Origin of the sequence: Olleya sp. ITB9 (assembly GCF_001315805.1) — a bacterium.
Taxonomy (GTDB): Bacteria; Bacteroidota; Bacteroidia; order Flavobacteriales; family Flavobacteriaceae; genus Olleya; species Olleya sediminilitoris.
Genome location: NZ_BCBW01000025.1, coordinates 1 through 57,671, shown reverse-complemented (window position 1 = coordinate 57,671; position 57,671 = coordinate 1). Strand labels below are relative to the sequence as shown.

Annotated in this window: 60 protein-coding genes (1 of these 60 running past the window's edge); 41 read left to right on the top strand and 19 right to left on the bottom strand. The window is 32.5% G+C overall.

From position 1 onward, the window contains the following. The 26 genes from rpsC to ITB9_RS06885 all read left to right on the top strand — a co-directional run. A protein-coding gene (gene rpsC, locus ITB9_RS07005) for a 30S ribosomal protein S3 (RefSeq protein WP_028289249.1) crosses the window boundary here: on the top strand, positions 1-236 show its final stretch. The gene continues 481 nt to the left of window position 1, outside the view; only the last 236 of its 717 coding nucleotides appear in the window; its start codon lies beyond the left edge, outside the window; it ends in the stop codon at positions 234-236. Positions 237-256: 20 nt separating this feature from the next. Next, a complete protein-coding gene (rplP, locus tag ITB9_RS07000) occupies positions 257-676 on the top strand; it encodes a 50S ribosomal protein L16 (protein WP_028289250.1) in 420 nt (139 codons plus the stop codon). A 13-nt stretch (positions 677-689) separates the two neighbouring features. After that, positions 690-881: a 50S ribosomal protein L29 gene (rpmC, locus tag ITB9_RS06995; protein WP_028289251.1), complete on the top strand. Its 192-nt coding sequence runs from the start codon at positions 690-692 to the stop codon at positions 879-881. Positions 882-894: 13 nt separating this feature from the next. Beyond that, a complete protein-coding gene (gene rpsQ / locus ITB9_RS06990) occupies positions 895-1,152 on the top strand; it encodes a 30S ribosomal protein S17 (RefSeq protein WP_028283878.1) in 258 nt (85 codons plus the stop codon). A gap of 2 nt (positions 1,153-1,154) precedes the next feature. Continuing rightward, positions 1,155-1,523 carry a 50S ribosomal protein L14 gene (gene rplN / locus ITB9_RS06985; RefSeq protein WP_028283879.1) on the top strand — a complete coding sequence of 123 codons (369 nt, stop codon included), beginning with the start codon at positions 1,155-1,157 and terminating at the stop codon, positions 1,521-1,523. Between the two features lie 11 nt (positions 1,524-1,534). After that, positions 1,535-1,846 carry a 50S ribosomal protein L24 gene (gene rplX, locus ITB9_RS06980; protein ID WP_028289252.1) on the top strand — a complete coding sequence of 104 codons (312 nt, stop codon included), beginning with the start codon at positions 1,535-1,537 and terminating at the stop codon, positions 1,844-1,846. A 2-nt stretch (positions 1,847-1,848) separates the two neighbouring features. Further along, entirely contained in the window at positions 1,849-2,400 is a 552-nt protein-coding gene (gene rplE, locus ITB9_RS06975; RefSeq protein ID WP_054851675.1) for a 50S ribosomal protein L5, read from the top strand. 3 nt (positions 2,401-2,403) lie between these two features. Continuing rightward, a complete protein-coding gene (gene rpsN / locus ITB9_RS06970; protein WP_028289254.1) occupies positions 2,404-2,673 on the top strand; it encodes a 30S ribosomal protein S14 in 270 nt (89 codons plus the stop codon). 59 nt (positions 2,674-2,732) lie between these two features. Continuing rightward, positions 2,733-3,131 (top strand): 30S ribosomal protein S8, encoded by a 399-nt coding sequence (rpsH, locus tag ITB9_RS06965; RefSeq protein ID WP_028289255.1) that lies wholly within the window; start codon positions 2,733-2,735, stop codon positions 3,129-3,131. Between the two features lie 19 nt (positions 3,132-3,150). After that, positions 3,151-3,693: a 50S ribosomal protein L6 gene (rplF, locus tag ITB9_RS06960; protein WP_028289256.1), complete on the top strand. Its 543-nt coding sequence runs from the start codon at positions 3,151-3,153 to the stop codon at positions 3,691-3,693. Positions 3,694-3,702: 9 nt separating this feature from the next. After that, entirely contained in the window at positions 3,703-4,056 is a 354-nt protein-coding gene (rplR, locus tag ITB9_RS06955) for a 50S ribosomal protein L18 (protein WP_028289257.1), read from the top strand. A 6-nt stretch (positions 4,057-4,062) separates the two neighbouring features. Continuing rightward, positions 4,063-4,587 (top strand): 30S ribosomal protein S5, encoded by a 525-nt coding sequence (gene rpsE, locus ITB9_RS06950; RefSeq protein WP_028289258.1) that lies wholly within the window; start codon positions 4,063-4,065, stop codon positions 4,585-4,587. Between the two features lie 11 nt (positions 4,588-4,598). Continuing rightward, entirely contained in the window at positions 4,599-4,781 is a 183-nt protein-coding gene (gene rpmD, locus ITB9_RS06945) for a 50S ribosomal protein L30 (protein ID WP_028283887.1), read from the top strand. An 11-nt stretch (positions 4,782-4,792) separates the two neighbouring features. Continuing rightward, complete coding sequence (gene rplO / locus ITB9_RS06940) at positions 4,793-5,245, top strand: 50S ribosomal protein L15 (protein WP_028289259.1); 453 nt, start codon at positions 4,793-4,795, stop codon at positions 5,243-5,245. Positions 5,246-5,259: 14 nt separating this feature from the next. Continuing rightward, entirely contained in the window at positions 5,260-6,609 is a 1,350-nt protein-coding gene (gene secY / locus ITB9_RS06935) for a preprotein translocase subunit SecY (RefSeq protein WP_054851674.1), read from the top strand. Between the two features lie 10 nt (positions 6,610-6,619). After that, the gene (infA, locus tag ITB9_RS06930; RefSeq protein WP_028289261.1) at positions 6,620-6,835 is read left to right on the top strand and encodes a translation initiation factor IF-1; all 216 of its coding nucleotides are present in this window, start codon (positions 6,620-6,622) and stop codon (positions 6,833-6,835) included. Between the two features lie 4 nt (positions 6,836-6,839). Next, positions 6,840-6,956, top strand: a complete 117-nt coding sequence (ykgO, locus tag ITB9_RS15340; RefSeq protein WP_013305171.1) for a type B 50S ribosomal protein L36 — start codon at positions 6,840-6,842, stop codon at positions 6,954-6,956. Positions 6,957-6,958: 2 nt separating this feature from the next. Beyond that, complete coding sequence (gene rpsM, locus ITB9_RS06925) at positions 6,959-7,333, top strand: 30S ribosomal protein S13 (protein WP_028289262.1); 375 nt, start codon at positions 6,959-6,961, stop codon at positions 7,331-7,333. A gap of 101 nt (positions 7,334-7,434) precedes the next feature. Then, positions 7,435-7,827, top strand: coding sequence for a 30S ribosomal protein S11 (rpsK, locus tag ITB9_RS06920; protein WP_028283891.1), 393 nt, complete (start codon positions 7,435-7,437; stop codon positions 7,825-7,827). Between the two features lie 188 nt (positions 7,828-8,015). Then, the gene (gene rpsD / locus ITB9_RS06915; protein ID WP_028289263.1) at positions 8,016-8,621 is read left to right on the top strand and encodes a 30S ribosomal protein S4; all 606 of its coding nucleotides are present in this window, start codon (positions 8,016-8,018) and stop codon (positions 8,619-8,621) included. Positions 8,622-8,716: 95 nt separating this feature from the next. Then, positions 8,717-9,709 (top strand): DNA-directed RNA polymerase subunit alpha, encoded by a 993-nt coding sequence (locus tag ITB9_RS06910; RefSeq protein ID WP_028606956.1) that lies wholly within the window; start codon positions 8,717-8,719, stop codon positions 9,707-9,709. A 60-nt stretch (positions 9,710-9,769) separates the two neighbouring features. Then, positions 9,770-10,234 (top strand): 50S ribosomal protein L17, encoded by a 465-nt coding sequence (gene rplQ, locus ITB9_RS06905; RefSeq protein ID WP_028289265.1) that lies wholly within the window; start codon positions 9,770-9,772, stop codon positions 10,232-10,234. Positions 10,235-10,321: 87 nt separating this feature from the next. Next, positions 10,322-11,425, top strand: coding sequence for a glutamine-hydrolyzing carbamoyl-phosphate synthase small subunit (gene carA / locus ITB9_RS06900; RefSeq protein WP_028606958.1), 1,104 nt, complete (start codon positions 10,322-10,324; stop codon positions 11,423-11,425). A 150-nt stretch (positions 11,426-11,575) separates the two neighbouring features. Continuing rightward, on the top strand, positions 11,576-12,871 hold the full coding sequence (eno, locus tag ITB9_RS06895; RefSeq protein ID WP_028289267.1) for a phosphopyruvate hydratase: 1,296 nt from the start codon (positions 11,576-11,578) through the stop codon (positions 12,869-12,871). A gap of 183 nt (positions 12,872-13,054) precedes the next feature. After that, positions 13,055-14,341 (top strand): citrate synthase, encoded by a 1,287-nt coding sequence (locus tag ITB9_RS06890; RefSeq protein WP_028289268.1) that lies wholly within the window; start codon positions 13,055-13,057, stop codon positions 14,339-14,341. A 66-nt stretch (positions 14,342-14,407) separates the two neighbouring features. Beyond that, a complete protein-coding gene (locus ITB9_RS06885; protein WP_054851673.1) occupies positions 14,408-15,322 on the top strand; it encodes a dimethylarginine dimethylaminohydrolase family protein in 915 nt (304 codons plus the stop codon). Positions 15,323-15,393: 71 nt separating this feature from the next. Here the strand turns inward: ITB9_RS06885 and ITB9_RS06880 are convergent, their stop codons facing one another. The 6 genes from ITB9_RS06880 to ITB9_RS06855 all read right to left on the bottom strand — a co-directional run bounded on the left by ITB9_RS06880 (position 15,394) and on the right by ITB9_RS06855 (position 21,421). Beyond that, on the bottom strand, positions 15,394-16,128 hold the full coding sequence (locus tag ITB9_RS06880; protein ID WP_054851672.1) for an SDR family oxidoreductase: 735 nt from the start codon (positions 16,126-16,128) through the stop codon (positions 15,394-15,396). Positions 16,129-16,135: 7 nt separating this feature from the next. Continuing rightward, positions 16,136-16,939, bottom strand: coding sequence for a haloacid dehalogenase type II (locus tag ITB9_RS06875; RefSeq protein WP_054851671.1), 804 nt, complete (start codon positions 16,937-16,939; stop codon positions 16,136-16,138). 53 nt (positions 16,940-16,992) lie between these two features. Further along, positions 16,993-17,595 carry a TetR/AcrR family transcriptional regulator gene (locus ITB9_RS06870; protein ID WP_054851670.1) on the bottom strand — a complete coding sequence of 201 codons (603 nt, stop codon included), beginning with the start codon at positions 17,593-17,595 and terminating at the stop codon, positions 16,993-16,995. Positions 17,596-17,672: 77 nt separating this feature from the next. Next, a complete protein-coding gene (locus ITB9_RS06865; RefSeq protein ID WP_261975576.1) occupies positions 17,673-19,946 on the bottom strand; it encodes a TonB-dependent siderophore receptor in 2,274 nt (757 codons plus the stop codon). Further along, positions 19,939-20,838, bottom strand: coding sequence for a FecR family protein (locus ITB9_RS06860; protein ID WP_054851669.1), 900 nt, complete (start codon positions 20,836-20,838; stop codon positions 19,939-19,941). Before ITB9_RS06860 ends, ITB9_RS06865 begins: the two co-directional genes overlap by 8 nt. Before the next feature lie 67 nt (positions 20,839-20,905). Beyond that, entirely contained in the window at positions 20,906-21,421 is a 516-nt protein-coding gene (locus ITB9_RS06855; protein ID WP_054851668.1) for an RNA polymerase sigma factor, read from the bottom strand. Between the two features lie 142 nt (positions 21,422-21,563). Between ITB9_RS06855 and ITB9_RS06850 the strand changes: the two genes are divergently transcribed. From ITB9_RS06850 to ITB9_RS06835, 4 genes are all read left to right on the top strand, one after another. Further along, positions 21,564-23,255 carry a hypothetical protein gene (locus ITB9_RS06850; protein ID WP_148638400.1) on the top strand — a complete coding sequence of 564 codons (1,692 nt, stop codon included), beginning with the start codon at positions 21,564-21,566 and terminating at the stop codon, positions 23,253-23,255. Positions 23,256-23,387: 132 nt separating this feature from the next. Further along, positions 23,388-24,716, top strand: coding sequence for a signal recognition particle protein (gene ffh / locus ITB9_RS06845; protein WP_054851666.1), 1,329 nt, complete (start codon positions 23,388-23,390; stop codon positions 24,714-24,716). A 47-nt stretch (positions 24,717-24,763) separates the two neighbouring features. Beyond that, positions 24,764-25,645, top strand: coding sequence for a bifunctional 5,10-methylenetetrahydrofolate dehydrogenase/5,10-methenyltetrahydrofolate cyclohydrolase (locus tag ITB9_RS06840; RefSeq protein WP_028289276.1), 882 nt, complete (start codon positions 24,764-24,766; stop codon positions 25,643-25,645). A gap of 85 nt (positions 25,646-25,730) precedes the next feature. Then, positions 25,731-26,564 (top strand): hypothetical protein, encoded by an 834-nt coding sequence (locus ITB9_RS06835; RefSeq protein WP_054851665.1) that lies wholly within the window; start codon positions 25,731-25,733, stop codon positions 26,562-26,564. A gap of 19 nt (positions 26,565-26,583) precedes the next feature. Here the strand turns inward: ITB9_RS06835 and ITB9_RS06830 are convergent, their stop codons facing one another. From ITB9_RS06830 to ITB9_RS06800, 7 genes are all read right to left on the bottom strand, one after another. After that, entirely contained in the window at positions 26,584-27,006 is a 423-nt protein-coding gene (locus tag ITB9_RS06830) for a VOC family protein (protein WP_054851664.1), read from the bottom strand. A gap of 2 nt (positions 27,007-27,008) precedes the next feature. Further along, a complete protein-coding gene (gene rluF / locus ITB9_RS06825) occupies positions 27,009-27,899 on the bottom strand; it encodes a 23S rRNA pseudouridine(2604) synthase RluF (RefSeq protein ID WP_054851663.1) in 891 nt (296 codons plus the stop codon). 4 nt (positions 27,900-27,903) lie between these two features. Further along, positions 27,904-28,743, bottom strand: coding sequence for an alpha/beta fold hydrolase (locus ITB9_RS06820; RefSeq protein WP_261975575.1), 840 nt, complete (start codon positions 28,741-28,743; stop codon positions 27,904-27,906). Between the two features lie 8 nt (positions 28,744-28,751). After that, the gene (locus ITB9_RS06815) at positions 28,752-29,120 is read right to left on the bottom strand and encodes a cupin domain-containing protein (RefSeq protein ID WP_028289280.1); all 369 of its coding nucleotides are present in this window, start codon (positions 29,118-29,120) and stop codon (positions 28,752-28,754) included. Between the two features lie 72 nt (positions 29,121-29,192). Then, positions 29,193-29,456 (bottom strand): hypothetical protein, encoded by a 264-nt coding sequence (locus tag ITB9_RS06810; protein ID WP_054851662.1) that lies wholly within the window; start codon positions 29,454-29,456, stop codon positions 29,193-29,195. Positions 29,457-29,469: 13 nt separating this feature from the next. Further along, positions 29,470-30,021, bottom strand: a complete 552-nt coding sequence (locus ITB9_RS06805; RefSeq protein WP_054851661.1) for a hypothetical protein — start codon at positions 30,019-30,021, stop codon at positions 29,470-29,472. A gap of 41 nt (positions 30,022-30,062) precedes the next feature. Beyond that, on the bottom strand, positions 30,063-31,592 hold the full coding sequence (locus ITB9_RS06800; RefSeq protein ID WP_054851660.1) for a helicase HerA-like domain-containing protein: 1,530 nt from the start codon (positions 31,590-31,592) through the stop codon (positions 30,063-30,065). A 98-nt stretch (positions 31,593-31,690) separates the two neighbouring features. Between ITB9_RS06800 and ITB9_RS06795 the strand changes: the two genes are divergently transcribed. Then, positions 31,691-32,320, top strand: coding sequence for a 7-carboxy-7-deazaguanine synthase QueE (locus tag ITB9_RS06795; protein ID WP_054851659.1), 630 nt, complete (start codon positions 31,691-31,693; stop codon positions 32,318-32,320). A gap of 64 nt (positions 32,321-32,384) precedes the next feature. Further along, the gene (locus ITB9_RS06790; protein WP_054851658.1) at positions 32,385-32,933 is read left to right on the top strand and encodes an HNH endonuclease; all 549 of its coding nucleotides are present in this window, start codon (positions 32,385-32,387) and stop codon (positions 32,931-32,933) included. Here ITB9_RS06790 and ITB9_RS06785 read toward each other — a convergent pair whose 3' ends face one another. Beyond that, the gene (locus ITB9_RS06785; protein WP_054851657.1) at positions 32,934-34,211 is read right to left on the bottom strand and encodes a YCF48-related protein; all 1,278 of its coding nucleotides are present in this window, start codon (positions 34,209-34,211) and stop codon (positions 32,934-32,936) included. It lies immediately after the preceding gene. A 192-nt stretch (positions 34,212-34,403) separates the two neighbouring features. Between ITB9_RS06785 and asnB the strand changes: the two genes are divergently transcribed. From asnB to secDF, 7 genes are all read left to right on the top strand, one after another. Beyond that, positions 34,404-36,077 carry an asparagine synthase B gene (gene asnB / locus ITB9_RS06780; protein ID WP_028606973.1) on the top strand — a complete coding sequence of 558 codons (1,674 nt, stop codon included), beginning with the start codon at positions 34,404-34,406 and terminating at the stop codon, positions 36,075-36,077. 370 nt (positions 36,078-36,447) lie between these two features. After that, positions 36,448-38,397, top strand: coding sequence for a DNA topoisomerase (ATP-hydrolyzing) subunit B (gene gyrB, locus ITB9_RS06775; RefSeq protein ID WP_054851656.1), 1,950 nt, complete (start codon positions 36,448-36,450; stop codon positions 38,395-38,397). Between the two features lie 127 nt (positions 38,398-38,524). Then, positions 38,525-39,538 carry a DUF6588 family protein gene (locus ITB9_RS06770; RefSeq protein WP_054851655.1) on the top strand — a complete coding sequence of 338 codons (1,014 nt, stop codon included), beginning with the start codon at positions 38,525-38,527 and terminating at the stop codon, positions 39,536-39,538. A gap of 90 nt (positions 39,539-39,628) precedes the next feature. Further along, a complete protein-coding gene (locus tag ITB9_RS06765; RefSeq protein ID WP_054851654.1) occupies positions 39,629-40,555 on the top strand; it encodes a malate dehydrogenase in 927 nt (308 codons plus the stop codon). A 184-nt stretch (positions 40,556-40,739) separates the two neighbouring features. Further along, positions 40,740-41,390, top strand: a complete 651-nt coding sequence (locus ITB9_RS06760; protein ID WP_054851653.1) for a DUF4412 domain-containing protein — start codon at positions 40,740-40,742, stop codon at positions 41,388-41,390. A gap of 118 nt (positions 41,391-41,508) precedes the next feature. Continuing rightward, the gene (locus tag ITB9_RS06755) at positions 41,509-42,087 is read left to right on the top strand and encodes a hypothetical protein (protein ID WP_054851652.1); all 579 of its coding nucleotides are present in this window, start codon (positions 41,509-41,511) and stop codon (positions 42,085-42,087) included. 147 nt (positions 42,088-42,234) lie between these two features. Next, positions 42,235-45,243: a protein translocase subunit SecDF gene (gene secDF, locus ITB9_RS06750; RefSeq protein WP_054851651.1), complete on the top strand. Its 3,009-nt coding sequence runs from the start codon at positions 42,235-42,237 to the stop codon at positions 45,241-45,243. A 423-nt stretch (positions 45,244-45,666) separates the two neighbouring features. Here secDF and ITB9_RS06745 read toward each other — a convergent pair whose 3' ends face one another. The 5 genes from ITB9_RS06745 to folE form a co-directional block, all read right to left on the bottom strand. Beyond that, the gene (locus tag ITB9_RS06745) at positions 45,667-46,170 is read right to left on the bottom strand and encodes a DUF192 domain-containing protein (protein WP_054851650.1); all 504 of its coding nucleotides are present in this window, start codon (positions 46,168-46,170) and stop codon (positions 45,667-45,669) included. Continuing rightward, entirely contained in the window at positions 46,170-47,099 is a 930-nt protein-coding gene (gene lgt, locus ITB9_RS06740; protein WP_028606977.1) for a prolipoprotein diacylglyceryl transferase, read from the bottom strand. Before lgt ends, ITB9_RS06745 begins: the two co-directional genes overlap by 1 nt. A 200-nt stretch (positions 47,100-47,299) precedes the next feature. Next, entirely contained in the window at positions 47,300-47,521 is a 222-nt protein-coding gene (gene yidD, locus ITB9_RS06735; RefSeq protein ID WP_054851649.1) for a membrane protein insertion efficiency factor YidD, read from the bottom strand. A gap of 40 nt (positions 47,522-47,561) precedes the next feature. Next, positions 47,562-49,046: a cysteine--tRNA ligase gene (gene cysS, locus ITB9_RS06730; RefSeq protein ID WP_054851648.1), complete on the bottom strand. Its 1,485-nt coding sequence runs from the start codon at positions 49,044-49,046 to the stop codon at positions 47,562-47,564. Positions 49,047-49,052: 6 nt separating this feature from the next. Continuing rightward, on the bottom strand, positions 49,053-49,733 hold the full coding sequence (folE, locus tag ITB9_RS06725) for a GTP cyclohydrolase I FolE (RefSeq protein WP_028289300.1): 681 nt from the start codon (positions 49,731-49,733) through the stop codon (positions 49,053-49,055). 197 nt (positions 49,734-49,930) lie between these two features. On the opposite strand from folE, the gene ITB9_RS06720 reads away from it, so the two are divergent. Together ITB9_RS06720 and ITB9_RS06715 are read left to right on the top strand one after the other, a co-directional pair. After that, positions 49,931-50,404, top strand: coding sequence for a hypothetical protein (locus ITB9_RS06720; protein WP_054851647.1), 474 nt, complete (start codon positions 49,931-49,933; stop codon positions 50,402-50,404). Between the two features lie 45 nt (positions 50,405-50,449). Then, positions 50,450-57,625 carry a T9SS type B sorting domain-containing protein gene (locus tag ITB9_RS06715; protein WP_082396097.1) on the top strand — a complete coding sequence of 2,392 codons (7,176 nt, stop codon included), beginning with the start codon at positions 50,450-50,452 and terminating at the stop codon, positions 57,623-57,625. The last annotated feature ends 46 nt before the right edge of the window (positions 57,626-57,671 follow it).

The window sequence follows — 57,671 nt, the reverse complement described above, 5'->3', positions numbered from 1 at the left end:
TGGCACGTTCTGAACACTACAAAGAAGGACGTATTCCTTTATCAACTTTCAGAGCCGATATTGATTATGCTTTAGTTGAATCTCATACTACTTATGGTAGATTAGGGGTTAAAGTATGGATCATGAAAGGTGAAGTATATGGTAAAAGAGAGCTTTCTCCTCTTGTTGGCTTAGCTAAGAAGCAAGGAAAAGGTGGACGTCAAGGTGGAAAGCCACAACAACGTCGTAGAAAGTAATTTTTTAAAGAACAGAAAAAATGTTACAGCCTAAAAGAACAAAATTTAGAAAAATGCAAAAGGGACGTATGAAAGGGAACTCTGGTAGAGGTCACCAACTTTCAAACGGAACTTTTGGAATAAAATCATTAGATTCTAACTTTTTAACATCACGTCAAATTGAAGCAGCACGTATTGCAGCTACTCGTTACATGAAAAGAGAAGGTCAACTTTGGATTAAAATATTTCCAGATAAACCTATTACAAAAAAGCCTCTTGAAGTACGTATGGGTAAAGGTAAAGGTGCAGTCGAGTATTGGGCAGCAGTTGTTAAACCAGGAAGAATCCTTTTTGAAGTTGGAGGAGTGCCTTTAGATGTTGCTAAAGAAGCATTAAGACTTGCAGCTCAAAAATTACCAGTAAAAACTAAGTTTGTAATCGCTAGAGATTACCAAGCATAATTTATTTGATATTATGAAACAATCAGAAATTAAAGAATTATCTGTAGCTGAGTTACAAGAGAAACTTAGTGAAACAAAGAGAAGCTATTTAGATTTAAAAATGGCTCATGCAGTTTCTCCTTTAGATAATCCAATACAAATACGTCAAGTAAGACGTACGGTTGCAAAAATTGCAACAGAATTAACTAAAAGAGATTTAAAATAATTCTGCTTACAAGATGGAAAAAAGAAACTTAAGAAAAGAGCGTATAGGGATAGTTACTAGCAACAAAATGCAAAAATCAATTGTAGTTGCCGAAGTAAAAAAAGTAAAACACCCTATGTACGGAAAGTTCGTGTTAAAAACTAAAAAATACGTTGCACACGACGAAACAAACGATTGTAATATTGGAGATACTGTAAAGATCATGGAAACTAGACCTTTAAGTAAATCTAAATGTTGGAGATTAGTTGAAATAATTGAAAGAGCGAAGTAATTATGGTACAACAAGAATCAAGACTAAGAGTAGCAGATAACACTGGAGCAAAAGAAGTATTAACAATACGTGTTCTAGGTGGTACTAAAAGAAGATATGCATCTGTAGGTGACAAAATTGTTGTTACTGTAAAAGACGCAACTCCTAATGGAAACATTAAAAAAGGAGCTGTATCTACAGCAGTTGTTGTTCGTACTAAGAAAGAAGTTAGACGTCCAGATGGATCTTATATAAGATTTGATGATAACGCTTGTGTACTTTTAAACCCAACGGGTGAAATGAGAGGTACACGTGTTTTTGGACCTGTAGCTAGAGAACTTCGTGATAAACAATTCATGAAAATTGTATCATTAGCACCAGAGGTGCTTTAATTGATAAAAAGATGACAAAGCTAAAAATTAAAACAGGAGATACCGTAAAGGTTATTGCTGGAGACCATAAAGGTTCTGAAGGATTAGTACAAAAAGTATTTATCGAAAAGAACAAAGCTATAGTTGAAGGTGTAAACATGGTTAAGAAACATACTAAACCAAGTGCACAAAACCCTCAAGGAGGTATCGTAGAAAAAGAGGCTCCTATTAACCTTTCTAACTTATCATTGTTAACTTCTAAAGGAGAAACAACAAGAGTAGGTTACAGAGTAGAAGGTGATAAGAAAGTCAGATTTTCTAAAAAATCTAATGAAGTAATATAGTTATGGAATATTCACCGAGACTAAAAGAAGAGTATAAAAGCAAAGTAATTGCTGCTCTTACAGAAGAATTTGGATACAATAATGTAATGCAAGTTCCTAAACTAGAAAAGATTGTACTTTCTAGAGGAGTTGGAGCTGCTGTTGCTGATAAAAAATTAGTTGATTACGCTGTTGATGAACTAACGACTATAACAGGACAAAAAGCAGTATCAACTTTATCTAAAAAGGATGTTGCTACATTTAAATTACGTAAAGGAATGCCTATTGGTGCAAAAGTTACTTTACGTGGTGAAAGAATGTACGAATTTTTAGATCGTTTAATCACTTCAGCACTCCCACGTGTTAGAGATTTTAACGGTATAAAAGCTACAGGATTTGACGGAAGAGGTAACTACAACCTAGGAGTTACTGAGCAAATAATATTCCCTGAAATAAATATTGACAAAGTTAATAAAATTGACGGAATGGATATTACATTTGTAACATCTGCTCAAACAGATAAAGAAGCTAAATCATTATTAACAGAATTAGGATTACCTTTTCAAAAAAACTAAGTTATGGCTAAAGAATCAATGAAAGCCCGCGAGGTTAAGAGAGCAAAAACAGTTGCTAAATATGCTGAAAAACGTAAAGCTTTGAAAAAAGCTGGAGATTATGAAGCATTACAAAAGCTCCCAAAAAATGCTTCACCCGTACGTCAACATAATAGATGTAAATTAACAGGTAGACCAAAAGGTTATATGCGTACTTTTGGTATTTCTCGTGTAATGTTTAGAGAAATGGCTAACCAAGGGTTAATACCTGGTGTTAAAAAAGCAAGTTGGTAAAATTTTAATTGGTCTTAGGTTCGAAATATTTCGAAAACCAAGCCCGCAAATCAATACATATGTATACAGATCCAATAGCAGATTATTTAACTAGAATTAGAAACGCAGTGCGTGCTAATCACAGAGTAGTTGAAATACCTGCTTCAAATTTAAAAAAGAACATTACTAAAATATTATTCGATCAAGGATATATTTTAAGTTATAAGTTCGATGATTCTACTGTTCAAGGTACAATCAAAATTGCCTTAAAATACAATAAGGAAACAAAAGAACCTGTAATTAGAAAGTTACAAAGAATCAGTAAGCCTGGTTTACGTAAATATTCTAGTTCTACAGAATTACCACGTATCCTTAATGGATTAGGTATTGCTATAGTTTCTACTTCTCATGGAGTAATGACAGGAAAGCAAGCACAACGTGAAAACGTTGGTGGTGAAGTTTTATGTTACGTTTACTAATTTTTAAATCCAGAAGAAAATGTCAAGAATAGGAAATAATCCAGTTGCCATTCCAGAAGGAGTAACTGTAACAGTAGATAATAGCGTAATAACAGTAAAAGGAAAATTAGGAGAACTTAATCAACCTTTTGATACTGTTGACGTAAAAGTTGAAGATGGAAATGTATTAGTTACACGTTCTGCAGATACCAAAGATCAAAAAGCTAAGCATGGTTTATACCGTTCATTAGTTTTTAACATGATTGAAGGTGTATCTAAGGGGTGGACTAAAGAATTAGAACTAGTAGGTGTTGGATATAGAGCATCAAATCAAGGTAATGTCCTTGATTTAGCTTTAGGTTTTTCTCATAATATAGTGTTAAGTTTAGCTCCTGAAGTTAAAGTTGAAACAGTTTCTGATAAAGGAAAAAATCCAATAATCAAATTAACTTCTCATGATAAACAATTAGTAGGACAAGTTGCTGCTAAAATTAGAGGATTTAGAAGACCTGAGCCATACAAAGGAAAAGGTATTAAATTTGTAGGAGAAGTATTAAGAAGAAAAGCAGGTAAATCAGCATAATAATTAGTTATGGCGTTAACAAAAAACGAAAGACGAATAAGAATTAAAAACAGAATCCGTAAGGTTGTTTCTGGTACAGAAACTAGACCTAGATTAGCTGTTTTTAGAAGTAATAAAGAAATTTATGCTCAAATAGTAGATGATGTTAATGGTAAAACATTAGTTGCTTCATCTTCTAGAGATAAAGATATTGCTGCAAAAGGAAACAAAGTAGAAGTAGCTGCATTAGTAGGTAAGTCTATAGCAGAAAAAGCCTTAAAGGCTGGTGTTGAAACTATCGCTTTTGATAGAGGTGGTTACTTATATCATGGTAGAATAAAATCATTAGCTGAAGGAGCTAGAGAAGGAGGACTTAAATTCTAAGAAATTATGTATCAAAAATACAAAAGCGCAGAGTTAGTAAAACCAAGTGGATTAGATCTTAAAGATCGTTTAGTTGGTGTACAGAGAGTTACTAAAGTAACAAAAGGTGGTAGAGCATTTGGTTTTTCAGCAATCGTAGTGGTTGGTGATGAAGCTGGTGTTGTAGGACATGGTTTAGGAAAATCTAAAGATGTTGCTAGTGCTATCGCAAAAGCAATTGAAGATGCTAAGAAAAATTTAGTACGCATTCCTATCATGAAAGGTACATTGCCACATGAACAAAAAGGTAAATTTGGTGGAGCAAGAGTTAACATCATACCTGCAGCTCCTGGTACAGGAGTTATTGCTGGTGGAGCTGTAAGAACAGTTTTAGAAGCAGTTGGTGTACATGACGTATTATCTAAATCTCAAGGATCATCAAATCCTCATAACGTTGTAAAAGCAACTTTTGATGCTTTATTACAATTAAGAGATCCAAAGACGATTGCTCGTGAAAGAGGTATCTCTTTAGAAAAAGTTTTTAACGGTTAATCACAACAGCAATGTCTAAGATAAAAGTAACAAAAGTTAAAAGCGCAATCAACAGAACACAAAGACAAAAGAGAACTTTATTAGCTCTTGGTCTTAAAAAGATTGGGCAAACTATAGAACATGAGGCTACTCCTAATATTTTAGGTATGGTAGCAAAAGTAAATCACTTAGTTTCTGTTGAAGAAACTAAATAACAATACTGAAAATGGATTTAAGTAATTTAAAACCTGCACAAGGTTCAGTTAAAAGTCAAGGTAAAAGAATAGGTAGAGGACAAGGTTCTGGTAAAGGTGGTACTGCTACACGTGGTCACAAAGGTGCCAAGTCTAGATCTGGTTATTCTAAGAAAGTAGGTTTCGAGGGAGGGCAAATGCCACTTCAACGTAGAGTACCTAAATTTGGCTTTACTAATATAAATCGTAAAGAATATCAAGGTGTTAATCTTGATGTTATTCAACAATTAGTTGACGATAAAATTATTAATGACACTTTAGATTTTGATACTCTAGTAGAGTTAGGATTAGCTGGTAAAAACGAGCTAGTTAAAATTTTAGGAAGAGGAGAATTAAAAACTAAACTAAGTGTAACAGCTCATAAATTTACCGCTACTGCAAAGGCTGCAATTGAAGCAGCAGGAGGTGAAGCTGTAACTTTATAAGAACAATTGATCGCATGAAATTTATAGAGACATTAAAAAATGTTTGGAAAATTGAAGAACTGAGAAACAGAATCCTAGTCACTCTAGCTTTGTTATTAGTTTATCGTTTTGGAGCACAAGTAGTATTACCTGGTATTGATGCAACACAATTAGAAAGTTTACAATCTGGAACATCAGAAGGTATCTTTGGAATTTTAAATGCATTCACAGGAGGAGCATTTGCAAATGCTTCAGTATTTGCACTTGGTATTATGCCATATATTTCTGCTTCTATTGTAGTACAATTAATGGGAATTGCTATTCCTTATTTACAAAAACTGCAAAAAGAAGGTGCTAGTGGTCAGAAAAAAATCACTCAAATAACTAGATGGTTAACTATTGCAATTTGCTTAGTACAAGCACCAGGTTATTTAGCCAGTTTACAACCGATGTTTGGTATTCCAAGCTCTGCGTTTTTATTAGGACAAGGAGGAATGTTTTATTTTTCATCAATTGTTATTTTAGTTACAGGTTGTATCTTTGCAATGTGGTTAGGGGAAAAAATTACCGATAAAGGTATTGGTAATGGAATCTCATTATTAATTATGGTAGGTATTATTGCTACTTTACCTAAATCTTTTTTACAAAATGCTGCTTCTAGATTAGAAACAGGTAATAATGTAATGATGATTTTATTTGAAATCGTTATTTGGTTTGTTATTATCTTATTATCAATCTTATTGGTAATGGCTGTTCGTAAAATTGCGGTACAATATGCAAGAAGATCTGCAACTGGTGGATATGAAAAAAATGTTTTTGGTTCAAGACAATATATTCCTTTAAAGCTTAATGCTTCGGGAGTTATGCCAATTATATTTGCTCAAGCAATCATGTTTGTACCTGGTCTAATAGGTGGTTCATCTTTATTAAAAGATACTGCTTCAGGATTATGGTTACAATCTAATTTTTCAGATATCTTCGGATTCTGGTATAATTTAGTATTTGCTTTATTAATTATAATATTTACATATTTCTATACAGCAATCACAGTACCAACTAATAAGATGGCTGATGATTTAAAAAGAAGTGGAGGTTTCATTCCAGGCATTAGACCAGGATCTGAAACATCAGAATATTTAGATAAAATCATGTCACAAATAACTTTACCTGGTTCAATATTTTTAGCATTAATTGCTATCTTTCCAGCCTTTATTGTTAAGTTATTAAATGTACAACAAGGTTGGGCCTTATTTTTTGGAGGGACATCTTTATTAATTATGGTTGGAGTTGCAATAGATACTATGCAACAAGTAAATTCTTACTTGTTAAATAGACATTATGATGGCTTGATGAAAACAGGTAAAAACAGAAAAGCAGTAGCTTAATATTTTCACTATGGCAAAACAAGCAGCAATAGAACAAGACGGAACAATAATTGAAGCATTATCAAATGCTATGTTCCGTGTAGAATTAGAAAATGGTCATATTGTGACCGCACATATTTCGGGTAAGATGCGTATGCATTACATTAAGTTATTACCTGGAGATAAAGTAAAATTAGAAATGAGCCCTTACGATTTAAGTAAGGCTCGAATAACCTATAGATACTAATACGATGAAAGTAAGAGCATCAGTTAAAAAAAGAAGTGCAGATTGTAAAATTGTACGCAGAAAAGGTAGACTTTACGTCATTAACAAAAAGAATCCTAGATTCAAACAAAGACAAGGGTAATTATGGCAAGAATAGCAGGTGTAGACATACCAAAACAAAAAAGAGGAGTTATTTCTTTAACTTATATCTACGGTGTAGGTAGAAGTAGAGCTCAAGAAATTTTAGCAACAGCTAAAGTTGACGAAAGCATTAAAGTACAGGATTGGACAGATGATCAAATAGGAGCAATCCGTGATGCTGTTGGAACTTTTACTATTGAAGGTGAATTACGTTCTGAAACACAATTAAACATTAAGCGATTAATGGATATTGGATGTTACAGAGGTATACGTCATAGAGCTGGTTTACCTTTAAGAGGTCAACGTACTAAAAACAACTCTAGAACAAGAAAAGGTAGAAGAAAAACTGTTGCTAATAAGAAAAAAGCAACTAAATAATAATTTGGTCTTTAGTATTTAGACGTTGGAAGGAATCTGTTTGAAATTATAAAGGTTTAGGATTCTAACGACTATCAACTAAAACAAAGAACAATAAGAATATGGCAAAGACAAACGCTAAAAGTACAAAAAAACGTAAAGTTATTATTGATGCGGTTGGTGAAGCACACATTACAGCTTCATTTAACAACATCATTATCTCTCTTACCAACAAAAAAGGTGACGTAATTTCATGGTCATCTGCTGGTAAAATGGGATTTAGAGGATCTAAGAAAAACACTCCTTATGCAGCTCAATTAGCAGCAGAAGATGCTTCTGAAGTTGCAAAAGAAGCTGGATTGAAAAAAGTAAAAGTTTACGTTAAAGGACCAGGAAATGGTAGAGAATCTGCTATCCGTTCTATTCATAATGCAGGAATTGAAGTAACAGAAATTATAGATGTTACTCCATTACCACACAATGGATGTCGTCCTCCTAAAAGAAGAAGAGTTTAATCACGTTTTTTTACGTAATTAGTTCTACAATTAGCATTTAAAATTAATATCATCTGTATTCAGATGATATTAATTTTTTGTGTATATTTGCAAACTGAATTTAAAAACAAGTATCAACAAGAGATTAACGATTATCGAAGGATAAGATTAAGACCTTAATTCATAATCACTCTTAAAACAAATTAAAAATGGCAAGATATACTGGTCCTAAAACTAAAATAGCTCGTAAATTTGGAGAAGCTATCTTCGGAGATGATAAGTCTTTCGAAAAAAGAAATTACCCACCAGGTCAACATGGAAACAACAGAAGACGTGGTAAAAAATCTGAATATGCAATCCAGTTAATGGAGAAGCAAAAAGCTAAGTATACTTACGGTGTATTAGAGCGTCAATTCAGAAACATGTTTAAAAGAGCTACTGCTGCACCAGGAATTACAGGTGAAGTTTTATTACAATTATGTGAGTCTAGATTAGACAACGTTGTTTACAGAATGGGTATCTCTCCTTCTAGAAGTGGAGCAAGACAATTAGTATCACATAGACATATTACTGTAAACGGTGAGTTAGTTAACGTACCATCTTACCAACTTAAAGCTGGTGATGTAGTTGCTGTTAGAGAAAAGTCTAAATCATTAGAGGCTATCGATAGATCTTTATCTAATTCGAGTAATGTTTTTGAATGGATTACATGGAATAGCGAGAAAAAAGAAGGAACTTATGTTTCTGTTCCTGCTAGAATCCAGATTCCGGAAAACATTAATGAGCAATTCATCGTAGAATTATACTCTAAATAATATATATTAATCACATTGGTATTTAGCCAAAGGGTTTATTTGTGATCTTCAAGCTTATAAACCGCGCAACTAAATAACAATTAAAACGAAGACATATGGCAGTATTTAATTTTCAGAAGCCCGACAAAGTAATCATGATTGATTCTACTGATTTCGAAGGTAAATTCGAATTCAGACCATTAGAACCAGGTTACGGTCTAACAGTAGGAAATGCTTTAAGAAGAGTTTTATTATCTTCTTTAGAAGGATTTGCTATCACATCTGTTAGAGTAGAAGGTGTAGATCACGAATTTTCAGCAATCGCAGGTGTTGTTGAAGATATGACAGAAATAATTTTAAACTTAAAACAAGTTCGTTTTAAGCGTCAAATAGAAGATGTTGACAATGAGTCAATTTCTATTTCTATTTCTGGTCAAGACAAAATTGTAGCAGGTGACTTTCAGAAGTTTATATCTGGATTTCAAGTTTTAAATACAGATCAAGTTATCTGTAATCTTGATTCTAAGGTTAACATTAACATGGAAATCACTATTGAAAGAGGAAGAGGTTACGTTCCTGCAGAAGAAAATAAAAAAGCTTCAGCACCTATTGGAACAATCTTTACTGATTCAATTTACACACCAATCAAAAATGTTAAGTATAGCATTGAAAATTACCGTGTAGAGCAAAAAACTGACTATGAAAAATTAGTTTTTGAAATTCAAACTGACGGATCAATTAGTCCTCAAGATGCCTTAACAGAAGCTGCTAAGACTTTAATACACCACTTTATGTTATTCTCTGATGAGCGTATAACATTAGAGGCTGATGAAATTGCACAAACTGAAACTTATGATGAAGAATCTCTTCATATGAGACAGTTACTTAAAACTAAATTAGTTGATATGGACCTATCTGTTCGTGCTCTTAATTGTTTAAAGGCTGCAGAAGTAGATACTTTAGGAGACTTAGTATCTTTTAATAAAAATGATTTAATGAAGTTCCGTAACTTCGGTAAAAAATCTTTAACTGAGCTAGAAGAATTAGTAAATGTTAAAGGTCTTAATTTCGGAATGGACTTATCAAAATATAAACTAGATAAAGACTAATACATCATATTTTGCTCCTCAAAAGAGTAGAAGCAAGATGATGATTAAATTTTAAATGTCATGAGACACGGAAAAAAAATTAACCACTTAGGTAGAAAAACAGCTCACAGAAAATCAATGTTAGCTAACATGGCTTGTTCTTTAATAGAGCACAAACGTATCAATACTACGGTTGCAAAAGCTAAAGCATTACAAGGATTTATTGAGCCAATGATTACTAAGTCAAAAGATGATACTACTCATAATAGACGTATCGTTTTTTCAAAGTTACGTCAAAAAGAAGCTGTAACTGAATTATTCAGAGACGTAGCTGCTAAAATTGGTGATCGTCCAGGTGGATATACAAGAATTATCAAGTTAGGTAACCGTCTAGGTGATAACGCTGATATGGCTATGATCGAATTAGTAGACTACAACGAAATCTACAATGCTGATAAAAAAGCTAAAAAATCGACTCGTAGAAGTAGAAGAGGAGGAAGTAATAAAACAGTTACTCCACCTGTAGCAACTAACGAAGAAGAATAAATGTTAATAAGCATTTAATATAAAAAGGATAATCTATTTTAGATTATCCTTTTTTTTATGCAATTTTGCTAAACTTTTTTAAAGACTATGAAGTATCAAAAATTAAAAAAAGCATTAATCTTATTAGAAGATGGTACCATTTTTCATGGTAAAGCTGTAGGTAGAGAGGGATCTGCATTTGGAGAAGTCTGTTTCAATACAGGTATGACTGGTTATCAAGAAATTTTTACTGATCCATCTTATTTTGGTCAATTAATGGTAACGACCAATGCACACATAGGTAACTATGGTGTTAATGATGAAGAAGTAGAATCTGATTCAATTAAAATAGCTGGTTTGATTTGTAAAAATTTCAGTTATGATTATTCTAGAGAAGACTCTAATGGTTCATTAGAAGATTTCTTAAATGAAAATAACCTATTAGCTATTTCAGATGTTGATACGCGTGCATTAGTAAGCTATATTAGAGATAATGGAGCCATGAATGCTGTTATTACAACTGAAGTTGATGACGTTGATTCTCTTAAAAAACAATTATCAGAGATACCATCTATGAATGGTTTAGAGCTTGCCTCTAAAGTATCTACTAAAACGCCTTATTTTGTTGGTGACGAAAACGCTTCAATTAAAATAGCAGCTTTGGATATTGGAATCAAAAAAAATATACTACGTAACCTTGTTAAACGTGATGCTTACGTAAAGGTGTTTCCTTATAACTCTACTTTTGAAGATTTAAAAGCATGGAATCCTGATGGATATTTTTTATCAAATGGTCCTGGTGATCCTCAACCTCTGGTAGAAGCACAAACATTAGCAAAACAAGTTATTGAAAATGATTTGCCTTTATTTGGTATTTGTTTAGGTCATCAAGTTATTGCTTTAGCTAACGGTATTTCAACTTACAAGATGCATAATGGTCATAGAGGAATTAATCATCCTGTAAAAAATCTAGTAACAGGTAAAGGTGAAATAACTTCTCAAAATCACGGTTTTGCAGTCAATAGAGAAGAGGCAGAAGCTCATCCTGATTTAGAGATTACACATGTTCATCTAAACGACAATACAGTTGCTGGTTTAAAAATGAAATCTAAAAATGTGTTTTCTGTTCAGTATCATCCAGAAGCAAGTCCTGGTCCACACGACTCTTCTTATCTATTTGATCAATTTATAGAAAATATAAAAAATAAGTAATACTAAAAAGACAACGATTTTAAATATTCGTTGTCTTTTTTCTTTTACTAAATCGTTATAGATAAAATTTTATGTATTTCTTGTATATTTCCTATTTATAGCTGAAAATTTAATATTAAATTTGAAATTAATAAACTAAAAATCACATATATGAGTATTATAATTAATGTTCACGCGAGACAAATTTTTGATTCAAGAGGAAACCCAACTGTTGAAGTAGATGTAGAAACAGAAAATGGTTATGTTGGTAGAGCAGCAGTACCATCAGGAGCATCAACAGGAGAGCATGAAGCTGTAGAACTTCGTGATGGTGGAGAAAAATTTATGGGAAAAGGCGTAACTAAAGCAGTTGATAACGTAAATTCAGTACTTGCTGAAGAGTTATTAGGTGTTAATGTTTTTGAACAAAATTATATAGATACCTTAATGTGTAAAATTGATGGTACACCTAATAAATCTAAATTAGGAGCTAATGCTATTTTAGGAGTGTCTTTAGCTGTAGCTAAAGCTGCATCTGCAGAGTTAGGTATGCCATTATACAGATATGTTGGAGGTGTTAGTGCTAACACACTACCTGTACCAATGATGAATATTATAAATGGAGGATCACATAGTGATGCACCAATTGCATTTCAAGAATTTATGGTGATGCCTGTAAAAGCTAAAAACTTTTCACATGCATTACAGATGGGAACTGAAATTTTCCATAACCTTAAAAAGGTATTACATGACAGAGGTTTAAGTACAGCTGTTGGTGATGAAGGTGGTTTTGCACCTAACCTTGAAGGTGGTACAGAAGATGCTCTAGAAACCATTGCTTTAGCTGTTAAAAACGCTGGTTATACATTAGGAGATGATGTGATGATTGCTTTAGATTGTGCTGCTGCAGAATTTTTTGTTGATGGTAAATATGATTACACAAAATTTGAAGGTGAAGCTGGTAAAGTAAGAACAAGTAAAGAGCAAGCTGATTATTTAGCTGAATTATCTAAAAATTATCCAATTATTTCTATTGAAGATGGTATGGATGAAAATGATTGGGAAGGTTGGAAATATTTAACAGAACAAATAGGTGATAAAGTACAATTAGTTGGTGATGATTTATATGTCACTAATGTAGAGCGTTTATCAAAAGGAATTTCGCAAGACATTGCAAATTCAATATTAATTAAGGTAAACCAAATTGGAACATTAACCGAAACAATTGCAGCTGTAAATATGGCTCATAATGCAGGTTATACCTCAGTAATGTCACACAGATCAGGTGAGACAGAAGATAATACAATTGCAGACTTAGCAGTTGCTTTAAATTGTGGTCAAATTAAGACAGGATCTGCATCTAGAAGTGATCGTATGGCTAAGTACAATCAGTTACTTCGTATAGAAGAAGAATTAGGTGACGTAGCTTACTATCCAAAAGAAAATGCATTTAAAATTAAACGATAATTTAATTTTAAATTAAAAATTTAATAAAGTCTTTCAATTAATTTTGGAAGACTTTTTGGTTTTAATACTAGCAATAAAGATTTCTTATACTAAAATTGTTAAAAGCATTATAAATACGCTTTCTAAATCGTTATAGTTTTTGTAAATTTACAGACCAAATTAACATCAAATAAATCAATATACATGTCAAATAAAGCAACGCTTGAAATTAATGGAGAAAAACACGACTTTCCATTAATTGTAGGTACTGAAAATGAAATAGGAATAGATATCAAAACACTTAGATCTGCTACAGGGGGAGTTACTACAATTGATCCAGGTTTTAAAAACACAGGGTCTTGTGAAAGTGCTATTACCTTTTTAGATGGAGAAAAAGGAATCTTAAGATATAGAGGATATTCTATTGAAGAATTAGCTGAAAAAGCAGATTTCCTAGAAGTAGCTTATTTGTTAATATTTGGTGAATTACCAACGCAAGATCAACTTGACAAGTTTCATAGTGATATTAAAGAGGAATCTCATGTTGATGAAGACTTAAAGAAAATTTTAGAAGCTTTTCCTAAGTCAGCTCACCCTATGGGAGTTTTATCTTCATTAACTAGTGCTTTAACAGCATTTAATCCGTCTTCTGTAAATGTAGATTCTGAAGAGGATATGTACAAAGCCATAGTTAAGATATTAGGTAAATTCCCTGTATTAGTAGCATGGACAATGCGTAAAAGAAAAGGGCAACCTTTAAATTACGGAAGCAAAAACTTAGGCTATGTGGAAAACATCTTAAAAATGATGTTTGAAAAGCCAAATGAAGATTACGTACAAAATGACATCTTGTTAAATGCTTTAGATAAGTTATTAATCCTTCATGCAGATCATGAGCAAAACTGTTCTACATCAACTGTAAGAGTTGTTGGATCATCTCACGCAGGATTATTTGCATCTTTATCTTCGGGTATTTCTGCACTTTGGGGACCATTACATGGTGGAGCAAACCAAGCTGTATTAGAAATGTTAGAAGCTATTAAAGAAGATGGTGGAGACACTAAAAAGTTTATGGCTAAAGCTAAGGATAAAGAAGATCCTTTCCGTTTAATGGGCTTTGGACACAGAGTTTACAAAAACTTTGATCCAAGAGCAAAAATTATTAAAGTTGCTGCAGATGAAGTTTTAGGTGATTTAGGAATTGAAGATCCAGTTTTAGATATTGCTAAAGGTTTAGCCTCTGAAGCTTTAAGCGATGACTATTTTGTTAAAAGAAAACTATATCCAAACGTAGATTTCTATTCAGGTATTATATACAGATCTATGGGTATTCCTGTAGAAATGTTTACTGTAATGTTTGCTTTAGGTCGCTTACCAGGTTGGATTGCACAATGGAAAGAAATGAGACTACGTAAAGAACCAATCGGACGTCCAAGACAAATTTACATTGGTGAAAACTTAAGATCTTTCAAGTCAATTTCAGAAAGATAAAAATTAATAAATTACACAATAAAAAGCTTCATAAATATTTATGAAGCTTTTTTATATCTTTACTTTATGTTAAAAATTAATGTAAAAAACGAAACCTCTAGATTAAGAGCTGTCGTTTTAGGAACAGCAGCTAGTAATGGTCCAACACCAAAACTAGAAGAAGCTTACGATCCAAAATCTTTATTGCATATCAAAGCAGGTACTTATCCAATTGAAGCAGATATGGTTAATGAAATGGAAGCAGTAGTAACTATTTTTGAAAAATATGATGTTAAAGTTTATAGACCAGAATTAATCAAAGATTGTAATCAAATTTTTGCTAGAGATATTGCGTTTGTTATTGATGATGTTTTTATTAAAGCAAATATTCTTCCAGATCGTGAAAACGAATTAGAAGCAATACAATACGTTATAGACCAAATAAATCCTGAAAAAGTAATTAGACCTCCAGAGGAAGTACACATTGAAGGTGGTGATGTAATGTTATGGAATGACTATATTTTTGTGGGAACTTACAGAGGTGAAGACTACTCTGATTATATTGTTGCAAGAACAAATAAGGCAGGAGTTGATTTTATTACCCAACAATTTCCGGATAAAAAAGTAATGAGCTTTGATTTAAATAAATCTCAAACTAATCCATATGATAACGCCTTACATTTAGATTGCTGTTTTCAACCAATTGGAACTAATAAAGCTATTTTACACAAAGAAGGTTTTAGAGATGAGTCTGAATTTGAATGGTTATTAAACTTTTTTGGAAAAGACAATTGTTTTATTATTTCTAAGGAAGAAATGTTTAATATGAATAGTAATATATTTAGTATTTCTGAAAACGTTATTATTTCAGAACAAAATTTTACTAGACTTAATACTTGGTTAAGAGACAAAGGATTTACAGTTGAAGAAGTTCCTTATGCTGAAATAGCAAAGCAAGAAGGTTTGTTAAGATGTAGTACAATGCCTTTATTAAGAGATTAGATAGTTGTTTAAAAATTTATAAAAACGTCCAAAATTAGATTTTGGACGTTTTTTTATTTATAATCTCTGCATTAAACTAATGCACCATTGGCCCCAATAACTTGTCCAGATATCCATTTAGAGTCATCACTAGCTAAAAATAACACAACATTTGCTATATCAATTGGTTTAGCTAGTCTATTAAAAGCAGTTTTAGAGGCTAGGTTTTTAATAGTCTCTTCAGATTTTCCTTTTAAAAATAGTTCGGTTTCTGTCGCTCCAGGAGCAATAGCGTTTACAGAAATACCACGACCTATTTCTTGAGAATATACTCTTGTAATCTGTTCAACAGCTGCTTTTGTTGCAGAATATATAGAATAGGTTGGTAACATTAGTTTTGTAGTACTTGATGAAAAGTTAATAATAATTCCATTATCAGCAAGCTTACTATCCGCTTCTTGTAATGTATTAAATATTCCGCCAACATTAACTTCAAATTGTCTTTTAAAATCTTGTTCTGTAGTATCTTTTAAATGTTTAGAAATCATAATTCCAGCATTGTTAACTAAAACATCTACTTTTCCATAAGTTTCAATAGTTTTATCAAATAACTTAGTGACTTCATCTTTATTACTTACGTCGGCTTGTATGGCAATTGCTAATCCTCCATTATTAGTAATAGTGTTGACTGTATTATTAGCTTCTTCTTCACTATTTGAATAATTAACAATTACTGTAGCACCATTTTTTGCTAGTACAATTGCGACTTCTTTTCCAATACCTCTAGAAGATCCTGTTACAATTATGACTTTATTTTTAAGTTTCATATGCTTTTTATTTTAGTTTTATTAGTTGTTCTGCAATTAATTTCAAATTAGATTCATTTATTTCAGGTGCATCAGCTAAAGGATAAAGTTGAGCGCCTGGTCTACTAACAAAAGCAGTTCTCCAGTTAGCCCAAATGGCTCCAGCAATGTCCCAACCATGTGCTGCAACTAACATACACTCGTTTGGATTTAAACCACTTTTTCTAGCAGCCCAATCATAAGCATCAGTATGTGGTTTAAATTTACCAATATCTTCAATACTATACCTATCATCAAAATATTGAGTTAAGCCAGCGTTTTCAAATTGTGTTTTAACACCTTTGTTAGATGAGTTTGTAAAAGATATTAATTTATAACCAGCATCTTTTAGTGCTTGTAATGATGCTTTAACTTCTGGGTGAGCAGGTAATGATCTAATAGGTCCTAAAATAGAGTTTTTTGCATCTTCTTCCGTAAGTGTAATTCCGTTATTTTTAGCGACCATTTGTAAAGCTGCTGCACCAATAATACCAAAATCATTATACTGTCTTCCAACAGTTGATACCAATGAGTATTGTAGCATTGTGGTAAACCATAATTTTAATAAATCTTTTCTACCACCAAGTGCATCTGCTACACTTTTTTTCATGGCTGTTAGGTCAAGTAAAGTTTCGTTAACATCAAAAAATAAGACTTTTGGTCTTAGATCTGTTATTATTTTAGAATTTGAATTATTGTCTGTTGAATTAGCCATTCCAAATTGTGGTATTGCAGCTCCACCTAAACTTAATAAAGCTGTATTTTTAATAAAATCTCTTCTTTTGTTACTCATTTTATTTGATGTTCTTAAAACATACTTGTTGGTATGTTTTAGGTTAAAAAAAATTAATTTTTAATTTGTCGTAGATAAATAGATAGTCCTAGAAGGTAGTCATCCAGTATTAAATCATCATTATACAATTTTCTAATACCTCTAATACCTTCAAACGCACTAATTAAGTAAACAGCGATTGCTTTACTTGAAAGCGTGTTTTTAATAGTTTTTTCAGCTTGACCTCTTTCTATTAAAGTCATTAAAGATAGTTTCCAGTTTTCTACTATGTTTTTAAGGGCTAATTGATAAGCAACTTCATGATCACCAATTTCGTTAATTAAATTATTCATCGGACAGCCATGTTGTTTTTCAAAAAAGGGAAAAGATTTTAAGCGATTTAAAAATACATTTTCCAATATATTAAATGCATTACCAGTTTGTTTTAAAGGTAAAATCATTCCATTAACAACTCTTTTTTCAACTTTTAAAGTTATGACTTCTAATCCAAGTTGTTTTTTGTTTTTGTAATGATGGTAAAAGGCTCCTTTACTTAAAGTTGTAGCTTTCATTATTTTATCAATACTAGTAGATTTAAATCCAGACTTGTAAAAAAGATTAAAGGCGTTATCTAGTATTAATTGTTTAGTTAATTCTGATTTTAATTCTTGCTGCATGACGTAAAAATATAAAAAAATACCAGTTAGTATGTTTTTGTGAGTTATAATAGTTTGTTAATTAATTTTAAGAGAATTTAAAACCAAATTCTAAAACTCACATTTGGAGTCAGTCCTAATGACACGTTTTCGATTTTAGAAATCTCATTATTATTTATGGTGTAGTAGGTATTTAAGATGTTTTCTTTGTTTAAAATATTCCAAATTGAAGCTCCAAATTCGGCTTTATTTTGTCCTAATTTAAATTGATAAGTAGAGGATAGGTCAGCTCTTATATAATCATCCAAACGACTACTATTTGGTTTTTGATAGTTGATGGTGTTATTTAATATTGGATTTTGAGCATCTGGTTGAGTGTAAGGTTTTCCTGTATGCCAATTTACACCAAATGCAACTTTTAATTGTTGCCAATTATAGGTGCTACCAAAGTTTATTTGATGTTGTACATCAAAATTACTTGCAAATTTTTGACCTTGATTTAGGGCTTTAAATACATAGTTGTTATTACTGTAACTGTAGCTAACCCAAGTACTAAAATCTTTTATTTTTTTATTTATTAAAACATCAATTCCTTTGACATCATAGCGACCTAATGCATTGGTGTATTGGTATTGATTTTGAAATCCTTGATTACGTGTAGTAATACCATCGACTAGTTTGTAATAGCCTTCTGTACTAATCAACCATTTATTTTTATTAAAGGATAGTCCTAAACTAATTTGTTTACTTTTTTGAATTGGTATTGTGTTATTGTTGGCTAAAACCCATCGTCTTTTTTCAACACCTAAAAAGTCATTTTGGAAATCTATAATTTGTGAAGTACTTTGACTTTTATGTTCACCTGTAATTTCGGCTTTAAAATGTTTCAAAAAATGATGACTTAAATATAGTCTTGGTTCTGTAATAGAAATATTGAATTTCCTGAAATAGTTATGTCGTACTCCTAATTTTAATACTGTTTTTTTATTTTTTGTACGAAGCTCAGTTTCCGCGAAAGCGCTAAAAGTACGAAGTACACGTCTAAGATTACGTTTAAATAAAGGTGTGTTGATTTCTTCTATATTACTTATTGCTATTTGACTAAATTGAAGCCCAGTATTAACGTTAATTAAAGGGGTGAATTTATAATTGGCATCAAGATTAAATCCATTATCAATGACCTTGTTTTCTTGTACTAAACGTTGATTATTGGTGATGTCGTAATCTGTAGATTTTAAATCGTAATTGGTGTAATAACCACTAAAATTAGTTGTAAACTGATGGTTCCAATCTCGTTTATACTGTATGGAAGATGCTCGGTTTTGTTGTATTAATTGGTTACTTGTGTTTTGTGAAGTATCACTGTTATAGGTTTCTTCAAAATCTAATTGATTGAATATGTTTAAAAGTGTAAATCTAATCTTGTCTTTGGGACTTAAATCATGTAATAATTTTAATGCAATATCACTAAACCTAAAAACCTCTTTACTTGTGGTATAAGTTTCGTTATTTGTTACATCAGAATCCTGAAAGACACGTTTAAAATATTGATTATAAGTAGGTGTGTTTAATACATCTGTTAAAGATCGTCTAGTTGCTAATTGTAGTTGTGTGTCTTTGGCTAACGGAATGACAGCAAAGCCATCTGCTGTAATCATATTTAAACCAATTCCTGCATTTAAATCTTGATTTGTGTTGTCTAACAATTGCATGTCTACAACACCCGAAACTCCGTCGCCAAATCGTGCAGTAGTACCATTTTTAATAACCTCAACGTGTTTTGTTAAATAAGGGTTAAATGCAGATATTAGTCCAAAGAAATGACCAGATTGATACATTTTTATTCCATCGTAAAGTATTAGATTTTGGTCGTGTGTACCACCTCTTACATTAATGTTTGAAACGGTTTCATCTACACTTAAAACACCAGGAATAGCTTGAATGGTTTGTAAAATATCAGGTTCTATCAGACCTGGTAATAATCCAAAAGATTTAGGACTAATAGTTATGTTACCAGATTTGTTTTTATGGATACCTTTTGTAAGTATATTGGAGACAACAACTTCGTCTAGTTTTTGAAAACTAAAATTATTTTTTGTTGTGGAAACGGTAATAAAATGATCATCTAAGAGATTGAATTTTAAACCTGTTTGATTTTCTATGTTACTTAAAATACTAGATAATTCGTCTTTACTATCATAGGTAACCATAACACCTTTTATGGTTTGATCTGCATAAGAAAAACTAACCTTAAATTGATACTCTAAGGTTGATAATACATCTAAAAGAGGCTGCTTTTTTTGGCCATAAACAGAGTAGCTAAAAACCAGTAATATAAATATTTGTACAGTAGCTTTTAACGATTTACTCACGCGTTAAAATAATAGTGTTGTTAACTTTTTTGTATTGTAACTGCAATGGTTGTGTTATGGATTGCAATGCAATTGTAATATCATCATGCGCAAATTTACCAGAAAACAATACGTTTTGGTCAAAGTTTTTAGCATCAATTTTAACGTTGTATTGTCTTTCAAATTCTGCTAATACTTGGTTTAACGGAACACTAATAAAGCTACTAACATTGTTGATCCAATCAGGATTATGTTTTGTAACAGGATGACTATTTATGGTTTTATTATTGATAATTAAAAACGATTGACCTGCATTTAATATTGTTTTTTTATCATTTGATTGTACGCTTACAATACCTTCAAAACAAGTAACTTCAAAATAATTTAAACGTTGTTTTACATTAAATTGTGTTCCAATAACAGTAACTGTACCTGAAGGTGTTATGACATTAAAAGTGCTACCTTTTTCGACTTTAAAAAATGCTTCTCCTTTTAGTGAAACTTCACGTGTTTTAGAGGTCCATTGGTTTGTATTGTAAGTTATACTTGATTGTGCATTTAAATTTACAGAAGAATTATCAGGTAATTCAATGATGCTTTTTTCAGCTAATTGTGTTACAATAACAGTATCTAAAGTGGTTGTGTAATAATAAGCACCAAAACAAATTGCTAAAATTGCAGCAATTTTTAAAACAGGTGTCCACCAATTTTTGTTAGCTTTAGGTGTCTTGTTTACTTTAGATAAAACAGCATTATAATTTGCTTCGGTATCAAAATTAGGAGCTTTAAAACCTTGACTATAATTAGATAATTTAATAATAGCATCATAATCCTCAAGAGCTTTAAATGCTTCAAGCTCTTGTGGTGTCAGGTTATTATCTAACCATTTTAATATTAATTGTTCTTTATCCATAACTTCAATTCAACAATAAAACAAGTTAGTAGCGAAAAATCCTACCCTAAAGAAATAAATTTTTTATTTATAATTCATCAATTTCCTGACGTAATTTTTTCAAGGCACCATAAATACGCTTTTCTACTGCTTTTGTGCTAATATCTAGTAAGGTAGCAATTTCTTTAAATCTCTTACCTTCAACTCGATTTAATAAAAATGCGACACGTTGTGCTTCGGTTAAATTTGCAATAGCTTGTTCTAGTTTTTGTCTGTATTGTTTTTCTTCTAATAAAAATTCAGGAGACAAATTTGTGTGGTGTGTGGTTATTGTTTTTTGATGTTTTAGTACAACCTTTTGATGCGCTACTTCGTTTAACATTAAATTATTTGCAATTGTAAACACATAACTTTTAGCTTTATTGGGTGGTACTTTTTTACAGTTTTCCCATAATTTAACAAAAGCTTCTTGTGCTTTATCTTCAGGATTTAAATGCGTTCCAAATTTATAAAACAAAAAGTCATGTAAGTTTTTAGCATGCGTTTTAAAAAACGATTCAAATAAAGATTTATCACAAATATTTTGATGTAACTGTTTAGGCATTAAATAACTTTAGATAATTAATTTACAATAATAGAACTATTTTTTTTTAATTAAGGTAGGATTATTTGTACATGAGTTGTTTTATATTCAGCAAGCTATAATTATTGCTATGAAAAGAAGAAATAACCAAAAAAAAATCAAAATGAAGATCTTTAGTTTTAAACCGTTCAAATTTTATTTTTACTTACCAATATTGTTTTTAACCTTAGTGTTGTCCTGTCAAGACGAAGTTTCAGATATTGTAAATCCTGAGCAAGAGGATGTTATTGAAGCTAATTCTGACACAGCCAACCTCATGTCTATGGTCGCTTTAAATGATGGGTCTGTAGACAATATCATAGATTATGCTAACTGTGTAGAGGTTGTCTTACCTGTAACAATTACAACAAATGGTGTTACAATAACAATTCAGAGTATAGAAGAATACGCAGAACTAGAAACATTGTTTCAAACCTTTACAATGGGTCAAGAGGCCATTCAGTTTAGCTATCCTATAACGTTAACACTTAATGATTATTCAACAATAACTATTAATACTGAATCAGAATTATTAGCACTTATTAATACTTGTAATGATGAAAATGAAGTTGATGATGATATTGAATGTATAGACATCCAGTATCCAATAGCATTTTCTATTTACGATACAGATTTCCAAGTTAGCGAAACAGTAACCGTAGATAATGACGAGGCTTTATACCTGTTTTTAGAAAGCTTAAACGCATCAGTAATAACTAGTTTAAATTTTCCTGTAACTTTAATTTTAGCAGATGGCAACACTATAGAAGTTAATAGTAATCAAGAGTTAGAAATTGCTATAGCTGAAGCTGAAAATGATTGTGATGAAGACGATGACTTTAATTTTTATGATACTGATTGTACAGATCAAGCAATAGAATTAGCCTTAAAAGAATGCATTTGGAATTTACCAGTGTATAACACAACAGATCCATTAAATAGTTATTACATTCAATATAATGTAGACTATAGTTTTGTAACATATAACCTTTATGGTAACCCAGTACATGATGGTGTTTGGACGGTTAGTCAAAATGATGATAATCAATTTATATTAGATTTAGATACTAATTGGGAAGATTTATCAGGATCTTGGATCATAGACAATTGTAGTCAAACAAATCTATTTGAATTATATAATATGAATACCCAAGCCTTAGTTGTTTTAGAGCAAAATTGTGATGTTAATTTCGCTTACAGTTGTTTTGAAGACATAACATTTACAGTCTGTGATGACGACGGAAGTTTGGACCTTCAAACTGCAATTGTATTAGACGAGCTTTATCCAAACTGTACATCAAGTGTTCTAAATATTTTTTATTTTAATACAGAAGCAGATGCCAATGCTAGTGTAAATCCTTTAGCTTCTCCATACACTAATATGTCAAGTACTGAAGTGATTTATGTAAGAGTAGAGCATGTAAATAATCCAAACGAATTTCAAATATTTACTGTGAATTTAATTGTACAAAATTGTGCTTCATCTTGTACTGAAGGTGATGTTGACGGTATTTTACAAGATTGTAAATGGGTAATTTCAAATTATGAAGGTGATTCTAGTTTTAATATTTTCAATATAAATTTTGAAAATGATCAAAGCATGATTATAAATTCAGATAACGAAAACTACACAGGTAACTGGTCTACATCTCAAGATGGAGGACAGGTTGTGGTTACTTTATCAGATATTTCAGGAGGAAATGTACAGATTTTAGATGGAGACTATTATGTGGTAGAGTGTACTGCAAATCAAATAATATTACATGAAGTAACAAATAGCAATATTGAAGTTGTTTTAGATAAAGATTGCGATTAAAAATTTAGTTTTAGTTAAGTTGATTAAGGGTTGCTAATTTTAGCAGCCTTTTTTTATGTAATTATTTATAATCTAAACTTCGTAAATACGCTTCAAATTCCTATTTTTGTGCTTCTTAAAATCAGAAAATTTATGTTTAATAATTTAAGCGAAAAGTTAGATAAAGCGTTACATGTACTTAAAGGTCATGGTAGTATTACAGAAGTAAACGTTGCCGAAACCCTAAAAGAAGTACGTAGAGCACTTTTAGATGCCGATGTTAACTTTAAAATAGCCAAAAATTTTACTAATACCGTTAAAGAAAAAGCGCTTGGTCAAAACGTATTAACAACGTTACAACCAGGACAGTTAATGGTTAAGATTGTAAAAGATGAGCTAACACAATTAATGGGTGGAGATGTTGAAGGCATCAATATGTCTGGTACACCAACCATTATATTAATGTCAGGTTTACAAGGATCTGGTAAAACTACATTTTCTGGTAAGTTAGCTAATTTCTTAAAAAACAAAAAAACTAAAAAACCTTTATTAGTTGCCTGTGATGTATATCGTCCAGCAGCTGTTGATCAATTACACGTAGTAGGAGATCAAATAAAAGTAGATGTTTACAGTGATAAAGGTAATACAGATCCAGTTGCTATAGCACAAGAAGGTATTGCATATGCAAAGCAAAATGGACACAATGTGGTGATTATAGATACAGCAGGTCGTTTAGCTGTAGATGAAGCCATGATGACAGAAATCTCTAACATCCATAAAGCTATACAACCGCAAGAGACATTATTTGTGGTAGACTCAATGACTGGTCAAGATGCTGTAAATACAGCAAAAGCCTTTAATGATGTCTTAAACTTTGATGGTGTTATCTTAACTAAGTTAGATGGAGATACACGTGGTGGAGCAGCAATATCAATTAAATCTGTAGTAAATAAACCAATTAAATTTATTGGTACAGGTGAAAAGATGGAAGCTATTGACGTCTTTTATCCTTCACGTATGGCAGATCGTATTCTTGGAATGGGAGATGTTGTATCACTTGTTGAAAGAGCTCAAGAACAATTTGATGAAGCTGAAGCTAGAAAACTTCAAAAGAAGATTGCTAAAAACCAATTTGGTTTTGACGATTTCTTAAAGCAAATCCAGCAAATCAAAAAAATGGGTAACATGAAAGACCTGATTGGGATGATTCCTGGAGCAGGTAAAATGATGAAAGATATAGATATTGATGACGATGCCTTTAAAGGTATTGAAGCCATTATTCACTCCATGACTGTTAAAGAAAGAACTAACCCTTCAATTATCGATGCCAGTCGAAAAAAGCGAATTGGTAAAGGATCTGGTACTTCTGTTCAAGAAGTAAACCAACTTCTAAAACAATTTAATCAGATGAGCAAGATGATGAAAATGATGCAAGGAGGAAAAGGAAAAGCAATGATGAATGCAATGAAAAACATGAGGTAACTCATGTTTTTTTATTTTATATAATTAACTAACACACAACTAAAAAAATGACAATTTTAGACGGTAAAAAAGTCAGCAACGATATTAAAAACGAAATCAAAGCCGAAGTTGATAAAATGAAAGCTAACAATGAGAAAGTTCCTCATTTAGCAGCAGTTATTGTCGGTAATGATGGAGCAAGTTTAACTTACGTAGGAAGTAAAGTTAGAGCTTGTGAACGTGTAGGTTTTGAGTCTACAATGGTAAGATTATCTAACACAACAAGTGAGGTTGAATTGTTAGATAAAATTGAAGAACTTAATAATAATAGTGATATTGACGGTTTTATTATCCAATTACCATTACCAGAACAAATAGACACGCAAAAGGTATTAATGGCTGTACATCCTGATAAAGATGTGGATGGTTTTCATCCAATGAATTTTGGTAAAATGGCACTAGACATGTCTACTTTTATACCTGCAACTCCTTTTGGTATTTTAGAGTTGTTAGATAGATACCAAGTTGATACTAAAGGTAAGCATACTGTCGTGATTGGACGTTCTCATATTGTAGGAAGACCAATGAGTATTTTAATGGGACGTAAAGGTTTTCCTGGTAACAGTACAGTGACTTTAACTCACAGTCACACCAAAAATATAACGCAAATAACAAGTCAAGCAGATATTATCATTTCGGCATTAGGTGTACCTAATTTCTTAAAAGCAGAAATGGTAAAAGATGATGCTGTAATTATTGATGTTGGTATAACACGTGTACCAGATGAGACCAAAGAAAGAGGTTACCGTATTACTGGAGATGTTGACTTTGAAAACGTTAGTAAAAAAGTAAGCCACATCACACCTGTACCTGGTGGAGTAGGACCAATGACAATAGCAATGCTGCTTAAAAACACACTATTGGCTAGAGAAAGACACAATAATAGATAATTGTTATTTATAAATAACAAATCAAATATTCTTTACAATGAAATATTTTAGCGTACTCACACTTGTTTATCTTTTAATAACAAGTGTGAGTTGTAAAGATGAAGTTTTAGAAACAAGCTCATTAAAAAGTTTTTCTAAAAAAAAAGCTGAAAAATATTATGTTTCAGCAGAATCTGGTCTAAATTATAGACAATCTCCAAAGGATAAAATATTAGGAAAATTTGATTTAAATCAAACGGTTTCTGTTATATATCGAACAGGTGTTTTTCAAGACATTGAAGATAATAACAAGATAATTAAAGGAGAATGGGTTGGCATTCAAAAAGCGAATGATACTGTATATGTGTTTGATGGATTTTTAACTAAACAAAAATTTTTTCTAGACACTAATGTTAGTAATCATATTCTTAATTACTATAATGTAAACTATGGTAAAGAAACCATTTTAGTGGATACTAAAAGTGATAGTTTACGCTCTTTAATATATTATGCAAAACCAGAAAATGACGATGAGAAATATGGTTTTTTTCAAATGGCTGTTACACTACCTAGAGTTAGAGATAAAAAGTTTTTGTACTACGGAGATTTAAATAATGATGGTTTAGAGGATATGATTATTCCTGTTAATACAGAAGGTGGTGGAGGTGGAGGTAATGTATGGTGGATAGATTTATTTGTTTTTTTACAACAAAAAGATGCTAGTTTTTCATTTTTAACCACTAAATCTAATTGGGAAATTACTGAATGTCAAGGTTTTATTCAATTAGATAAAATAGAAAATAATTTAATATATGGTAAGTCTTCTTGCTATGCAGAAGATGATGGACGATGTTGTCCATCATTAAATTATTTAACTACACTTAAATTACAAAACAAAGATTTGATTGTAGTTAATTCTACTCAAACATTTGATAATTAGTAATTAATTTTAAAGTGCTTTATTTAGCAAATAACTGCGATTGATCCCTAAAGGTTTTAAACTCTAAAGCATTACCAGAAGGGTCTTTAAAAAACATGGTTTTTTGTTCTCCCACTAGACCTTCAAATCTAACATAAGGCTCAATAATAAAGTTGATGTTTTTGGTTTTTAAATCGTTTTCAAAAGTTGTAAAAACGTCCCAATCTAAAACCACTCCAAAATGTGGTACAGGCACTTGTTTTCCATCTACTTCATTAGCTGAAGTGTCTTCATCTGTTTTTTCTTTAAAATGAATAACTAACTGATGACCAAAAAAGTTAAAGTCTACCCAATGGTCACTACTACGTCCTTCTTCACAGTTTAAAATATCTCTATAAAAAGTACGACACTCTTGAAGGTTATGTACAGGAATTGCTAAATGAAAAGGAGATATACTACTCATAATTAATCTTTTTTACGTCTGTTTCTTATAGGTCTATCTTGATTAGATCTTGATCGACTTGTATCTTCTCTTTTAGATTGTTCAGCTTCAGGTTTATTTTTGGATTGTCTATCTTTACTAGCTTTGCTAATCCTAGAAGAGTTTTCGTTGTTAGTTTTAGCTTCGTGTACTTTAGTCGAGTCTTCTAAAAGTAAGTGTAATGTTTTTAATTCTTTTTCAGTAAACTCACGATACTCTCCAACAGGAACATCAAGCTTTATATTCATAATTCTAACACGTTTAAGTGAGGTCACTTCGTAGGTTAGATATTCGCACATACGTCTAATTTGTCTGTTTAGACCTTGGGTTAAAATAATGCTAAAGGTATGCGAGTCTATTTTTTTTACTACACATTTTTTTGTGGTTCTATCCAAATCTTCAAGATATATACCTCCAGCCATTCTTTTAATAAACGTTTGCGATATTGGTTTGTCAACCGTCACAATATACTCTTTATCATGATTGTTACTGGCACGTAATATTTTGTTTACAATGTCACCATCATCTGTCATAAAGATTAATCCATCACTTAATTTATCTAATCTTCCAATTGGAAAAATACGTTTAGGATAATTTATAAAATCTATAATGTTGTCTTTTTCAACATTAGTATCTGTAGTACAAACAATTCCAACGGGTTTGTTAAAGGCTAAGTAAACCGGTTTTTGGTTAGATTTTGTAATAATTTCTCCATCAACTGCAACCACATCATTTGGACTTACTTTAGTGCCCATTTCTGGTACAACACCATTTATTGTGACACGTCCAGCATCAATTAATTTATCGCCTTCACGACGAGAACAATAACCAGCTTCGCTGAGGTATTTATTAAGTCTTGTTAGTTTTTCTTCCAAAATATTAGGCGTTTATAAAGTTTACCACAGCTTGATTTACACTTTTATCGCGTAATCCATGACCAAAACCTTCAGTTGTTATTAATGTTGAATTTTTAAAGTTAGATGAAATTAACTTAGCTTCATCATATTTAATAATCTTATCTTGTGTATCGTGAATTATTAATCCTTGTAAATTAATTTCTTTTGAAAACTTGGCAGCCGAAAAATGTGAAGGTTTATAATTGAAACGTTCTAGTACAATTTGGTTTAAACCATTTTCTATACGTTTATTATAACCTAGCATATTAACGTAGTTTTTAAATACTTTGGTAAACTCTGAAGGAGCACCAAGTAACACCATTTTTTCTAGACTTTTATTTTGATATTTATGTTGAAAAAATATTGAAGACATACCTCCAACCGAATGACCTACAATAACATTTGGATTATAATGATTGGCTACTACATTTATAAACTCTGAATATAAAATCGCATTAAATTGTTTTCCAGAAGATTGTCCATGTGCAGGACCATCTAAAGTTACAATGTTATAATCTTGAGCTTGTAAATCTGTTATAATTTGCTTCCATCTAAAGCTATTACTTTCCCATCCATGGGCTAATAAAATAGTTTCTTTAGTACCTTTCCAGTTATAGGTTTGTATTTTTAAATCGTTATAATCTAAAGTGGATTGGGTTGCAGTGTTTAAAAATGCTTTTTGTTTTGGATTTAAACGTCCTTTTTTAGGGGTTGCAAATATATCTAAAGCTTTTACGCTTGCATATTTTGGAGCTATGTAGCTTATAGCATTTAAACTGTTACCAATTATTTTAGGAAGTACTTTAGCAATTGTTTTTTTCATTATGTTTTTTAATCTTCTCTGTTTACTAAATCCATTGAAAATGCTGGTGTGCAAATAGCAATATATTCGCAAGCCACAGTAAATGGATTAGAGTATTGTACACGTGTGTTTTTTTCTATTTTAATAGATTGTCCAGCTTCAAGTACAATTTGTTCATCATCAATTATAAATTGTTTTTTTCCGCTTATAATATAGGTGTACTCATCAAATTCTGGTGTTTGAAATGGTTCACTCCAACCAGCAGGAGCTACCATATGTGCAATACTGATGTCTTTATTACCATCGGTTGCTAAACCTACGTGTTCTTCTATTAGTTTTCCGTCTGTTGTTGGAACAACAAAAGGGCTGTTTTGTATTGTGTATTTTTTATTTTTCATATTAAAATAGATAAAAATAATAACTGACTACATTGGTATAAGTAATCCAGCAAGCAAAAAATAAGCCTAATATTAAAATAATAGTCTGTAGTTATATAATTTAAGTTTTCCTTTAAAATAGTACAAATCAAAAATTTCTACTAATATTCCGAGGCTAAAAAAAATATTAGCTCCAATTCCCCAAATAATTATTCCAATACATTCAAAAAATCCAAAATGTATTGGTTGTATTATTAATATAGTAATTAACCCAACTAATCCAACAATAATATTGTAAATCAATCTTTTACTTTCCCACCATTTTATAGTGTCATTAAGTATTGATTTGGTATTCATTTTTAATGATAGTTTACCAACCTAAGATAAAAGATTTTATTGCTGCAGTTTCAGGTATATTAGCTTCTTCAATAGTTTTAGTCATATTAAATCTAAATTCTGCTGGCAATTCATTTTTATCAATTAAGAAAAAAGCATCTGTTTCTTTTACAAAAATAGAGGCGCTTTTAAAAGAGTTTTGAATTTTAGTAATCGTATAGTTGGCTTTAATATCTCCAAATGTACTTTTACTGTTTATGCCTTTATCTGTTTTAAATCTTGGGTCTTTAATTTTGATGCTAGATATTGTAGCTGTTGAGTCTAGCGCTTGTTTAGGAGTTAAGCTTAATAATAGTTTTCCTCCATTTTCATAAATATCAATAGTATTTAATGTGCCTGAAAACTCGTCACCAGCTATTGGGTTTATTAATGAGTCTTCCGCAAAAATATTTTTTAAATCTTTAACTTGAGTAGAGTCTGTTAATAATCCAATGTTTTGATTGGCAACTAAAAATTTATCAGCTTCGTTGTTACAAGATGATAATATTAAGGTTAATAAACTTAGGGATAATATTGTTTTTTTCATTGTTATTATTGGTTATGTGATTTCCGCGAAAGCGAAAAATATTATTTCATTACTCGTTTTAAAATACCAAAAACACTTCTTATAAATGTTGCACTGGTTAAAACCTTTATTATTGGGTTTTGTGCTGTGCTACGACGACGTGTTGAGGTTGTTTTGGTTTGCTTGCTAGCCTTTTCTTTTTCGGCTTTTGCATCTTCTTGCGCTTGTAAAGCTTCGGCTTTATCAATTTTTTTGTTTAATAGCTCGTAAGCACTCTCACGATCTATGGTTTCGTTATATTTTAAAACTAATTTAGAATCGTCTAGTAAATTTTGTAATTCGTTGTTTGTTAACACGTCCATTCTACTCATTGGTGCACGCATCATTGTTGCAGCTAATGGTGTTGGTCTACCTTTTTCATCAAGTGCAGATACCAATGCTTCACCAGTACCAAGAGCGGTTAGGATTTCGGCAGTGTCATAATAATCTGTATCTGGATAATTTTGTGCAGCTAATTTAATGGCTTTTCTGTCTTTGGCTGTAAAGGCACGTAAAGCATGCTGAATTTTTAAACCTAATTGACTTAAAACACCTTCTGGTACATCTGTTGGGTTTTGTGTTACAAAATATAGTCCAACCCCTTTACTACGTATAAGTTTTACGATGCTTTCTATTTGATGTAATAATGCTTTTGAAGCTTCGTTGAAAATTAAATGTGCTTCGTCTATAAATAGGACTAATTCTGGTTGTCCAGAGTCTCCTTGTTCTGGTAAGGTTTCGTAAATTTCAGCTAGTAAGCTTAGCATAAATGTAGAAAACAACTTGGGTCTGTCTTGTATGTCTGTTAGCCTAATAATGTTTATATAACCTCGACTATCTCTTGTGGTACGTAGTAAATCTTCGACTTCAAAACTTTTTTCTCCAAAAAATAAATCACCACCTTGTTGTTCAATTTCAATTACTTTTCTAAGAATAGCTCCTGTTGAAGCTGAAGAGATGCGACCATATTCTTCTTTAAATTCGTCTTTACCTTCATTGGTACAGTATTGTAATATTTTTTTAAAATCTTTAAGGTCTAAAAGCGGTAGTTTGTTGTCATCACAATACTTAAAAATAACAGCAACTATACCAGATTGTGTATCTGTTAGGTCTAAAATTCTAGATAATAAAACAGGCCCAAACTCGCTAATAGTTGCACGAAGCCTAACGCCATCTTGTTCTGATAGCGACATAATTTCTACAGGAAAACCTTTGGCTTCAAAGTCAAGTCCTATTTTAGCATGACGCTCGTCAATTTTTACATGACCAGGACTAGGTTGTGCTAAGCCACTTAAATCACCTTTTATATCCATAAGTAAAACCGGAACCCCTTTGTCACTTAAATTCTCTGCTAAAACCTGTAACGTTTTTGTTTTACCAGTTCCTGTTGCACCTGCAATTAGACCATGTCTATTCATGGTTTTTAATGGGACATTTACAAAAGCATCTTTAACCGTTTGACCATCTAACATGGCAGATCCAAGTGTAATAAAGTCACCTTTACAAGTATTTCCTTCTGTGATGTGTTTAAAAAACTGGTCTTGTTTACTCATTTTAAAAAATATTTGTCGTAAAAATACTAATTGTAGCTCAAAAACTTTCAACTTTAAATATTTAAAACTTTCAACATATAAGATTATCTTTGCAAGCTATGAAGCAAGAGACGCAAGATTTAGTAAACAAAGGATTGATGTTGCCTTTAATGGAAGAGTTTTATACCATTCAAGGTGAAGGATATCATAAAGGAACTGCTGCTTATTTTATAAGAATTGGTGGTTGCGATGTTGGTTGTCATTGGTGTGATGTTAAAGAAAGTTGGAATGCAGATTTACATCCTCCAACAAGTACAGATGTAATAGTAGCAAATGCAAAAAAATATAGTGACACTGTTGTGGTTACTGGTGGCGAGCCTTTAACTTGGGACATGACAGCGTTAACTAATAAGCTTAAAGCTGAAGGCTGTAAAATACATATTGAAACCTCTGGTGCTTATGAGTTAACTGGTCAATGGGATTGGATTTGCTTATCTCCTAAAAAAATGAAACTTCCAACTCAAGGCGTTTATGATAAGGCTCATGAGTTAAAATGTATTATATACAATAAAGACGATTTTAAATTTGCTGAAGCCCAAGCCGAAAAAGTAAACGATAATTGTATTTTATATCTGCAACCAGAATGGAGTAAACGTGACACAATGATACCTATGATTGTTGATTATGTTATGGCTAACCCAAAATGGAAAGTATCTTTACAAACGCATAAATACCTAAATATTCCGTAAATAGTTGTATTATTGCACTATAGCTATTAATCATGGCGTAAATAATCTTTATAATTTTTACAATATGATTAGAAATTTTTACAATGAAAATTGGAAACTCATAACCTTTGACGATAAGATTTCCGAACAGATGAAATTTAAAATATCTAACTATGGTCGATTAATTAGAATTGATCATGGTGAAGAAGTTTTAATAGAAAAACAATACCTTGTAAATGGATATTGTACAATACCTGTGATTAAAAAAGACGGTAAGCGTACAGCAAGATATATTCATAAATTAGTAGCCGAGCATCATTTAGAAAAGCCAGAAGATGCCAAATATGTATTGCATTTAGATTACAATAAAACTAATAATACTGTTGAAAATCTAAAATGGGCTACTAAAAGAGAAAAAGAAATCCATCAGTTTAGTAATCCTCATTACCTAACCAGAAAGAAGGTTATACCAACATCTAAATTAACAGAAACTCAAGTAATCAGGCTTAAAAAACGACTTTTTGATCCTAAAAGGCGTACAAGGTTAAAAATTTTAGCACGACAGTTTGGTGTTTCAGAGATGCAATTACATCGTATTAAAACAGGAGAAAACTGGGGACACATTAAAGTGTAATTATTGTTTAATAAATTTTACGGTTTGTCTTCCGCTGTTATTATGAAAATCCAAATAATAAATTCCACTAGCTAAATCTTTAACATTAAAGCTGTAATTTTTATTATCATTGGAAGTTGTAATATGCTCTCTAGTTAAACGTTTTAAATATTTACCATTGGTATCATAAAGCTCAATCAGTAAATTGTCATTTGCTTTAAAATGTATAGTGAACTTTAAAAAATCATTCACTGGGTTTTTTGTCAGTTTGATTTGTAAAGGAGATTTCGCTTTTACAGCTAGATCTGTTGTGCCTAAAGTTTGGTCTGTGTACTTGTAAATAGTTGTTCCTGCTGCATAGGCTAAAGTTGATGAGACTATAAAAATACGGTTAAGATTATTACCTATATTTAAATTGGTCCAAGTTAATCCACCATCTGTAGTTTCATAAAAACCAGTAGTGTGTCCTCCAATCCAACCATGTGTCTCGCTTACAAAGCCTACAGCTTGTAATTGTGTTTCTGGAGCATCTGCTGCAAACCAAGTGTTGCCAGCATCAGTAGATTTAATAAATTTACCAAGTGCAGTTGTAGTAGACTCAACAGCTCCAAAAATATAATCGGTATTGCTCTCTAAAACTTGTATTTTCCATACGTAATCTCCAGGTGTGTTTGAGTTGTAAATTTCGATCCATGTGTTTCCTCCATCTTCTGTTTTTAATAATGTGCCTCCATTACTATTTTGTCCAGCAACATAGCCAACGGTATCATTTAGAAAATAGATTTCAACCAATGCATCAGCATAAACAGACATATCAATATATTGCCAAGTCAAACCACTATCTGTAGATTTAATAATAAAAGCTGGGTTAAAATAAGCACCACAACCATAAATTGTATTTGTTCCAACAGTATCTAAACCACAAATAGCAGCAGGATTTGGTGCTATAGTAGTAACGCTGGTCCAGGTTACTCCACCATCTATTGTTTTGTAAAATAATCCATTTAAGGTACCTAAAAAACCAATGTTTTCATCTAAAAACTCTATGTTTCTAAAGTAATGACTACGACCTAAATCTGTTTGGTTTAGTTGTTCAGACCAAGTTAGTCCACCATCAGTAGTTTTATATACAGCTGCGTAAAATCCATTTGCAGCCCAACCTAAGTTGTCGTTTAAAAAAAACACATCATCAAATCTCTGGTTATTTGTATTGTTTATACTGTTTGGTGTTGGTTGCCATGACGTTTGTGCGTTTAATTGTATGCAAAATATTATAATAAGTAGCTTTATTAGTTTCATTTTATCAGGCTTAGGTTGTGATGTGTAAAGTTAATAATACTTTTATTTAGTATTTTAATTTCATTTTTTTATTAAAAATTGTTTTTTAGTTAAAATATGTAATCATTAAAGTCTTCAGTGTTTTAATATTGAAACATAAAACCAATATTTGCTATATCAATTAGAATTAAAGATATTAAAATATATAAAATTATGTGTGGAATTGTATGTGCTTTCGACCTAAAACAAAAAAGTGAAGATTTAAGACCTCAGGTTTTAGAAATGTCTAAAACAATACGTCATCGTGGACCAGATTGGTCAGGTATTTATAGCGACGATAAAGCTATCTTGGCGCACGAGCGTTTAGCAATTGTAGATCCTGCTTCAGGAAAACAACCATTATTTAGTCCAGATAATAAATTAGTATTGGCTGCAAATGGAGAAATATACAACCACAGAGATTTACGCAAACAATTTGAAGGTAAGTACCAATTTCAAACAGAAAGTGATTGCGAAGTTATTTTGGCTTTATACCAAGAAAAAGGTGTTGATTTTGTAGATGAAATGAATGGTATTTTTGGTTTTGCAATTTATGATACCGAAAAAGATGAATACTTTATCGCTCGCGATCACATGGGAATTATTCCATTATATATTGGTTGGGATCAAAACGGAACCTTTTATGTAGCTTCAGAGCTTAAAGCTTTAGAAGGAATATGTACTAAAATTGAATTATTTCCTCCAGGACATTACATGTCTAGTAAAGATGGTGAGTTTGTAAAATGGTATAACAGAGATTGGAGCGAGTACGAAGCTGTAAAAGAAAATGAAACAAGTATTGCTGAGGTAAAAGAAGCACTAGAAGCTGCTGTGCATAGACAGTTAATGAGTGATGTGCCTTATGGTGTTTTGCTTTCAGGAGGATTAGATAGTTCTGTTACTTCTGCAATAGCAAAAAAATACGCACAAAAACGTGTAGAGTCAGATGATCAATCGGATGCTTGGTACCCACAATTACATAGTTTTTCTGTTGGGTTAGAAGGATCTCCAGATTTAGCTGCTGCGCAAAAAGTAGCAGATCATATTGGGACAGTTCACCATGAAATTAAATTTACAATCCAAGAAGGTTTAGATGCCATTAAGGATGTAATTTATAACATCGAAACTTATGATATAACAACAATCCGATCATCAACACCAATGTATTTAATGGCAAGAGTTATTAAGTCTATGGGAATTAAAATGGTACTGTCTGGTGAAGGTGCAGATGAGATTTTTGGAGGCTATTTATACTTTCATAAAGCACCAAATGCACAAGAGTTTCATGAAGAAACAGTACGTAAGTTAGATAAATTACACATGTATGATTGTTTAAGAGCAAATAAAAGTTTAGCTGCTTGGGGAATTGAAGGACGTGTGCCATTTTTGGATAAAGAATTTATGGACGTTGCTATGCGTATCAATCCACAGGATAAAATGATAAATGGAGAACGTATGGAAAAATGGGTAATTCGTAAAGCATTTGAAGACATGTTGCCAGAAAGTGTGGCTTGGAGACAAAAAGAACAATTTAGTGATGGTGTTGGTTACAGTTGGATTGACACTTTAAAAGAAGTAGTAGAGAAAGAAGTGAGTGATGAGCAAATGGAAAATGCAAAATTCCGTTTCCCAATTCAAACACCACAAAACAAAGAAGAGTTTTATTATCGTTCTATTTTTGAAGGACATTTTCCAAGTGATGCAGCAGCATTAAGTGTACCTCAAGAAGCAAGTGTAGCTTGTAGTACAGCAACTGCTTTAGAGTGGGATGAAGCCTTTAAAAATATGAATGAGCCATCAGGAAGAGCTATAGCTAACGTACACGATAAATCTTATGCAACGTCATAATTTGACCTGTACAGATTAAAAAAACATTAGATTTCTAACTTCAAAACCTCGCATATGCGAGGTTTTATGTTTTTAGGCAAATAAAAGTTTGCTAAAAAAGTTTCATTTTAAATTTAAGATACTTTTTAAGCGTTTTAAGCCTGTTTTAAAATAATTAACAAATGTTAATAATTTTTATCAAATGCGCTTAAAACCACTTGAAAAACAGTTTTTATTTTGTATATTTGGTTGTATTCAAAAGGATGCTGTAAAGCATCTTTTTTTATGCACAAAAAAGCATGATTTTTTAATTAAAAATAGGCTTTTTTGAGATTTCGTTTTTAAAACGCAATCATAATAATATTGATTAGAACTAAAACGTATTTAAATAATGAGCGAAAAAAAAGAAGAGTTTAATAAACACAATTACTCGGCTGATAGTATCCAAGCGCTAGAAGGTATGGAGCACGTACGTATGCGTCCGTCCATGTATATTGGAGATGTTGGAGTACGTGGTTTACACCATTTAGTATATGAGGTTGTGGATAACTCGATTGACGAAGCTTTAGCTGGTCATTGTGACAATATTACTGTAACTATTAATGAGGATAACTCGATTACCACAGAAGATGATGGTCGTGGTATTCCTGTAGGAATGCACCAAAAAGAAGGCGTATCTGCACTAGAGGTTGTAATGACTAAAATTGGAGCAGGAGGTAAGTTTGATAAGGATTCTTATAAAGTATCTGGTGGACTTCACGGAGTTGGTGTAAGTTGTGTTAACGCATTATCAGAACATTTACAAGCTACAGTATATAGAGACGGAAAAATTTGGGAGCAAGAGTATGAAAGAGGTAAAGCCTTATACCCTGTAAAAGCAATTGGAGATACAGATAAAAGAGGAACAACGGTTACTTTTAAACCAGATCCAACAATTTTTAAGCAAACGTTAGAGTATAATTACGATACTTTAGCTAGTAGAATGCGTGAATTAGCGTATTTAAATAAAGGTATTACTGTACATTTAGTTGATAAAAGAAGTAAAAAAGAAGATGGTTCTTTTGAAGGTGAAACGTTTCATTCTGAAGAAGGATTAAAAGAATTTATTACGTTTTTAGATGCTACTAGAGAGCCTTTAATGAAAGATGTAATTTCTTTTGAAGGTGAGAAAAACGGAGTGCCTGTTGAGGTTGCAATGGTATATAATACTAGTTATGCAGAAAACCTTCATTCTTATGTAAATAACATTAACACGCATGAAGGTGGTACTCACCTTTCAGGTTTTAGACGTGGTTTAACACATACCCTTAAAAAGTATGCTGACGAGTCTGGAATGTTGGATAAACTTAAGTTTGATATTGCAGGAGATGATTTTCGTGAAGGACTAACAGCTATTGTATCTGTAAAAGTACAAGAGCCACAGTTTGAAGGTCAAACCAAAACCAAATTGGGAAACAGAGAGGTTTCAGCAGCAGTAAGCCAATCTGTTTCAGAAATGTTATCTGATTATTTAGAAGAAAACCCTGAGGATGCCAAAACTATTGTGCAAAAAGTAATACTTGCAGCACAAGCACGTCACGCAGCACAAAAAGCGCGTGAAATGGTACAGCGTAAAACGGTAATGAGTATTGGTGGTTTACCAGGAAAATTATCTGACTGCTCAGAGCAAGATCCTTCAAAATGTGAAGTGTATTTAGTCGAGGGAGATTCGGCAGGTGGAACTGCAAAACAAGGTCGTGATAGAGCATTTCAAGCTATTTTACCATTACGTGGTAAAATCTTAAATGTAGAGAAAGCAATGACTCATAAGGTTTTTGAAAACGAAGAGATTAAAAATATCTTCACAGCTTTAGGTGTCACTATCGGAACAGAAGAAGACAGTAAAGCGCTTAACCTTTCAAAATTAAGATATCATAAAATTGTAATCATGTGTGATGCCGATATTGATGGGTCTCACATTGAAACTTTAATTTTGACTTTCTTCTTTAGATATATGAAAGAACTAATAGAAAATGGTCATATCTATATTGCAACTCCACCTTTATATTTAGTTAAAAAAGGAGCTAAAAAACAATATGCTTGGAATGATGAAGAACGACAAGCTATTATGAATGAGTTTGGCGAGTCTGCAAAAATACAACGTTATAAAGGTCTTGGAGAGATGAATGCTGAGCAACTTTGGGATACAACAATGAATCCTGAGTTTAGAACATTACGTCAAATCCAGATAGATAATGGTGTGGAAGCAGATCGTGTGTTTTCTATGTTAATGGGTGACGAAGTTCCTCCACGTAGAGAATTTATCGAGAAAAATGCTATTTATGCAAATATTGATGCTTAAACAATAAATATTTTTTATATTAAAAGGAAACATTTGTATAAATGTTTCCTTTTTTTATGCTTTTACAAATCCCTCTATTGTAAAAACTAAAACATGATTTTTTACGTTAATATTTAAAATAATAGCAATGAAAAAAACAATAGTTATACTTGGATTATTACTGACAACTCAATTAAGTTGGTCACAAGAGAATTTAAACGAATTACTAGCAGCAGGTGTAGGAGATGCAAAAAGGTTTGCTTCAGATTACTTATTGCCAGCTACAGATGGTTTAGCTTATGGAATAAGCTCAGGTTGGTTTAATAATGCAAAAGTCCGCAAAAAATACGGGTTTGAATTATCTATAGTCGGAAATGCTTCATTTATTAAAGATGAAAATAAAGCATTTGAAATGAATGTTAGCGATTATGAAAACATTAGATTTCCTGATAATAGTTCATCTAAAAGCGTAGCAACAGCGTTAGGACATAATGATCCTGATGTAACAGTTTTGGTTACTTATGACGATCCAATTTTTGGTAGTCAAGAGGTCGAATTGACTTTGCCAACAGGTATAGGAGCTTCAAAAGTAAATTTAATTCCGACTGCTTTTTTACAAGGAAGTTTTAATGTGTTTGAAGGGACTCAGATAAAAGCAAGATTTTTTCCAAAGGTAGAGACTGAAGATGTTAAAGTAGGTTTGTATGGTGTTGGTATTCAACAAGAATTTACAGCATTGTTACCAGCAGATAATTTGTTTCCAGTAGCAATTTCTGGATTAGTTTCATACACTCATTTAGATGCAAATTATGATTTTACCAATACAGAAGTTGTTGATGGCGAAAACCAACAAGTACAAACTAATGTTAATAGTTTATTATTTCAATTAATTGCAGGTACTAAATTTGAAGTTATCAATGTTTATGGTGCTTTGGGGTATTTAAGTGCAGATTCTAAAACAGATTTATTAGGTACATATCGCGTGTCAGATGGTGTTTTATTTTCAGAAGAAATTGTGGATCCTTTTACAGTAGATTCTAAAACATCAGGTGTCACAGCAACTTTAGGTGCTAATCTTAAATTAGGTGTTTTTGGTATAAATGCATCTTATACTTTAGCCGAATTTGATACAGCTTCATTAGGATTTAATTTGATGTTCTAGATTTATAAAATTCTTAATAAAAAGTAATTTTAAAATGTTAATTTTGTAAAACAAGAAAAAACACACTTAATTTAATTAATTTATAATAATATGAAAGTAACAGTAGTAGGAGCAGGAGCAGTAGGAGCAAGTTGTGCAGAGTATATTGCAATCAAAGACTTTGCTTCAGAAGTGGTACTATTAGACATTAAAGAAGGTTTTGCAGAAGGTAAGGCAATGGATTTAATGCAAACAGCATCATTAAATGGTTTTGACACAAAAATAACTGGTGTAACAAATGATTACAGCAAAACAGCAGGATCTGATGTTTGTGTAATTACTTCAGGTATACCTCGTAAACCAGGAATGACTCGTGAAGAGTTAATTGGTATTAATGCAGGAATTGTAAAAACAGTATCATCTAGTTTAATTCAGCACTCTCCAGACACTATCATTATAGTTGTAAGTAACCCAATGGATACTATGACTTATTTAGTACACAAAACTACTGACTTACCTAAAAACAGAATTATCGGAATGGGTGGAGCTTTAGATTCTGCACGTTTCAAATACAGACTAGCAGAGGCTTTAGAAGCGCCTATCAGCGATGTTGACGGAATGGTAATTGGAGGACACTCTGATAAAGGGATGGTTCCATTAATTAACAAAGCAGCAAGAAATAGCGTTAAAGTATCTGAGTTTTTATCAGAAGAAAGAATGGAGCAAGTTGTGCAAGATACTAAAGTAGGAGGAGCAACACTTACAGGTTTATTAGGTACATCTGCTTGGTATGCACCTGGAGCTGCAGTATCAGGAATGGTACAGGCAATTGCTTGTGATACTAAAAAGATTTTCCCTTGTTCAGCATTATTAGATGGAGAATTTGGATTAAGTGATTTATCAATTGGTGTACCATGTGTATTAGGTGCAACCGGAATCGAGAAAATTGTAGAAATCAGTTTATCTGATGCGGAAAAAGCGAAGTTAGCAGAGTCTGCAGAAGGTGTTAAGAAAACAAATGGGTTATTAGAATTATAATAATTACCAACATAATTTTTAAAAAGACTATCCTAATCGATAGTCTTTTTTTTTGTTTAAAAAAAATAAATAGAAAGCTATTATTGTAGCTTTCTATTTATTGTTGTAAAATTGTTGTGGCAAGGTATTTGTCATTAATAAGACAAACAACATAACCGCATTTAATCATAACAACATTTATAAAATGAAAAAATTAGTATTTTTATTATTAGCAACGTTTAGTATTTCTATGGTTGCTCAAGAGAAGATAACCGAAGGGGTTATTGCTTCAAAAATGACAATGTCAAGCCCTAATGAGCAGATGAATGCTCAGCTTCAAATGGTAGGAGACATTAATATTATAACATACTTTAAAGATGACAAAACAAGATCAGAAACAAATAACCCAATGTCAGGTGAGTCTGTTTCTATTATTGATACTGAAGCTAAGCAAATGTTAACATTGCTTAATAACCCAATGATGGGTAAGAAGTTTACTTTAAGTGATATTAACGAAACTCCAGATACTTCAGGAATTGAAATCACTAAAGGTGACGAAACTAAGACTATTTTAGGATATAATTGTGAGCAATATAACATCACAATGAATCAACAAGGTGTCGCTATGACAATGAAAGTTTTTACTACTGAAGCTATTGAGGCATCAAACCAACAAACTGTAGAGTTTGGAGAAAAATTTAAAGGTTTTCCTTTATTAATGACTATTAATGTTAGCCAAGCAGGTCAAGATATGGCAATGACTTATGAAGTAACAGACATCAAAAAAGAATCTGTATCAGATGATAAGTTTAGCTTAACACCTCCAGAAGGATATGAGAAAATGGAAGGAATGTAATCTGCATTTTTCCTAATATTTAAAAGAGCAACTATTTAGTTGTTCTTTTTTTTGTTTAAAAATGGTTTTAATCATCTAAAGATTATATAAATATCACCTTATTTTTTATATTTGGCGCATGAAGTCAAAATGGTACTTTGGTATATTACTTGCTGCATTTACGTTTTTTGTTGCTAGTCAACAACAAATTGCTGTACCCAATCAACAAATAGACTTTCATTTTTCTGACCAACAAGCTACTGTTTCTCAAACAGAAGTGGTTATAAGTGCCATTAAAAATCAGCTTCAGGTAATAGGTGCTAAAAACACACAAGTTACAGAGCAAAATGGCACACTTAAAATAACATATTATAGTGATGTTGATGTAGAAAATGTCAAAGCTATATTGTTACATAACCAAGAAACAGTATATCTTGAGGACAACAAGTCTTCTAATCAAAGTTATAATTTAGATGTTTCTGAAATAAAAACATCAACGCCTTCTGGAGCAGGTTTTGATGGAGATTATATGGTGGAAGCTAAGCAAGAATACCTTAGAGCTTCACAAGTTGTTTTAACTTTTTCAGCTATAGCTGAAAATACTTTACAGCTAACATTACTATCATTTACAACACATAAAGTAAATACTAATATCTCAATTAGTATAGATAAAGGGACCTTTAATATTCCAGAAGGTAGAGCAGGACCAATAGCTTAATTACATTTCAACACTTATTTAAAACACCACTTCAGTTGACCAATTGAAGTGTATAAACAATTCATTTTATATAAATAAAAAAATGTCAAGCCTTACGTTAATTATATGCTAACGTAATTTAAAACTTGACATTAAATAAACAAAACCATGCAAAATAAAGGATTAGTAAAACTATTTGCAGTATTGTTTGGATTGGTAAGTATTTACCAACTGTCTTTCACATTTAAAAATAATGCGATAGAAAACAATGCAGCACAATTGGCTGAAAGTAAAATTGAAGCTTCAGCAACAGATCGTACAACTAAAGTAAACGATTATGCAACAAGTTATTTAGACTCGTTAGCAACATCAAAAGAAAGTGTTTTTTTAGGTAACACTTATGAGGATGTAAAACAAAACTCAATGAAGTTAGGTCTTGACCTTAAAGGTGGTTTAGAAGCAATCCTTCAAATATCTGTAAAAGATCTTTTAATTGGATTAGCTAACGATAGTAAAAATCCAACTTTCAGAAAAGCTTTAGATGATGCAGACGAAATTCAAAAAAACAGTCAAAACACGTATTTAGAAGATTTTTATGTAGCATTTGACGCTATCAAAGGAGATAAAAAATTAGCCTCTCCAGATATCTTTGCTAACAGATCTTTAGTAGGTGAGATAGACTTAAATATGTCTGATAGCGATACTAAACGTGTATTAGAAACAAAGGTAGACGAGTCAATCGTTTCTGCTTTTGAGGTATTGCGTAAGCGTATTGATGAGTTTGGTGTAACCTCTCCAAACATCCAACGTTTAGGTAACTCTGGACGTGTATTATTAGAATTACCAGGTGTTAAGGATGTAGCACGTGCTACAGATCTTATTACTCAAACAGCACAATTAGAGTTTTGGGAAGGTTTAAAAGCAGATCAATTTAATCAGTTTTTAATTCAAGCAAATGACTTACTAAAAACTAAATTAGAAGCTAAAACAACTTCAGAAGAAACTACAGAAGCTAAAGAATTATCTGAAGAAGAAAAAGCTATTGCAGCACTTACAGGTGAAGAAAACGAAACTGTAAACGAGGTTAACCCATTATTAGATCTAATGGCTGGTCCTGGTTTTGGAGCAACTTTAGCACAATTTAATATTGCAGACAGAGAGCAAGTATTAAGTTACTTATCTATGCCAGAAGTAAAGGCATTATTACCATCAGAATTAAAACATACTAAATTTGTTTTTGGTAAACCAACAGAAAATAGTGAGTTAGTAGATCTTTTTGTTTTAAAAGGAAACAGAGACAATGAGCCACCATTAAATGGAGCGGTTGTAACAGATGCACGTCAATCTTATAACCAAGCAAATAAGGTTGTAGTTAGTATGCAAATGAATAGTAAAGGAGCTAAAATCTGGGAAAAAATGACAGGTGAGGCTTTTAAAACGCAAGGTCAAATAGCTGTAGTTTTAGATAATACTGTATACTCTGCACCTTCATCATCTACTGGACCAATTGCAGGAGGAAGTACTGAAATTTCTGGAAGCTTTAGCTTAAGTGAAGCAACAGATTTAGCTAACGTTTTACGTGCAGGTAAATTACCAGCTCGTGCAGAGATTATTCAAAGTAGTATTGTTGGACCATCTTTAGGTCAAGAAGCAATTGATAGTGGTACAATGTCATTTGGTATTGCATTAGCATTAGTATTAATCTGGATGGTATTTTACTATGGTAAAGGTGGATTATTTGCTGACATAGCAATGTTATTCAACATCTTATTAATCTTTGGTGTATTATCAGGTATTGGAGCAGTATTAACACTTCCTGGTATTGCAGGTATCGTATTAACTATTGGTATGTCTGTGGATGCAAACGTACTTATATTTGAGCGTATCAGAGAAGAACTATCCAAAGGTAAAGATCAAAAATCAGCTATTCAAGACGGATTTAGTAATGCATTATCATCAATTTTAGATGCCAACATTACAACAGGATTAACTGCATTAATATTATTTGTATTTGGTACAGGACCAATTAAAGGTTTTGCAACAACATTATTAATAGGTATTGGTACATCACTATTTACAGCAATCTTTATTACAAGATTATTAGTAGATTGGTATTCAAACAGAGGTGGTCAATTAGATTTCTCAACAGGTTTAACTAAAAACTTATTTAGAAACATTAATATCGAGTTTCTTAAAAAACGTAAAGTTGCTTACATCATATCAGCAGTAGCATTAGTATTAAGTTTAGGATCATTATTTACAAATGGATTAGATCAAGGTATTGATTTTGTTGGAGGACGTACAACGCAAGTTAGATTTGCAGAGCCAGTAAGTGCAGTGGAGATTGAAGGTATTTTAGCTTCTCAAGACGTATTTGGTAGTGCAACAGTAAAAACAGTTGGAGATGACAATAATTTAAAAATCTCAACTAAATATAAAATTAACGAAACAGCAAACGAGGTTGATGAAGAAGTAACAAGTAAGCTATACACAGCATTACAACCTTACCTTAAAGGTGTGTCTTTTGAAGATTTTAAAGACTTATCAAAAGCAGACAAGCAAATTGGTATTATGGATCAATATAAAGTAAGTCCATCAATTGCAGACGATATTAAACAGGCCTCTTTCTGGGCAGTTTTAGGATCATTAGTAGTTGTATTCCTTTATATTCTTTTCCGTTTTAAAAGATGGCAATTCTCTCTTGGTGCAGTAGCAGCAGTATTCCATGATGTAATTATCGTATTAGGTGTATTCTCTATTACATACAAGTTTATGCCATTTTCAATGGAAATTGACCAAGCATTTATTGCAGCAATCCTAACAGTAATTGGATACTCATTAAATGATACCGTTGTAGTATTTGATAGAATTCGTGAGTTTTTTAACGAGTACACAGGTTGGGAATTTGATAAAGTAATAGACAGCTCATTAAGTAGTACATTAAGTCGTACGTTAAATACATCTTTAACAACTTTAGTGGTATTATTAGCAATCTTCATTTTTGGAGGAGAGTCTATTAGAGGATTCATGTTTGCATTAATAGTTGGTGTAATAGTAGGTACCTACTCATCATTATTTATTGCAACACCAATCATGTATGACTTTGTTAAAAAAGGAAATGCAGCAGACGCATTAAAAAAGAAAGAAGTAGTTGTGGACGAAACAGTAGTTAAGTAGTCAAACACTAATCTTAATATTAAAAGCCTTTCTATTCATTTAGAAAGGCTTTTTTTTTATGTCTATAGCAATTTATTTTTGGGCGTTACCCACTTTTGCTTTTAGTAGCAAAAGTGCGTCAGGCTTTCCGTTACAATCTTTTTGCTCGTGCCTCTCAAAAAGGATTTCCACATCAATCCTTAACGCAACCTATCTGTAAAGTTACGTCTCTAAAAAGGGTTGTTTTCTCTTTGTTAGGGGAAAACAATTAGTCCTCTTAAAATAGTATTTAAACGGTTTAAGTTCGATTTTAGTAAGGTATATAAATCCAGTCAAGTTGGATTAAATATTACGTTGTGTAAGTAAGGTAGTTGTCAAATTTTTCAATAAAAAAAAGGCTAATTGTACAATTACAATTAGCCTTTTTTTTATAAAGTATGCGTTTTATTTTTCTAATAAATACTCGAAGTAATCCATTTTATCTCCAACATCAAGTAATAGTTTTTGAGCCATTCCAGCGTTAAGTTCTAGTACAAACTGAGCAGGAGTGTTAGACGGTAAACTAGTCTCATCCATTGGTTTTGCATTTTCCTGAAAACTAACAATACGTTTGTTGTGATCAAAAAATATTAGATCTAAAGCAATACGTGTGTTTTTCATGTAAAAAGAGCGTTCTCTAACCTCAGGAAACACAAATAACATACCTTGGTCATCCTTCATGCTATCACGATACATTAAGCCTGTCTGTATTTCGTAATCACTTTTAGCAATCTCAATATTAAATACCTTTACAATAGTGTCTGTAGTGCCTTTAAAAATAGTTAATTCCCCTTCTTTTTTAAAGTCAACTTTTGTAGGCTCAACTGTTTTGTCTTCTTTACAAGCATTAAAAACTAAAACTGAACTGCATAATACGACAACAGTAAAAAATTTTGTATATAATTTCATTATTTAGTAGTTGTTTTTGGTTTAAAAGCAAACATAAAATATAGTCCAATTAATATAAACGGAACACTTAACCATTGTCCTGTGTTAAGACCAAACCAGTTAATAAACTCGTCACCTTGTGGTTCTTTAACAAACTCTACAAAAAATCTTACACTCCAAAGTAGTATTAAAAATAAACCAAATAAAAATCCGGTTTGGTCCTTTTTAGTCGTTTTTGTGTAAACAAACCAAAGGATTAAAAACACAAAAATGTAACTAAACGACTCATACAATTGTGCAGGATGCCTAAACGGAACAGCTTCTAGTAAAGACGCCATATTTGGATTGTCAGTAATAGAAGCGTAGGCTTTTTTAACATCCTTAATTCCTGTTTTTTGAACAATTTCATATTTGTTGTAGTACTCTTGCACAAATCTAACACCAAAGTCAGAGTCTGTTATTTTACCAATAATTTCAGAGTTTATAAAGTTTCCAATTCTTATAAAAACAGCTCCAGAGGCTACAGGTATTACAATACGATCTAAAATCCACATCATAGATTTGTATTGGTATTTTTTACGGTATAAATACATACCTATTATTATACCAATTGCTGCACCATGACTAGCTAGTCCTTGAAACCCTTGAAACTCAAAACCACCTACAAATTTAAATGGCAAAATAACACTTAAAGGATCTTGGCCAATTAGTTCTGGCTGATAAAATATTACATGTCCTAATCGTGCACCAAGCATGGTAGCTAAAACGGTGTAAATAAATAATGGATCTAAAAATTCTAGATTTACTTTTTCGCGTTTAAAAATACGTTTCATTATAGCGTGTCCAATCACAAATGCTGCGATCCACATTAGGCTATAAAAATGAATTTTAAAATTTCCTATTATATCGATTCCTGTTAAAGGATTCCAATCGAATTTAAGTATATACATAGTTTGATTTTTGGAGTTGTAAATATAGTATTTATGCTTTATTAATTAGAATTACTTGACAAAGGTTTAGCAATAAATTAATGTTTATGCTAATTCTTGGCGCAAGTGCGTTAAGGATGGAAGTGGCATCCTTTTTTATTTTTCTTAAAAAAGATATAACGGACAGCCTGTTAAAACGCCCAAATTATTAATAAAAGTATTTATGGTACTGGGTCGTAACCGCTTCCTCCCCATGGATGACAACTAAAAATGCGTTTAATACTAAGTTTTAGTCCTTTTAATAATCCGTGTTTTTGAAGGGCTTCTTTGGTGTAGTGTGAGCAAGTTGGTTGGTATCTGCAAGTTGCAGGTGTAAATGGAGAGATGAGGTTTTGGTAAACCTTAATGAGAAATAAAAATGGTGCTAATATTATTTTTTTCATGGTATAAAAAATCCTCTCCATTGGAGAGGATTTGATGTATTTAGTTTGTCGTAAAAGTTGTGCCATCTTTACCGTCTTTAAGTTGTATTCCAGCTTCGGCTAGCTCATCTCTTATTTGATCTGATAAAGCAAAATCTTTATTGACTCTGGCTTCTTGACGTAGTTTTATTAATAATTGTACAGCTCCAGATAATTTGTCTGTACCAGCTCCAGCTTCGGTTTTATCATTTTTTAATCCTAAAATATCATAAACGAAGGCATGGATTGTTGTTTTTAAATCCTCAAGGTCTGTTGCGTTTAATGTTGCGCTTCCTTCTTTTATTTGATTGATGTATTTAACCGCTTCAAATAAATTGGCAATGACAATAGGTGTATTGAAATCGTCATTCATGGCGTCATAACATTTTTGCTTCCATGTAGCAATGTCTAATGTTGATGTTTTTGAAGCTTTTAAATGGTCTAATTGATTAACACCATCCATTAATCTGTTATATCCTTTTTCGCTGGCTAAAAGTCCATCGTCAGTAAGGTCTAAAATACTTCTGTAAGACGATTGTGCTACAAAAAACCTAATAACACTTGGTGTGTAAGCTTTGCTGAAAAATTTGTTGTTTCCGGATAAAAGCTCGTCTGGATTTACAGTGTTTCCTGTAGATTTTGACATGCGTTGTCCATTAAGCTCTAGCATGTTGGCGTGCATCCAATAGTTTACTGGAGATTTGCCTAATGCTGCTTGGTTTTGCGCGATTTCACATTCGTGATGTGGGAATTTTAAGTCCATTCCTCCACCATGAATATCAAATTGATCTCCAAGATATTTAGTACTCATTGCTGTACACTCTAAATGCCAACCCGGAAATCCATCACTCCAAGGAGATGGCCAACGCATAATGTGTGTTGGTTCGGCTTTTTTCCATAAAGCAAAATCTTGAGGGTTTTTCTTGTCTGATTGTCCGTCTAAAGCTCTTGTGTTATGGATTAAATCTTCAAGTTTACGCTTGCTTAGTACTCCGTAATTATTAGTTTCATCATATTTGTGAACATCAAAATACACTGATCCATTAACTTCATAAGCAAAACCATTATCTATTATAGTTTTGATAAGTTCTATTTGTTCAATGATATGTCCAGTTGCTGTAGGCTCTATACTTGGAGGTAAAAAATTAAAAGTGTTTAATATATTATGGAAATCAACGGTGTAGCGTTGCACGACTTCCATAGGTTCAATTTCTTCTAATCTTGCCTTTTTTGTGATTTTGTCTTCACCTACATCTGCATCGTTTTCTAGGTGTCCAGCATCTGTTATGTTTCTTACGTAACGTACTTTAAAGCCTAAGTGTTTTAGATATCTAAAGATAACGTCAAAAGACATAAACGTCCTAACATTTCCTAAATGCACATTGCTATATACTGTAGGTCCGCAAACATACATACCAATATAACCTTCGTTAATAGGTTTGAAATTGTCTTTTTCGCCAGTTAGCGAATTGTATATTTTTATGTTTTGATGTTTGTAAAGTTCCATTAGTAATTAGTGAAATTTAGTATCTAGTTTAATGTAATCTAAAAATTCGCGTTTAGTTTCTTTGTTTTTAAATTGACCTCCAAATTCTGAGGTCACTGTGCTGCTTTCAATATCTCTGATACCTCTAGAGTTAACACATAAATGTTTAGCGTCAACAATACAAGCAACATCTTCTGTACCTAAAGCTTCTTGCAATTCTTTAACAATTTGAATGGTTAGGCGCTCTTGTACTTGTGGTCGTTTTGCATAATAATCTACAATTCGATTCATTTTAGATAAACCTACAACAGTACCATTAGATATGTACGCTACATGAGCTTTCCCTACTATAGGTAAAAGGTGGTGCTCACAAGTAGAATAAACAGTAATGTTTTTTTCGACTAACATTTCACCATATTGGTATTTATTGTCAAATGTCGAAGCTTTGGGTTTTTTGTCAGGATGTAAACCTGAAAAAATTTCGTTTACAAACATTTTAGCCACACGATTAGGTGTCCCTTTTAGACTATCGTCTGTTAGGTCTAACCCTAAAGTTTGCATAATGCTGGTCACATCTTTTTTTATACTGTTGATTTTATCAGTATCTGATAGTTCAAAAGCATCTGCTCTTAAGGGTGTATCATGATTTGTACTTATATGGTTATCACCAATTTCATCATGATCATCTATGTTGTTTTCAATCTTCATTTAAATAAAGTCTGTAAGTGATGTTTTTAATAATTTGCAAAGATAAACAATAAATAAATTTGTATTAGGGTAGGGAATTGTTAAATGTACTTGTTATATGTGTAGGAATTGTAAAAATCTTAATATAGATAGCTATATTAACATATTGTTAATTAAAATTTCCTTAATTTTCGACCATAATCTTATTCTTAAAAACAATGAAACTTAGAGTATTCTTAACACTATTATTTGGAATTTTGATGTTTTCTCAGCAAGGAGTAGCTCAAACTAAAACAAAACAAAAAACACAGCTAGTTAAATACGGTAAAAATGTTGACGCACCTCTTACAGCTAAAGAAATGTCAATGTTGAAGGAAGTGTATCAAGATAAGTTGAATGATTATATTTTGAATAATAAGCAAAAAGTTAAAGATTTTAAGCATCTATTAAGAAATAGGATTGAAATCAAACAAATGCCAAATATTAAAGATGAAAATAAATTCACAAGATTATCTTCCGTGGAGTTGTTTGATCATTATAACTTAAATTTAACACGAGATAAGGTTTTTAACAAATCGACTTTTAATCCTTTAAAGTATAACCTTAATTTTTTTATAATAGGTTCAAGTATCTATAAAATTGATAATACTAATTATTTCATAGTTATCAAATCTCAGACAAACAGAAAATAAATTATTCTTTTTTTTAAGAAAACATATATCTTAACTTACATACCAATGAAGAAGTTTTTAGTAGCCCTTATATTATTAAACTCATTTATATCTTTTTCTCAAGACATATTAATGCAATCCACAACAGTAAGTCAATGTGGTGGTGTGTTTTATGATTCTGGTGGATCTGCAGCAAATTACTCAGACGGAGAAAGTTTTATTTTGACAATTTGTCCAGATGTTCCAGGTCAACAAGTTCAACTAGATTTTACAGCTTTTAGTACGGAGTTAAATTCTGATACAATGACTATTTTTGATGGAGATGATAATACGGCAAATGCTTTTGGTCAGTTTTCTGGCGGAGGAGCAGCCAATAATCCTGGTTTTGTTTCTGCTACACCAAATAATCCATCAGGTTGTTTAACTATTGAGTTTACATCTAATGGAACAGCAAATGCATCTGGTTGGGCAGCAAATGTTTCATGTTTTGAACCTTGTCAAACTATAGTTTCACAATTAGATAGTTCTTCTCCAGCACCAAATGGAGATGGGTATATTTGGGTTTGTCCAAACGAATCTATAACGTTAGATGGTAGTGCAAACTTTTCAGTTGATGGTACAGGTGCTACTTATGAGTGGGATTTAGGTGACGGTAACTTTATATCTGGTCAAACAGCTACATTTTCTTATACCACACCTGGTGTATATATTGTGAACTTAAATGTCACAGATACTAATACAGATTCAGACCCAAATGGTTGTTCTAATACAAATTTAATTAATCAAGTTATTCAAGTTGGTACAGAACCAGATTTTACAGGGACAGAAGCTGTCGATAGTGTTATTTGTTTTGGAGAATCCACAACAATAACAGGAGTTGTTACTCCAACTGAATATATTAATGATTGTACTCCTCCAGTTAGTGGTGTGACCGTTTTACCAGATCAATCTGGAGCGACATATGAGACCTCTATAACAGTAGATTGCTATGAGTCTTCTCAAACTTTAACAGATGTTAGTCAGGTAGTAAGTATTTGCATTAACATGGAACATTCTTATTCAGGTGATTTAGATATCTTTATTATTAGTCCAACTGGACAGCAAACTCAGCTATACGATGGAGGTGGAGGAGGTACCTATTTTGGTGGAGCTAATAATTTAGATGATCAAACTCCTGGAGTAGGAGCTGATTATTGTTGGGCATCCACAGGAACAACCACAGTCAATAATGGTTCAACGGTTACAGCAGGAAGTAACCCACCAGGTAACTCATGGGCACCAGGTACTTATTTGCCAACAGGTGATTTTAATAATTTGTTAGGAAGTCCTTTAAATGGAGATTGGACTATTCAAGTAATTGATAACTTATCAGTGGATGATGGAACTATCTTTTCTTGGGGAATAGAGTTTGATCCTAATTTACAACCACCAGAATTATCTTTTACACCAACAACAGTAACTGAAGGATGGGATATAGATCCTTCAATAATTAATGTAACAGGAAATGATATTGTTGTTCAACCAACAACTGCAGGAACACATTGTTATACTTATAGAACTACTGATGATTTTGGATGTGAGTACACTGAGGTTGTTTGTATAGACGTATTGCCAGAAATCGATAATGGAGAACCAAATGATTTGTTTTTATGTAATCCAGGAGCTCCTCCTTATATTTTTGATTTAACTGAAAATGATGCGGTAATGACTGCTTCTTCTGCAATATCTACAGATTTAGTAATTACTTATTTTGAAACTCAAGTAGATGCTGACAATAATACAGCAGCTATAGCTACACCTGATTCTTATAGCTCTTTGGCGACATTAGGTATGCCACAAACTATTTATGTTAGAGTAGAGTATTTAAGTTCAGGTTGTTATGAGACAGAAACTTTTACATTAAACATTACTACTCAACCAATTATTAATCCGGCTCCAGATATGGAGGTTTGCGATGATGTATCAAATGATGGATTTGAACCTTTTGATTTAGAGAGTCAAAATACAGCTATTTTAGGTACTCAGTCCTCAACTGCGTTTGAAGTTACATATTACTTAACCTTTGCAGATGCAGATGCAGGTGTGTCAGGAACTGCTTTGGTCAGTGATTATACAAATACTGTAAACCCACAGCCTATATATGTTAGAGTTCAAGTATCAGGAGATGATGCATGTTATTTAGCTTCACCTATACCTGTTTTTGAATTAATTGTAAATCCAAGAGATGATGCTTCATTTATAGTAACTCCTAATTGCTCAGGAGGAACTGTTTCTGGAATAGCAACTCTAGGAGGGACTTTTGCTTTTAATCCTGATTTAGGTGATGGTGCGATTATTGATCCTACCACTGGAGAAGTGACTAATGCAGTTTCGGGTACAACATATAACATAGATTATACAACAATAGGTACATGTCCTTCTACCAATTCAGAAGAACTTATAATTCCTAATACAGATGATCCGTCGTTTACAATGACTCCAACTTGTGATGGTGGTATTGTTGATACTGAAGCAACTTCAGGAGGAACATACGCTTTTAACCCATTACCTACAGATTCAGCTACTATAGATTCTGCAACTGGAACAATAATAAACGGAACTTCTGGTACGACTTATACTGTAGAATATACTACAGCTGGAACTTGTCCTGATAGTAGTACACAAGATGTGACTGTTTATCCAGTAGAAGATCCATCATTTTCAGTTCTAGAAAACTGTGATGGAGCAACAATGAATATCTTAGGTGATTCAGGAGGTGTATTTGCTTTTAATCCTGCAGTAACAGATGGAGCAGTTATTGATTTTGTTACAGGTGAAATTACTAATGGTGTTTCGGGTGTAACATATACTGTCGAATATACAACAGGAGGACCATGTCCAGAAAATAGTTTCCAAAATGCAACTGTTTTAAATGCGGATGATCCAGCTTTTACTGTGCAACCAAACTGTGATGGAGGTATTGTAGATTCAGTAGTGACTTCAGGAGGAACCTTTGCTTTCAATCCAGCTGTTACAGATTCGGCTATAATTGATGCAAACACAGGAACGGTAACTTTGGCTACTCCAGGAAATTCATACACTATTGAATATACAACTGCAGGAGCATGTATTGCTTCAAGTACACAAATTTTAAATGTATTGTCAGCTGATGATTCTTCATTTACTTATCAACCAACTTGTGATGGTGCAATAGCGACTATTAATGGTTTATCAGGAGGAACATTTAGTTTTAATATTGCTCCTCCAGCAGGAGACACAGCTACATTGGATACTGCATCAGGATTAATTACAGGTGGAGTTTCTAACGCTAGTTATAGTGTTGATTATACTACCAATGGACCTTGTCCTACGACAACTAATCAAACAGTAACAGTTTACCCATTACCCACTGCTGTCACACCAACAGCATTATCAGTATGTGATGATGGTACACCAGATGGATTAACCAGTATAGATTTAAGTTTAAAAAACAACGAGATTAGTGGAGGTAACCCAGCGTATTCAGTGACATATTATTTGACGCAGTCAGACGCAGATTTAGAGGTTAATCCATTACCAATACCTTATGATAACGTTAGTAATCCACAAATTATATTTGTACGAGTAGAAGATGTAAACACGACATGTTATACGACAACAACATTACAATTAGAAGTAGAGCAAGCACCAGTAACCTTTCCGCCATCAGATTTAACATTTTGTGATCCAGATAGTGATGGTTTTGGAGTATTTACATTAACAGATGCAGATGCCGAAATCACAGCAGGCGCACCAGGACTAACGGTAACCTATCATGAAACGTCAAGTGATGCTCAATTAAATGTTAACCCACTAACTAGTCCATATAATAACATTGTAGAAAACACTCAATTTATTTATGTACGAGTAGAAAGTACAACCATATCAACTGCTTGTGCTAGTTATGAAACGTTAACCCTAATCGTCTACCCAACCCCACAAATCACAGACCCAAGCCCATTAGAAGTTTGTGATAACGATACAGATGGTATTGCGGTTTTTGATTTAGAATTAAATAATGCAGAGATTTTAAACCAGTTAGATTCAGATACCAGTAACGATCTAGCAACAGCAGATTACACAATTACATTTTACGAGACTCTAGCCAATGCAGAAGTGCCACAAAATGCAATAGCAACCCCAAATGCTTACGTAAACACCACACCAGATTTACAAACCATTTGGGTAAGAGTAGACGATAACGCTAATGGATGTTCAACAATAACAACAATGGATTTAGTAGTTAATCCATTACCAGTATTAGTACAACCTGATGCATTAGAGTTATGTAACGCTACCGATTTACCAGGAGAAACTAGCGCTTTAGCCCAAGAAGAATTTACTTTAGAAGATGCCAATGCACAGATTTTAAACGGACAAAGTGGTATTACGTTAACGTACTACTTCACACAATTCGGAGCCGATAATGCAACAGCAGCAGACCAAATTTTTAGTCCTTACACCAATGTTGCCAATGCACAAACCGTGTATATCAGAGCCGAAGACAATGTAACTAATTGCGTTAGTACCATTACTTTAGATTTACGAGTAAACCCAACACCATCACCACAAGCCACACCAGCAACATTAGTAGTATGTGACGATGACAATGACGGATTCTCAAGTTTTGACTTAGACAGTCAAACCACAGCAATTTTAAACGGAGAACCAGATGTCACTATTAGCTACCACGAAACAGAATCAGATGCCATCAACGACATTAATGTTTTAATAAGTCCATACACCAACATTGTAGCCAATACCCAAATGGTTTATGTACGTGCAGAAAACGACAATACAGGATGTTTTACTATCGTTATACTACCATTAGACGTACAACCCTCACCAGTAGTACCAGTAGCAATCGACGATTACGTAGTCTGTGATGATAATGACGATGGATTCAATCAATTTGATTTTGATACGGTAATGACACCTCAAATCTTAGGGACTCAAAACCCATCAGATTTCACACTAACATACCACACCACACAAGCCAATGCAGACACTGGAAGTAGTCCAATAGTCAACACAGGTAACTATACCAACGCGACCAACCCACAAACTATTTATATACGTTTAGTAAGCAATACCAATGGATGTGTTAGCACAGGCGAATTTATAATCAGTGTAGAATTTCCACCAGTAATCGTACAACCAACACCATTAACAATTTGTGATGAGTTAGACGCTAATTATTACGAAAACAATGATGAGATAGCCACTTTTGATTTAACCGTTAAAAATGATGAAATCACAGCAGGAGATGCTAGTTGGATCGTGACGTATTACGAAACACAAGCCGATGCTACCGCAGACAGTAATGCTATAGCAGACCCAACGCAATACACTAACATGATGGTCGGTACCAATCCAGCCAATCCACAAACAGTGTATGTACGTGTTACCGATGGCGACACAGGTTGTTTCTCATTCACAACCTTAACCATACGTGTATTACCCAACCCAACACCAGCACCAAACCCAGATAATATCGTGTTGTGTGATGATGTAGATGTAGTCGGACCAAACGATTTAATTGAAATCTTTGATCTAACCACAAACGAGGTAGCAACCATAAATGGCGAAGCTAACGTTAGTGCAAGTTACTACACAGACTTAGACGATGCCTTAATGGGAAGCAATCAGATTGTAGATCCAACCATGCATAGTAATGAAGATCCAAACAATCCAGGCATAGCCATTACACCACAAACTATATATGTACGTGTAACAAATGGATCAGATGCTTTAGGAACAGGCGGAACAGGATGTTTCACTATTGTAAGTTTTGATATCATGGTCAACCCATTACCAGCAGTAGTGCCAATATCAGATTATATTTATTGCGAGTTATTTAATGACGGACAATATGGATTTGATTTAGAGAGTAAAACGGACGAAATCCTAAACGGACAAGATCCAACCCTCTTTACAGTCACTTATCATGAGACACAAGCAGAAGCAGACCAATCAATGAATGACTTAGTTAGTCCATACACTAATACTAGTAATCCACAAACCATTTATGTAAACATCACTAATACCATCACTGGTTGTGATACCACAACAACGTTTGTGATAGAAGTTCAAGAAGCAGCACAAGTCAATCCAGACATGGAAAGCTTAGATTATTCAGAATGTGATGATAATATGGAAACCGATGGAGACACCACCAATGATAGTGTACAATTTGATTTAGAAAGTTTAAACGAAGAAGTATTAGACGGACAAGATCCATTAAACTACATTGTAAGTTATTATGAGTCACAATCAGATGCAGATGCAGGAATCAATCCATTACCATTATTGTATGAAAACATCGTTAACCCACAGGTAATTTATGTAAGAGTAGATAACGACACCATGGTAGACGATGGAACCGGAACCATGGTAGACAGTTCAATCTGTTACGATACAGCTGAAATCACCTTGGAAGTCGATCCATTACCAGAATTTGATTTAGAAGATAGTTATTTACTATGTATCAATACCAATGGATCAGAGGTAGTCAGCGCACCAATCATAGACACAGGATTAGATGAAACCCAATATACCTTTGAGTGGTCATTAGACGGAGTAACCCTTTCGGGAGAAACAGGAAGCAGTTTAGAGCCAACCCAAGCAGGTACTTATGAAGTTATAGTAACAAATGTAACCACAACATGTAATAACTCAGATACGACTATAGTCGAAGAAAGTGAGCCACCAACAGTAACCTATGAATTATTAACAGAAGCCTTTGCAGATGTTCACAACATAGAAGTTACAGCCACAGGAAACGGAACGGTAGCACTATATGAATTTAGTTTAGACGATGGACCATGGGAAAGTAATATCCCAAACAACGGAAGCTTTACCTTTACAGATGTAGGAGCAGGCGATCATATAATAACAGTAAGAGATATAAACGGATGTGGAGAGCGAAGTGTACCAGTATCAATCATGGACTATCCACACTTCTTTACACCAAACGACGATGGGTTTAATGACACATGGAACATCTACGGAATCTCAGATCAACCAGATGCAGTTATTTACATATTTGATCGTTACGGAAAGCTAATAAAACAGTTAAGTCCAACCGGATCAGGATGGGATGGAACCTACAATGGTAACCCAATGCCAACCAGTGATTATTGGTTTACTGTAGATTACAGAGAACCAAATGACACTAATAACACCAGAAAACAATTTAAAGCCCACTTTACCTTAAAACGATAAGACGCTTTAAAACTAATAGTGATACAAAAAAAGCCTGAACGTTATG

Excerpts from the sequence above, each read along its gene's own strand:
- gyrB (WP_054851656.1), top strand. The coding sequence starts at position 36,448 with ATGAGCGAAAAAAAAGAAGAGTTTAATAAACACAATTACTCGGCTGAT.
- rplF (WP_028289256.1), top strand. The coding sequence starts at position 3,151 with ATGTCAAGAATAGGAAATAATCCAGTTGCCATTCCAGAAGGAGTAACT.
- rpsE (WP_028289258.1), top strand. The coding sequence starts at position 4,063 with ATGTATCAAAAATACAAAAGCGCAGAGTTAGTAAAACCAAGTGGATTA.
- ITB9_RS06820 (WP_261975575.1), bottom strand. The coding sequence starts at position 28,743 with ATGAAAAAAACAATTGCTAAAGTACTTCCTAAAATAATTGGTAACAGT.
- rplE (WP_054851675.1), top strand. The coding sequence starts at position 1,849 with ATGGAATATTCACCGAGACTAAAAGAAGAGTATAAAAGCAAAGTAATT.
- lgt (WP_028606977.1), bottom strand. The coding sequence starts at position 47,099 with ATGTATATACTTAAATTCGATTGGAATCCTTTAACAGGAATCGATATA.
- ITB9_RS06885 (WP_054851673.1), top strand. The coding sequence starts at position 14,408 with ATGTTAAAAATTAATGTAAAAAACGAAACCTCTAGATTAAGAGCTGTC.
- yidD (WP_054851649.1), bottom strand. The coding sequence starts at position 47,521 with ATGAAAAAAATAATATTAGCACCATTTTTATTTCTCATTAAGGTTTAC.
- rplO (WP_028289259.1), top strand. The coding sequence starts at position 4,793 with ATGGATTTAAGTAATTTAAAACCTGCACAAGGTTCAGTTAAAAGTCAA.
- eno (WP_028289267.1), top strand. The coding sequence starts at position 11,576 with ATGAGTATTATAATTAATGTTCACGCGAGACAAATTTTTGATTCAAGA.
- rplX (WP_028289252.1), top strand. The coding sequence starts at position 1,535 with ATGACAAAGCTAAAAATTAAAACAGGAGATACCGTAAAGGTTATTGCT.
- ITB9_RS06890 (WP_028289268.1), top strand. The coding sequence starts at position 13,055 with ATGTCAAATAAAGCAACGCTTGAAATTAATGGAGAAAAACACGACTTT.
- ITB9_RS06840 (WP_028289276.1), top strand. The coding sequence starts at position 24,764 with ATGACAATTTTAGACGGTAAAAAAGTCAGCAACGATATTAAAAACGAA.
- rplN (WP_028283879.1), top strand. The coding sequence starts at position 1,155 with ATGGTACAACAAGAATCAAGACTAAGAGTAGCAGATAACACTGGAGCA.
- ITB9_RS06765 (WP_054851654.1), top strand. The coding sequence starts at position 39,629 with ATGAAAGTAACAGTAGTAGGAGCAGGAGCAGTAGGAGCAAGTTGTGCA.
- ITB9_RS06795 (WP_054851659.1), top strand. The coding sequence starts at position 31,691 with ATGAAGCAAGAGACGCAAGATTTAGTAAACAAAGGATTGATGTTGCCT.
- rpsH (WP_028289255.1), top strand. The coding sequence starts at position 2,733 with ATGTATACAGATCCAATAGCAGATTATTTAACTAGAATTAGAAACGCA.
- rplP (WP_028289250.1), top strand. The coding sequence starts at position 257 with ATGTTACAGCCTAAAAGAACAAAATTTAGAAAAATGCAAAAGGGACGT.
- secDF (WP_054851651.1), top strand. The coding sequence starts at position 42,235 with ATGCAAAATAAAGGATTAGTAAAACTATTTGCAGTATTGTTTGGATTG.
- ITB9_RS06850 (WP_148638400.1), top strand. The coding sequence starts at position 21,564 with ATGAAGATCTTTAGTTTTAAACCGTTCAAATTTTATTTTTACTTACCA.
- ykgO (WP_013305171.1), top strand. The coding sequence starts at position 6,840 with ATGAAAGTAAGAGCATCAGTTAAAAAAAGAAGTGCAGATTGTAAAATT.
- ITB9_RS06810 (WP_054851662.1), bottom strand. The coding sequence starts at position 29,456 with ATGAATACCAAATCAATACTTAATGACACTATAAAATGGTGGGAAAGT.
- ITB9_RS06745 (WP_054851650.1), bottom strand. The coding sequence starts at position 46,170 with ATGAAATTATATACAAAATTTTTTACTGTTGTCGTATTATGCAGTTCA.
- rpsQ (WP_028283878.1), top strand. The coding sequence starts at position 895 with ATGGAAAAAAGAAACTTAAGAAAAGAGCGTATAGGGATAGTTACTAGC.
- ITB9_RS06880 (WP_054851672.1), bottom strand. The coding sequence starts at position 16,128 with ATGAAACTTAAAAATAAAGTCATAATTGTAACAGGATCTTCTAGAGGT.
- ITB9_RS06770 (WP_054851655.1), top strand. The coding sequence starts at position 38,525 with ATGAAAAAAACAATAGTTATACTTGGATTATTACTGACAACTCAATTA.
- ITB9_RS06855 (WP_054851668.1), bottom strand. The coding sequence starts at position 21,421 with ATGCCTAAACAGTTACATCAAAATATTTGTGATAAATCTTTATTTGAA.
- secY (WP_054851674.1), top strand. The coding sequence starts at position 5,260 with ATGAAATTTATAGAGACATTAAAAAATGTTTGGAAAATTGAAGAACTG.
- ITB9_RS06805 (WP_054851661.1), bottom strand. The coding sequence starts at position 30,021 with ATGAAAAAAACAATATTATCCCTAAGTTTATTAACCTTAATATTATCA.
- ffh (WP_054851666.1), top strand. The coding sequence starts at position 23,388 with ATGTTTAATAATTTAAGCGAAAAGTTAGATAAAGCGTTACATGTACTT.
- ITB9_RS06720 (WP_054851647.1), top strand. The coding sequence starts at position 49,931 with ATGAAACTTAGAGTATTCTTAACACTATTATTTGGAATTTTGATGTTT.
- ITB9_RS06800 (WP_054851660.1), bottom strand. The coding sequence starts at position 31,592 with ATGAGTAAACAAGACCAGTTTTTTAAACACATCACAGAAGGAAATACT.
- ITB9_RS06760 (WP_054851653.1), top strand. The coding sequence starts at position 40,740 with ATGAAAAAATTAGTATTTTTATTATTAGCAACGTTTAGTATTTCTATG.
- ITB9_RS06910 (WP_028606956.1), top strand. The coding sequence starts at position 8,717 with ATGGCAGTATTTAATTTTCAGAAGCCCGACAAAGTAATCATGATTGAT.
- ITB9_RS06870 (WP_054851670.1), bottom strand. The coding sequence starts at position 17,595 with ATGCAGCAAGAATTAAAATCAGAATTAACTAAACAATTAATACTAGAT.
- infA (WP_028289261.1), top strand. The coding sequence starts at position 6,620 with ATGGCAAAACAAGCAGCAATAGAACAAGACGGAACAATAATTGAAGCA.
- folE (WP_028289300.1), bottom strand. The coding sequence starts at position 49,733 with ATGAAGATTGAAAACAACATAGATGATCATGATGAAATTGGTGATAAC.
- ITB9_RS06875 (WP_054851671.1), bottom strand. The coding sequence starts at position 16,939 with ATGAGTAACAAAAGAAGAGATTTTATTAAAAATACAGCTTTATTAAGT.
- carA (WP_028606958.1), top strand. The coding sequence starts at position 10,322 with ATGAAGTATCAAAAATTAAAAAAAGCATTAATCTTATTAGAAGATGGT.
- ITB9_RS06755 (WP_054851652.1), top strand. The coding sequence starts at position 41,509 with ATGAAGTCAAAATGGTACTTTGGTATATTACTTGCTGCATTTACGTTT.
- rpmD (WP_028283887.1), top strand. The coding sequence starts at position 4,599 with ATGTCTAAGATAAAAGTAACAAAAGTTAAAAGCGCAATCAACAGAACA.
- rpsN (WP_028289254.1), top strand. The coding sequence starts at position 2,404 with ATGGCTAAAGAATCAATGAAAGCCCGCGAGGTTAAGAGAGCAAAAACA.
- rpsD (WP_028289263.1), top strand. The coding sequence starts at position 8,016 with ATGGCAAGATATACTGGTCCTAAAACTAAAATAGCTCGTAAATTTGGA.
- cysS (WP_054851648.1), bottom strand. The coding sequence starts at position 49,046 with ATGGAACTTTACAAACATCAAAACATAAAAATATACAATTCGCTAACT.
- rplQ (WP_028289265.1), top strand. The coding sequence starts at position 9,770 with ATGAGACACGGAAAAAAAATTAACCACTTAGGTAGAAAAACAGCTCAC.
- rpmC (WP_028289251.1), top strand. The coding sequence starts at position 690 with ATGAAACAATCAGAAATTAAAGAATTATCTGTAGCTGAGTTACAAGAG.
- ITB9_RS06785 (WP_054851657.1), bottom strand. The coding sequence starts at position 34,211 with ATGAAACTAATAAAGCTACTTATTATAATATTTTGCATACAATTAAAC.
- rpsM (WP_028289262.1), top strand. The coding sequence starts at position 6,959 with ATGGCAAGAATAGCAGGTGTAGACATACCAAAACAAAAAAGAGGAGTT.
- ITB9_RS06790 (WP_054851658.1), top strand. The coding sequence starts at position 32,385 with ATGATTAGAAATTTTTACAATGAAAATTGGAAACTCATAACCTTTGAC.
- ITB9_RS06815 (WP_028289280.1), bottom strand. The coding sequence starts at position 29,120 with ATGAAAAATAAAAAATACACAATACAAAACAGCCCTTTTGTTGTTCCA.
- rplR (WP_028289257.1), top strand. The coding sequence starts at position 3,703 with ATGGCGTTAACAAAAAACGAAAGACGAATAAGAATTAAAAACAGAATC.
- asnB (WP_028606973.1), top strand. The coding sequence starts at position 34,404 with ATGTGTGGAATTGTATGTGCTTTCGACCTAAAACAAAAAAGTGAAGAT.
- ITB9_RS06830 (WP_054851664.1), bottom strand. The coding sequence starts at position 27,006 with ATGAGTAGTATATCTCCTTTTCATTTAGCAATTCCTGTACATAACCTT.
- rpsK (WP_028283891.1), top strand. The coding sequence starts at position 7,435 with ATGGCAAAGACAAACGCTAAAAGTACAAAAAAACGTAAAGTTATTATT.
- ITB9_RS06715 (WP_082396097.1), top strand. The coding sequence starts at position 50,450 with ATGAAGAAGTTTTTAGTAGCCCTTATATTATTAAACTCATTTATATCT.
- ITB9_RS06860 (WP_054851669.1), bottom strand. The coding sequence starts at position 20,838 with ATGGATAAAGAACAATTAATATTAAAATGGTTAGATAATAACCTGACA.